The sequence below is a fragment of the Thermanaeromonas toyohensis ToBE genome (assembly GCF_900176005.1).
In the GTDB taxonomy this organism is placed as follows: domain Bacteria; phylum Bacillota; class DSM-521; order Neomoorellales; family Neomoorellaceae; genus Thermanaeromonas; species Thermanaeromonas toyohensis.
Map to the genome: position 1 here is coordinate 911,545 of NZ_LT838272.1, position 57,133 is coordinate 968,677.

Consider the following 57,133-nt stretch of genomic DNA (forward strand, 5'->3'; position numbering starts at 1 on the left):
GCAGCCTTAAGCCTTTCAGGTTCGGAAGTTCATATGACTTGGGAAAGGATTCCAGAGCTAGGTAGCCTGGTACGCGAGGCGGCTAAAGAAATTTCTCGCCGGATGGGATTTCAGAGGAATGCTAGCAGGGATTTTTGATCTACCTGGCGAACCATATTTTATGTTAACTTTTTTCTGGGCACAGTTTGAAAGCTGTGAGGGGAGAGAAGAAGAATGCGACGTCTCGGACTTCTGTCTGGCAAGAAAATTTTGCCCATTGTGTTAGCCCTACTTTTTATCTTTGGACCAGCTGCTGAAGGAGCGGTATATTATAGTCCGGTAGGGTATTATACCCAGCGCTTGTTTGTTTCCTGGCCAGGGTGGCTTTACCGCTTTAAGCTGGTAACGCAACCTGTTTCCCAGCACTGGCCAGTACCGTCTACCCCTCAATCTCAGCCTACCACAGTACCTTCTGCTCAGTTTCAGCCTATTCCGGCCCCTAAACCTAGCCTTATTCCCGCGCCAAAGCCTACACCTACTACTCCTTTGTCTGGGAGTGCTTCTTACCAGTTAAGTCTTTATGAGCAACGGGTAGTAGAATTGGTAAATGCTGAGCGGCTTAAAGCTGGCCTTACGCCTCTACAAGTAGACCTTGATCTTTCCCGGGTAGCCCGGCTTAAGGCTGAAGATATGCGGGATAAGAACTACTTTAGCCATAATTCCCCTACCTATGGTTCCTTTATAGAGATGCTACGCCGTTTCGGGATACCTTACCGGACGGCTGGAGAAAACATCGCTGCTGGCTACCGTAGTCCGGAGGCGGTAGTAGCGGCTTGGATGGCCAGCCCAGGCCATAAAAGCAACATTCTTAATCCAACCTTTACCAGACTCGGGGTAGGCTATGCGAGCGGCGGAAGTTATGGCCATTATTGGGTACAACTGTTTATAGGGCGCTAAAGATTTTGGCTCCGGGTGCGGCTAGAGGCGCGCCTTTTTCTTTTTATGGGAGCTATGAACTTTCTTGCTCATAGCAGGAAAGTAAAGGGGTTATGGCGAATTGACAGCGAGGGGCAGGAGAAGGCCGGGCTGACATGGTAAAAAACTTGAGCCGGCGGTGGTGAAGGTGGCAGTATATGGCAGTATACAGGCTCAATGTTTACGGCGAGATGTGCCCACTGCCCATTATACGTACCAAATTACGGCTTAAAGGTTTGGCCCAGGGTGATATCCTTATTGTGGAAAGCGACCATAGTTGCACAACCCAAGCCCTGGTGGATGTGGTAAGGAAGATGGGGCACCGCACCCAGGTTCGGGTAGTAGGAAACGGCCTCTGGGAGATCCATATTGAAAAAAGCTCATGACGCTAGCAGAAAGCTTTAGGGTTCGACAAGATGAAGCGGCAAAACCGTTTTTGAAGATTGTTCATGGGTTTTCCCCGGTGGTAGACAATGTTGAAGGTGGTGCGGAAGGAGATACCTTCCACCTTAAGAGCTTTTAAAGTACCGCTTCCCAGCTCGGCCTTGACGGTAAGCCGGGAAAGGAGAGAAACCCCGTGACCGGCGGCTACGGCCGACTTTATAGCATCATTACTGTTGAGTTCCAGGACTACGTTCAAATCTTTAAGGGAAAGACCTTGTTCTTGTAGAGCCCTGGCAATAGTTTGGCGCGTCCCGGAACCTTCTTCCCGGATGATTAAGGGAAGAGTACGTAGCTCCTTAAGGGTAACTGTATCCGGGCCCTGCCAGCTGGGATTAACGATGAGCAGCAATTCATCCTCGGCCACGCCCCTGGTTACCAGCCCGGGTACCTCTACTGGTCCCTCGATTAGACCCAGGTCGATGCTCCTTTCCAGGAGCCGCTGGATGGTTTCTTCACGGTTGGCCACCAGGAGGCGGATGTTAGCTCCCGGGTATTTCTCTTTAAAGGTGTAAATGGTGCAGGGGAGGGCGTAACTCCCGATGCTGCTACTGGCTCCCACAATTAAGTGCTCATGTCCGCTCTTCCAGCTTTCTATATCGCGCTTCATGTTCTCTACTAGCTTTAGGAGGGTTTGACCATACTCATAGACTATTTCCCCTACTTCAGTGAGTTCTACACCTTTATTGGTCCGGGTAAGGAGCTCTGCGTCCAGGTTATTTTCTAGAAGCTGGATTTGATAGCTTAAGGAAGATTGGGAGATATGAAGGATACGAGCGGCTTCGGAGATAGACTTTACCTGGGCTACCGTGCAGAAGGCTTGGATATGGGCCAGATTCATCAGTTTCCCTCCTCGCTTTTAAGCGGAGGTGCTTAGCTATCCTTTTTCTACATATACTGAGCTTAATCCTGCTGAGGTGGTAGGAGTGCCGGCCGGGGTGAAGTCTCAACTACCCCAGGCTCTAATCTTTTTAGCTTTAGCCTTAGGGTTAACCGCCTGGTTGAGAAGCCAGGATATTTTGCTAGCCGGGACCTGGCTGTTCGGCTTAAGCTTAGGTTACGTCCTGCAGAGGAGCCGTTTCTGTTTTGTGGCTTGTTTCCGGGACCCTTGGATCACGGGGAACACTTCCTTAAGCCGGGCCCTGGTGCTCTCCCTTATGATTGCTACCCTGGCCTTTGCTTTGGCCTCCCTGTATTTAGACCGTCCGGGCGAGGTGTACCCGGTCGGGTGGCATATGCTGCTGGGAGGGTTTATTTTTGGAATAGGTATGGTATTGGCCGGAGGTTGCGCTACCGGAACCTTAACTCGGGCGGGCGAAGGCCATGTGCTCCAATGGCTGGTTTTAATAGCCTTCATTCTTGGTTCCCTATGGGGGGCCCATGATTTTGGATGGTGGCATAAGGTTTTTATTAAGGAGGCGCCCCTCATCTTTTTCCCGGACTGGGCGGGTTGGTTCTGGGCCCTCTTTTTACAGATAGTTTTTTTGGGCGGGATTTACTTAGGGCTACTTCGCCTAGAAAGAAGGGCTTTCCCAGGCACCCTCAGTACTTCCTCTATTCAAATAAAAGGTCTCGAAGAGGTAAGTAAACAACCCTTCTGGTCCCGCGCCTGGCCTTATTGGGTAGGAGGGGTGCTAATAGCTTTGCTAGATGCTGGACTTTTGGTGTTTAGGGGTAGCCCCTGGGGTATAACCACTGCCTTTACTTATTGGGGAGCAAAGATCTACCGTCTGCTGGGTGGAGCTCCAGAATCCTGGTATTATTTTATGCTGCCTGAGAATGCCCTGGCGTTAAAAACGCCTTTTTTTCGTGAGCCCCGGACTATTTTAAATCTAGGTATAATAGCTGGTTCCCTTCTTTCGGCCCTGTTCGCTTCGGAATTCCGGGCGCGCTTTCCCAGAAGTTTCCAGGGAGCAACCTGGTCCTTGGCCGGAGGCCTCCTTATGGGGTATGGTGCCCGGGTAGGTATGGGATGCAACATAGGTAGCTTTTTCAATGGGATAGCTTCGTTATCCTTGCATGGATTTGTATTTGGATTAGGGTTAGTATTAGGTGCTTATCTAGGCATCCATCTTCTGCTACGCTTTCTAGTGGGGGACCTATCGAAAGCTTGAAAGGCTATCGAAATCCTCGATAGAAAAATGGCTGGGAGCACTGGCTTCAAGATAAGAAAAATCAAGGGATTAAGGGAAGCTGGAAGGGCTTCCCTTCTTTGTTTAACGCCTATTTGAGGCGAGAGGAATAAAGGGGTCCTACAGCTAACTTAATTTGTGAAAGTTAAAGCTTATAGTAACATCCTTCTAAATGGAAGGGAAGTAAATAAAGTAAGAACATTAACGAATATCAATGTCAGTTTATCAGCTTAGTGTTCGATTACTCTTTGGCCTTTAAGATTTAGACTTCAGGGCGAGGTGGGATTAATGTTAGCCGCCAAAATTTCCCGGCGTACTTTCCTTAAAGCTTCGGCTGCGGCAGGAGCCCTGGCTACGCTGGGTAGTGGATTTACAGTGCTTCCCAAGGTAAGACCAGTAGAGGCAGCTACTGAGGAAAAGGTGGTTCCCAGTATATGCGAAATGTGCGGTGTAAAGTGCGGCATTTTGGTGCGGGTCAGGGAGGGCAGGGTAGTAAAGATCGAGGGCAACCCTAAAGATCCCCAGGCCAATGGCCGCCTATGTGCCCGGGGTAACGCGGGGATGAAAACTCTCTACGATCCTGACCGTTTAAAAAGCCCCCTTAAGCGGACGGGCGAGGGACAGTTCCAACCTATTACCTGGGAGGAAGCCTTTAAAGAGATCGGCGAGAAACTTAAGGAGTTAAGACACCGTTATGGTCCCCAGTCCTTGGTTTGGCTGGCCCATCCAGAGCTTATCGCTCCATGGGAAAAACATTTTATGGCCGCCTTCGGTTCGCCCAATTACACCGGTCATGCGCCGACATGTTACAGCAGCCGCAATGTAGCCTTTGAACAGATGTACGGCGGGGTACCGGGCACCGACTATGCCAATGTGCGGTATTACATTGCTTTAGGCCGGAACCTTACCGGAGGTATCAAAAACCCGGATATTCAGAAGATCGTAGCGGCCAAGGAGAAGGGTGCTAAGCTGGTGGCCGTAGATCCCCGTCTTAGCGAATTCGCCTTCTTTGCTGATGAATGGATACCCATCCGGCCAGGGACGGATTTGGCCCTCATCTTGGCCATGATCCATGTCATCATTAACGAAAACCTTTATGATGCTGCTTTTGTAGCTGAGCGCACTGTTGGTTTCGAGGAACTCAAGGCAGGTGTTACCACCTATACTCCGGAATGGGCCGCCCAGATCACCGGGATCGAGGCTTCTACCATTACCCGCCTGGCCAGGGAGCTTGCGGCGGCTAAACCGGCAGCAGTGGTGGATCCTGGTTGGCACGCGGTGACCGGATCTCAATACTTTAATAGCCTACAGACGGCTCGGGCGGTGGCAGCCCTCAACGCTCTCTTAGGGAACTTGGGTGCCAAGGGGGGCCTTACCTTCCCGCCCAAGATTAAGTTGGGGGATCCTTCGCCCCTTATGGGACCTAAACCGCAAGCTATTAATGCTCCTCGCTGGGACGGGGCCGGGGCAGGCAAATGGGCTCTCATTAAAGCCCACGGTATGATTCAGCTTTTCCCCCAGCGGGTAAAGGAAAACGATCCTTACCCCATTAAGGCCGTGATCATAAACCACCTCAACCCTGTGCGTTCCTGTCCCGATTCCCAAGCCTTTATTGAGGCCTTAAAGAAGCTGGAACTGGTGGTAGCCATTGATATTCAGATGAACGATACAGCTTACTACGCCCATTACATTTTACCCGAGTCCACTTACCTGGAGCGCTACGATCCCATAATGACTGTGGGCAATAAAGTTATCTTGCGCCAGCCAGCAGTGCCGCCCCTTTTCGACACTAAAGGAGGAGAAGAAATAATTGCTGGCCTGGCGGAGGCTTGCGGCCTCGGTGAATATTTCCGGTTTACGCTAGAGCATTACAATAATGCCCTCCTCGCTCCCTTGGGGCTTACCCAAGAGAAGCTGGCTCAGGAGGGGGTAGCTGAGGTGCTAGCTGAAAAACCAGACTACACCAAACTTAACACTCCTTCCGGGAAAATTGAACTAGCTTGTCCGGCCTTCGTGAAGGTAGGTAGCACTTTGACCCCGGCTTGGGAGCCGCCTAAGGTGCAACCTAAGGAGGACAATTTCCGCTTTATCCAGGGCCACGTTCCTGTGCACACCCATACCACTACGGATAACAACGCTTACCTTATGGCCCTGATGCCGGAGAACGAGCTGTGGATCCATCCCAGCCGGGCCGCAAAGCTGGGTATTAAGTCGGGGGATATGGTGGAAGTCGCTTCTGAGGTGGGTAAAGTTAGGGTTAAAGCCCGGGTCACGGAAGGTATCCATCCCGAGGCCGTCTTCCTCGCCCACGGGTTTGGCTGCCTTGTCCCTGTAAAAAGGCTGGCCTACAATCGGGGAGCCAACGACAGCATGCTCATTCCCATTATGGCTGCTCCTATATCAGGAGCAGCTGCCCAGTGTGAAACCTTGGTTACTGTACGAAAGGTGGGATAAAATATGGCTCGCCTAGGGATGCTCATCGATCTCAATCGCTGCGTGGGGTGCCACGGGTGTTCGGTGGCCTGCCAGGCAGAGTGGGAACTTTTGCCCGAGCAGCACTTCACCCGGGTGCATCGGTATGAAGTGGGAAGTTTTCCTAAAGTGCGGGGAGGGGTGGTCCTCACCCAGTGCATGCATTGTGATGATCCCCCCTGCTCTAAGGTTTGCCCTACAGGGGCCACCCAGAAGCGGCCGGACGGCCTGGTGATAGTGGACGAAAAGAAATGTATCGGTTGCCGCTACTGCGAGTCTGCCTGCCCTTATGGTGCCCGAAGTTTTAACAGAGAGCGGAGCATAGTCCAGAAATGTTACTTTTGCTACCACCGGACAGACAAGGGGAAAAAGCCTGCCTGTGTGGAAACTTGCATGGCCGGCGCCAGGTTCTTCGGGGATTTGGAGGATCCAGGAAGCGAAATCAATAAGCTTATCAGAGCCAGGAAGGCTATAAGGATAGCTGGTACAGGTTTAGCCTACGTACCGCCTCGCAACTGGCCGATGGACCGTTCCCTCCTTCCCCCAGACTTTAAAGAGCCCGGTACTGTACGGGTCTGGCAGGACCTGGTTCGGCCGGCAGGGAAGGCAGCCATGGGTCTGGCGGCAGCCGCTGTGGTGACCAGCTTATTGATAAATACCTTTAACAAGGGAGGCGGCCATCGTGCAGGAAAAGAGGATTGAGCGCTTTAACCTGGCTGAGCGTCTGGGACACTGGAGCCATGGTATTACCTTTGTGGTGCTCTTGGTGACAGGGTCGGCACTAGTATTCCGGGGCTTTAGCACCCTTCTGGGGCCGGAAGGCCTTAAGGTAACCCGTACTTTGCATCATTTCTTCGCTTATCCCTTTACATTTTTGACCGTGCTCATTCTGCTCATAGGAACGCCGCGGAGTGTATACCAATGGCTTAAGGAGTGTTTTACCTGGAGTAGGGAAGATTGGCAGTTCTTACGGCTATTCCCCCGTCAATTTTTCGGTTTACCGGCCAAAATGCCGGAGCAGGGCAAGTTCAACGCTGGAGAAAAGCTAAATTCCCTCTTGACCATCTTCGGCTCCCTATGGATGATGGGTACCGGCTGGATACTCCTCTTCCGCGATCGTTTCGATGCCCAAGTAGTAGCTTGGGCCCATCCCCTGCATTCCGCTGGAGCTCTCTTGATGGGCGCTGTGCTTGTAGGCCATGTTTACCTGGCCCTCTGCCATCCCGAATGCCGCGAAGCCATAAAGGGTATGATTTGGGGCTCGGTCTCGGAAACCTTTGCTCGGGAGCACCACTTACGTTGGTACCGGGAGCTTAAGGAACGAGCTAAGGCAACTAGTAGTGAAAAGCGAGTGGCATAAGCATTTTCAAACGCTGAACATTTTAAGCTCTAGTGGCAGCCGGCCTAGGACAGGGGGGATTCCTCTAACCGTAACCACCCTTCGCTTGCATCTAGGGTAACCCGAACTCCCAAAGGTAGGGTAGCAAGATGGGGTCCATGGCCACAAGGGAAACCGTAGAAGGAGGGGATCCCAAGGGGGTGCAGTACATCCTCGAGGAGCTCCCTAAACTCTTTAAGATTTCCACAACCCACACATTCTCCTACGGCGATCCCGGCTGCTGCTTGGAGCTTACCCGAAAGGAGAAGCTGGGTAAGCAAGCGGTCCAGGCGGTACAAAGGCTCATCTACTTCTTCCCAAAAGAGGATGCAACCTTCTGTCTTTATCTCAAAAGGGGTACCTAGGGTGGAAGCTAACAGGGAGAGGTTTCCCCCTATAAGCCGCCCGCTAGCTCGACCGGGTGTGATGCTGAAGGCGGGGGCGCCGGGAAGGGGGTATAAGGTATAAGAGGGTGGGGGACCAGTTAATACAGTCAGCAAGGAGGAAACGGTGAAGGGGCTGAGCTCACCACCCAGTTCCGGGTAAATCATAGGACCATGGAAGGTGACCAAGCGCGCCCGTTGGATGAGCGCTATGTGCAGGGCAGTAACATCGCTATATCCGACGAAGATTTTAGGGTTAGCTTGCAAAAGCTCATAATTTAAGCGGGGGAGGAGGCGGAGGCTTCCGTATCCACCACGCAGGCAAATAAGGGCTTTAACCCCTGGGGAGGCGAACATGGTTTCTAGTTCTTTCTTTCGTTCCTCGTCAGAGCCGGCCAGATACTGACTATCCTCTTCCGAAGTAAAAGCGCGGAGCGAGCGGCCCAGTGCCACCCGAAATCCCCAATCCTCTAGGCGTTTTATCCCTTGCTTTAGGTAACTGGGGGAAATTAAGGGGCTGGCTGGCGCTACTATACCGATGGTATCGCCAGGTTTCAAGGCCGGGGGTTTAATCAGAGAGTGACTTGTTTTAGTCTTCATTTTCGTCCTTCCTTAACTTCTTAAGGTGCTTTTCCAATATATATGCTTGCTTTAGGCTATTTTCTTCCACGGGGCCTTAAAGGGAGGGCCTTTTGTTTATTTTTAAGGGCCTTATGGCGTATACTAGATGCGTAGGTGTTTTTGAAGTTTTTGTGAATTATCTTGACATCCTTCCCAGCAGGTCATTAGAATGAACGTGAGATAGTCCAGAGGAGGTTTGCAGAGTAGAAAATTATGATGCACTATTGGAACTGGAATTGGGGCATGAATTTATGGATGTTACTGTGGTACCTTATGGTAGTGGCCATCCTCGCCTTAGCCTTCTATGGCGTGGTGGCCCTTGTTACCCGCGGAAAAGGAGGCCAATTACTTGCTCCTTTGGCCCCTGATGATCCTTTACGCATCTTAAAACAACGTTATGCCCGCGGGGAGATAAGTGAGGAGGAATATCGACGAATGCGAGAAGAGTTAAAGGAATAAGTTTGAGTGCTTGACGTCACAGGTAAGATAGTATTAATCATCAGTTAAAGGGGGGAGGGTATTTTGCGTAGGCAGCTTAAACCTGATAGAGGTTTGCAGGCCCGGATGTTTTTAACCATGTTTTTGTTGGCGGCCCTATACCTTTTCTTTGGGGTGGTCCTTTGGCAGGCCGGGGTAGGGTATACGGGTGTGGCTCTTATTGTGGGTTTGATGCTGGTAGCCCAATACTATTTTTCCGACCAGCTGGTCCTGTGGTCCATGGGCGCAAAAGAAGTCAGTCCACGAGAAGCACCGGAGCTCCATGCTTTGGTAGAGAGGCTAGCAGCTTTGGCAGATGTGCCTAAACCTCGGGTAGCTATAGTGGATACACCTTTACCTAATGCCTTTGCTACTGGGCGTAGCCCGTCCCATGCGGTTGTTGCCGTTACTACTGGCCTGCTCGAACGCCTCAACCCGCCTGAGCTAGAGGCAGTTCTAGCCCATGAGCTAAGCCATATCCGGCATCGCGATATGGCGGTAATGACCATTGCCAGTTTCTTTGCTACAGTGGCTTCCTTCCTGGTCCAGCAGTTTTATTATTGGGGTTTCTGGGGCTACGGTGACCGGGAAGATCGAGATAACCGTGGGGGAGCCATGGTAGTATACCTGGTTTCTCTAGTGGTCTGGATTTTAAGCTATTTTCTGATTAATGCCCTCTCACGCTATCGTGAATTCGCTGCCGACCGGGGTTCGGCGCTACTTACGGGCGCTCCAGGGCAGCTTGCTTCAGCCCTTATAAAAATAAGCGGGCTGATGCAGAGGATCCCTACCCGGGACCTGCGTCAAGCTGAAGCTTTGAATGCTTTCTTCATTGTTCCTGCCCTAAGCGGGGAGAGTTTACTTGAGCTTTTCTCCACCCATCCTTCCCTAGAACGACGCCTGGCGTATCTCCGAGAGCTCGAACGGGAGATGGAGGGTCACTAGGTGGGCTTTTGGGATGCTTTACTGGGGCGGGCTAAAGTGCCTCCCCCGCGAAGTGAGCCCCTTTTTGCCCTTACCACGGCCCGCTTTACTTTAGAGGCTGAGACAGGCTGGAAACCTGCAGGAAGGGCTGGTATAGTTCTTCGACCGGCAGAGGATAGCGCTTTTGCCGGTGCGACCGAGGAAGCCGAAAAACTCCTTAAGCTTGCGGCCCAAGAGATGGGTAGTCACATAGAGGTACTTAAGGATGAGTATAGCTACCTGTGGTTTGTATTTAAAGACCAAGATTGGGAAGACCTGGTGGCTTTAGCCCACATGGCCGGGCAAACTTTAATGGAACAGGGTTTTGGAGACCGGTTGCTGGCAGCTGTTTTTAGACTGGAAAAAGAGGGGGCTCCGGCTCCTATCCTTTACTTAATCTTTAACTATAAGCGGGGAAATTTCTATCCCTTCTTACCCTATCCAAGGAAGGATAAGGAGAGGGATCACGCGGGGGAAATGCGCCTTTTTGCCCTTTTAGAAAAGGAACTCCCTTGGGAGAAGGACTTGAGCCGCTGGTATCCCTTGTGGGATAACCCTGTATAGGATCAGGTGCTTAAACTGAGGATGCCCCCAATAGGGGTGGAAAATAAGTTAAGGAGAGTGAAGGCCATGGGTGTTTTGTCCCGCATGTCCACTATTTTTAAAGCTAAGATCAATAAGCTCCTCGATGCCGCTGAAGATCCCCATGAGACACTAGAGTATTCTTACCAGCGGCAATTGGAGCTTCTGCAGAAGGTTAAACGTAATTTGGCTGATGTGGTGGCTTCTAAGAAGCGCCTGGAGCTACAAGTAGTACGTTTAAAGGAAAATATGGATAAGCTAGAAAAGCAAGCCCGCGAAGCTTTAGAGTTAGGGAGGGAGGATCTCGCTAAGGCCGCCTTAGAGCGCAAGCAGTCCCTGGCCAGCCAATTAGAAGGGTTGGAAGAGCAGATTAAAGGCTTAGAGCAGGAACAGGAAAAGCTGGCTACCGTGGAGGCTCGCCTCCAGGCTAAAGTGGAGGCCTTCCGCACCAAGAAAGAAGTTATCAAAGCACAGTATTCGGCTGCCCAGGCCCAGGTTAAAATCAGTGAAGCAGTAACTGGCTTGTCCGAGGAACTGGCCGATGTTTCTTTGGCTATCCAGCGGGCGGAAGAGAAAACAGAGAGCATGCGGGCTCGTGCAGCGGCTATAGACGAGCTGGTGGCCAAAGGCGTCTTGGAAGATGCTTTAGAGGCCGGTCAAGATCCTTTGGAAGCGGAGCTACGCCGCGCTTCCATTACTAATAAAGTAGAAGAAGAGCTAGCTAGACTCAAGAAGGAGGTGGGGAAGGAGTGATCATCCGGGTCCTCACCGAAGGCCAGTACAGGGTAGAGGGAGAAGCTTTAAATGAGCTTGACCGCTTAGATAACCACCTCCTGGACGCCATAAGCAACAATGACGAAGAAGGATTTAATAGATACTTCCGGGAAGTCCTAGCTTTGATACGGGGCCATGGTAAAAAGGTACCGGATACAGAGCTAATAGAATCTGATCTTATCTTACCTGCTCCAGATACTACGCTGGCTGAGGCTAGGGAGCTTTTTGCAAGCTACCCTCGAGATCTGCTACAAGACTAAGATCGATGTTGACGGTGCCACAGGTAAAAGAAGAGTAAAGCTAAGATTGCCACCCCTATTACCGCATCGAAGCGGTGAAAAAGGGGAGCAAGGGCTTCCCAGTTACTACCTAGCACTTGCCCGGCATAAACCAGGGCTATAGACCAGGGCAAGGAGCCGAGGAAGGTATAAACCACAAACCGCCAGAAGGGCATGTTGGCGATGCCGGCCGGTAGAGATATGAAGGTGCGGATTACTGGTAAGAGGCGGGTAAAGAAGACAGTAAATTCGCCGTAGCGGTTAAACCACCTTTCCGCTGCGGCGAATTCTTTTTCGGAGAAGAAAACATACCGGCCGTATTTTTTAAGAAAGGGGCGTCCACCCCATAAACCGACCAGATAAGCTATAATGGACCCTAAAGTACCTCCTAGAGTACCAGCCAGGACAGTAGCCCAAAATTCTAAACGGCCGGTACTTACAAGATAGCCACCAAAGGGCAGGATAACCTCACTTGGCAGGGGGATACAGGCGCTTTCAATAGCCATACCTGCACCTATACCCCAATACCCGAAGGCGGCAATTGTCGCCGTTATCGTTTGTAATACCGCTGCAATTATGTTCTCCATGTTATCTAATATATTACCATACTAGCAGCTTGTATGAAACCTTCTAAAGTAAAGTGCTAAATAAGGAATAAAGCCCTGTAGCTATAACCAACAAAGGGACACCTTGACGGAAATATTTTTGAGGGATGCGAGGGAAAAGAAAAATTCCCAGGTGGCTTCCTAGAAAGGCAAAGGGCAGGAGAATAAAGGCAGTAAAGGCAGCATTTATATTAAGACCTCCAAAGCTAGCTAAAAGGGCAAGGCTAACAGGGTAGAGGAGGGTGAAGTAGGCAGAGGAAGTGGCGCGAAATTTGTCTTTAGATAATCCTTGAGTATTCAAAAACAATATTACTGGTGGCCCTGGGATTCCTACACTAGTAGTTAAGAAACCCGAAAGACTACCCACAAGACGTTCCACCCACTGGCTGGCCGGGCAGGCTAATGTAATATTTTTTTGTAGTAAAAGCAAGGCAAAGCCTATCGTTAAGATGCTAATGATAATTTTAAGTGTCCTTACATCAAAATGCAAAAATATATACAACCCTAGGGGCAGCCCCAAGAGGCTCCCCTGGAAAAGGTTAATGAGAAGCGGCTTTATAATCCCTTGCCGGACTCTAAAACTTAAAGCCAACTGAGTACAGAAAGAGATTAGAAGATTTAGGGCTATAGCCATGCGGGCATCGAAAACCAATAATAAAAGAGGTACAGCTATTAAAGCAAAGCCAAAACCGGTTATACCTTGTAAAGCTCCAGCTGTAAAGACGGCCAAGGGAGCAGCGATCCAAGTATAAAGATTATACATACTTCCTGCCACTCCTTGCCTTTAGAGCAGGAAATAGTTAGCGGATAACGAAATATAAGGATAACGAAGAAATATAAAAGTATGTGGAACGGCCGTTTCGAGATTGGAGCTGCCTATAGCTGTTATTGAAATTATTTTAGCATATTTTATGAACACAAGGGTAAAGCGGTGCCGAGTCCGTGTCAAGATATAGTAGGCGCGTTCAGAAAGAATTTCTCGGATGAGACCCCACCGTTCGATAATATAGCTTTGCCGTACAGGTCATGGCGGCTATCTTACCTATGGTAAGCCTTGGATATTGGCTTGGCAAAGCTGTAAGAGAAGGTAATAAGACACCCCTCCTAGCCCTTCCCTCTGAAAGGCTATACTAGCTTTAGTTCTACCTTTTCGCCCTCTAAAGCTCAAAAACATCCGACTACCCCACAAGAGCCCAAAAACTTGGCCGGGTAAGTTCCCGTAAAACGTGCTTTACCCATATCCGGTCGGCATATGGACCCCTTAGAGCCGGTAAGGATACCCGTAACCATTTCTCTATATCCTCCGCCTTGGGCCTATCTACTTCTTTCGCTTTAGCCTTTACTATCTCTTTCAGTTTCTGTTGTTCCACTGGCCAGCGCCATATGTACTGTTCTAGCTCTCCGTTGGCCTTGGCGGCTAATACACGAGCCATGCGGTCTGCCCCTGAGGTCGTCCACCTGGCCCCCAGACGTTTCATCCGCCGGGCTATGTTGTGTTGTATCTGCCCCTCTATAGCACCTAGTCGCTGCGCTCCAGGTGAATTAATTACCCCTGCCCAGTTCTCTTTGAGGTATTGCAATAGCTTGGTGATCCTTTTCTTCCTGTCACCCCGGCTCTTCTTCTCCGCTTCCTCAAGTACTCTTCGGGTTTCCTCCCAGTTGCCCTGGGATATCGCTAAACCTACTTTACTAAAGGTTTCTTCATCATGCCAGAGAGCCTCGGTTAAATGCTTGCTTAGGTGATAAGGGTCTAAGCGATATTCAGCACCAGGAAAGTATTCTACCCCCTGTTTAGGCCACTCCGCCCCGTCTCCGCCTATGTAAATCTTCTTGGTCTGGCTTAAGTCCCATTTTTCCCCTATTAAAGCATAGCTTTCTTCCCAGGCTCCTTCCCCATCCCTTAAGCTGCTTATCACCAGCTTGTTCTTTAAACTAAAGCGTCCCCGTCTTACTTCTTCCTTCCCTTCATAGGCTACTATATGCTTGATTTCCCCTCGCTTCTCCTTTTCCCTCTGCAGGCGTATTATCACCCCGTCGGCTTCTATGTATAGCTCCGGCGCCACTTCTTCCCCTCCAGGTACTTCACCATTCTCAAAAACTATTGCCCTCTTCTCTTCCCCTTCCTGCTTTAAAGCCTCCCCCACTTCTTGAAGGGCTTGCCATACTTTCATGGCGCTTACCCCAGGTGCTAAATACCCTAGTATCTCCGCCGCCCGGCCAAAGGATAGTTCACTACCCAGTTTCAGAAATAGCTCCTTTAGCCTTGGAGTAACCTTCGCCCGAGAAGGCCAGCCTAAAACTTCGTCTAGGAAAAATTTGGTCTCCCCAGTCTCTTTGTTCCTGTACAAGCGCCTCCTGTAAATAAATTCCCCAAAGGTGCTTAAAGCTGTCTTGGCCCGAAATCCTACCACTTCCCAAAGGCTCCGGTCACGTTCATTCATCAGCCGTGTATCTATCTGTTCTAGTGCCCAGGTTAACATCTGGCTACAAACCTTCTGCGTTAGTTCGTGTATCCCTTTCTCCAGCTCATAAAAATCCTTGCATTCCCCAATTAGTTTCTCAAGTCCACTCGCAAATAGAAGGACTCCCCCTACTATTTGGCGAATATCTATCATGAGACCTCACGCTCCTTTTGCTTTCAGTGTTTTTCCCTGGTGAGGTCTCTTTTTTCTTTATTACATCCCCATCCTCCTGCCGCTACCTACTGAAATTTTACACGGCCCGGTGCCGAACTATTCTTAAGTGTTTTTTGAGTATTTTTAGAGAGGGGGAAGGCAAAGTGGGGGATTTTAATAAAACTAGGGCCTGGTATAGACAGCAACTAGGGGAAACGGTAAAAAAAGCGCTAGAAAGGAGGGGGTTTAAGGCCTATTATTTTAATACCGCACAAGAAGCCAAAAATAACGTATTAGAGCTTATTCCAGCCGGGGCTAGTATAGGCGTAGGAGGGTCGGTAACCATTCGGGAGATGGGGTTGGTTGAGGAATTAAGGGCGAGGGGACATGAAGTCCATGATCACTGGGTTTCCGGTATCACCCCAGAAGAAGACTGGGAAATACGGCGGCGCCAGCTTACCTGCGATGTTTTCTTAACCGGATGCAACGCCATTACCATAGATGGGAGGCTTCTAAATACTGATTTTACTGGTAATCGGGTGGCAGCTATGATCTTTGGACCCCGGCGCATTATTATGGTAGCAGGTATTAATAAGATTGTGAAGGATATCCAGGCTGGGCTAGAGCGTATAAAAAATGTGGCTACCCCTCTAAACTCTCACCGGCGTAACTGGGGGAAAGCCTGTGCCAAGGCTGGCTATTGCATCGAATGCAATTTAGAGGATAAATCCTGCCGGGTAACCACTATAATAGAAATGTGCCCTAAGGGTAGCCCAGATTTTCATGTAATCCTTGTAGGAGAAGAGTTGGGGTATTAGGGAACTGTAGGATCCATCTTCTGTTTAAGCTGCATTCCATAAGATTAAGCGAAGTGGGAAAATAAGGACGTAAAGTTATGATGAGCATAAAGGTAAATAATGTTCTTGGCGCCGCACTGCAAGGAAGGGGAGATCTTTTCTTGCTTCCCAGACCAAATTTGTATTTATCTCAGCCATTACTACTTCATCATCTTGCGTCGTAGCTCGGGCTAGAAAAGTACCTTTAGGAGAAACTATACAGCTCCCTCCAATATACTCTATACCATCTTCCACTCCAGCTTTAGCAGAGGCTACTAAGAAGAAACCATTTTCATAAGCTCGTACAGTTAATAGAGCCTCCCATAGACGTTTACGCTCTATTTGGCCATAAGTGGGAGAGTTAGTGGGTAAAAAGACTATTTCTGCTCCTTTTAAAGCTAACACTCTGAAGCCTTCAGGGAAGTGACGGTCATAACATATTTGGATACCTATTTTAACCCCCAGGAGATGAAAAATAGGAAAACCTAGGTCACCACTCGAAAAGTACTGGTCTTCGTAGTTTCGGATCCTTCCCTGGCTATCTGGGTGGCTCAAAGGGATATGGACTTTTCTATATTTACCTATAATATTCCCTTCTTGGTTAATGACAAGGGCTGAGTTAAAAAACTTTTCCCCGGCTTTTTCAGCATATGGTAAAATTATTCCTAAACGATAAGCACATGCTAAGTCAAGTAAGGGTCGTATTCGCGCGTTAGGTAATTCCTCGAAATATTTTTCCTTATCCTGAAGATATAAAGGCTTGGCCGGGAAATAGGGGGTTAAGGCCAATTCCGGAAAGCAAACAATTTGAGCTTCTTTTTTAGCGGCTTCTTCAAGTAAATTTAGCATACGCTTGAAGATCTCTTTACGGCTTCCAGTAGCGGGGCCCATTTGTAAGGCGGCCACTCGAAGGTTACCCATTGGATTTAAGTCTTCCTCCTACAAATACGTTTTTATCCTTCGGGGTGTCAGAATTTACATTATAGAAAGGTTCTTTAGTGCCCTAGCCAAGACCCTTGCCGGTGCCCCACCGGCTTGAGCTAACTTGATAGGTAAGCAAATTAATTCAAATATAGTTTCTGGTATTTGCTCCATATGGGCCACGTTTTCTAAGATACAGATGTTCTCACGTAGAAGGACTTGGTGTACAGGTGCTGGGGCTGCGCCGCCTTTAGCATCGGGTGGAAAATCTAATCCCACCAAGGCTACTTTCTGCTCTACTAACCATGTGGCTGCTTCTATAGAAAGATAAGGATTGTTTTGGTAGTATTCTAGAGAACCATATTTTTTCCCCCATCCACTGTGTAGTAGCACCCTTAGGCTAGATATATTGGGGGAACCAATAGAAGCTAAAGCTTCTATAAGATCGTCACGGCTAAACCCGTAGTTGGGTTGGCAGCGCTTTTGTAAGTCAAGCAGGATAGCCAATCCACAGAATTTATCTAAGGGCTCCTGATCTATGGTAAAGCCTTGGGGGAAGAAATGATAAGGCGCATCAATATGGGTGCCTACATGAATACTCATAGACAAATAAGCATTTGACCGTCCATGTTGGGTATGAGTATGAATAGGAACCAGTTTAGTTGGCGGATGGCCAGGTAGATTACCATATCCTTCTGCTATGGGGTGGGAAAGATCTACACGCCAAGTTTTAGTTGAGGAATCCAACAAAGTTCACCCTTTCTTTATACCCCATTTACCGTATACATTACCTGGTTCATAAGCCCGGTCTGGTAGGACATAAATGGCATCACTAGGGCACTGTAATTCACAGAGATAGCAACACTGGCAGTCTTCCTGGTATTTTATTTCCGGTAGTCCATTAGGACCCTCCCTTAGAACATCCAGGGGACAAATTTCTATACAGCGTAAGCAGCCTGTACAGTGTTGTAGAGTTATATTAGTTATAGTCACCGATACCCCTCCTCTGGCTTTCCCAGTTTAGTCACTACTAAGCTATCTCCGCTTTTCCCTACCCCCAATACACTTTCTAACTCAGGATTTGCTTCAGGATAATCTTCGCGATAAAAATCTCCTCGAGTTTCCTTTCGATGTAAAGCGCTGAGGAGGATGGCCTCAGCTACAGTTAATGTACTTAAAGTTTCATACCAGATCATTAATTCGTGGGGATCCCGAGCAGCACTTTCTATTAGTTTTTGTTGTGATTCCTTGATCTGTTTGAGGGCCGTAAGGATCCTTTCCTCACTTCGAATTAAACTTATATCCACTCGGCTCATTAGTTGACTCGTTTTGATTAAAAGGTCACGCGCTATAAACTGTTTTTCCTTATGCCTTAGAGGGGTGAAAATGGTATTCTGCTCTTCTTCGAGAGAAGGCTCTTCGCTAATTCTTAGAGGAGGAGTTTCTTTAGCATATCGGGCAGCGTTTTTTCCGGCCAAAAATCCAGTATAAAGAGCCCAAGCTAGGCTGATGCCAGAAAGTCCGATACACCCTCCTACTACTAATCCTTTAGCTGCTGTATCACCGGCTGCAAAGAGGCCCGGTACAGTACTCATGCCTTTTCGGTCGATCCAGATACCGGCTGCCGCCGCATTGGACGTGCCAGTAAAGGCCGGCCATACTTCATGCTTTATGCCATAAAAATCGATACCGCTTCTGGCTATTAGGCGAGCCAGGTTAGGCATCAATTTTTCTATCAGTTCTCGCTCTCTGAAACCTGTAAGATCCATATAGATCGGTCCACGGCCAGCTTTAACTTCTTCTACCAAAGCTTTAACAATAGTGTTTCCACTAGCACCTTTTAAAGGAAGCTCTTGCCCTAAGCTGTTTAAGTATTTACCGCCATGGGCCATAAATTTTGATTGTCCATAGGTATTGAAGGCGGCCAGAGAAACATTATAATGATTTCCGTATTCCATGTAAGCCAGTTTAGCACCGGCCTCTAGGCCCAAACGTAGCCCTTCGCCAGCTACTACATTTTGACCAAAGAAGGGTCCTCGAAAGCTACAGCCACCGGTAGCCAGGATAATAGCTTTAGCTTGTATAGCTATAAAATCACCTGTACGCACATGGAAGCCTATTAGTCCATTAGGTTGACCACCAGAAAATATAATTTTGGTTACTGCTACTCGATCGAGGAAAGTGACCCCTAATTTTAGACATAACTCCCGGCTAAATTCTTGAAATTTATACATTGGAGCCAAAACACATTTTACTAAAGGGCCTCGTCCCGAACGCCGAAGGAATTTTCCATTTTCCTTTTCAAAAGGGAAGCCTTGGCGGTCAAGCTCCAGAATCAAGCGGTAATTGGTATCTAATAAAGAGGCCAACCATTCCCGGGAGTTTAAGCCAGCTCCAACCTGGAAATAGGCTTCTATCCATTCTTCTAAAGGTTCTTCTCCTGGTAGCCAGCACAAAATATCCCCGGCCGCGAATGCAGAAGGTCCACTGGTAGCTGCTCTAGCTTTGTCAAGTACAACCACTTTAGCTTTTTCTAAGGCGGCAAAGCGAGCGGCCATTAAGCCTGCAAGGCCCCCACCAATTACGGCTACATCGGTGCTTAGAAGCTTCAGACGTTTATCCCCCTTTCCTGGGTGAGGAGTTTTGTTGTATAAGGTATGATACCACCTTCGGCAAGGATGGCCAGCATAACAGAAGGTAGGGGAGCAAAGGAGATATATCTACCTGTGGTGAGATTTATAACTATTCCTTGGTGGAGATCGATCTCGAGCCAATCTCCTTCAGTTACCATTGAGCTAATTCCTTTAACTGGTATGGCCGCCATACCGATGTTAAAGGCGTTACGGAAGAAAATACGAGCTATGGATTCGGCTAGTACAGCAGCTATGCCTGCATATTTTAAGGCTTTAGCTGCATGTTCACGGCTAGAGCCGGTGCCAAAATTGTGGCCAGCTACAATGAGATCACCCGGCTGGACTAGGCTGGCAAAGCCTGGCCTTATAGATTCCATAGCATGTTGGGCCAGTTCGTGAGGGTCGGTCAGGGTGAGGTACTGGCCTGGAAGGATCTGTCCAGTGTCCACGTTATCGCCAAATTTCCATACCTTACCTCTGAAGATTGGAACCATTCTTTTATATTTATCCTCCCATCTCAATTTTTTACTTAAAGCCCTCTTTAAGCCCTCTTTATCAAAGATAACTTCGGGGATCTACGATCTTTCCTACCAGAGCAGAAGCAGCCACGGTGGCCGTATTAGCCAGGTAGATTTTTCCTTCAGGGCTCCCCAGCCGGGCGATAAAGTTACGGCTACCAGTCGTGATACATGTTTCGCCTGGAGCCAAGGCCCCCATGCCGTAAGCGCCACAAGGACCGCAACAAGGGTAGGAAACGATAGCCCCGGCTTCTATAAAGATATCAAGTAAACCTTCCTTGGAAGCTTTAAGCCAGAGGGAGCGGGTAGCTGGGACTACTAAAAGCCGTACCCCAGGAGCAATCTTTTTACCTTTAAGAATATAGGCGGCAACATTTAAGTCTTCGTATCGACCTCCTGTACAGGTACCGATAACAGCCTGATCCACCTTTATATTTTCCTTTTCTATTTCCTGAGCTGGGCGCACATTGTCAGGGGAATGGGGTTCGGCTATCAGGGGTTCAAGGGTATTTAAGTGTATTTTTATAGTACAAGTATAACAGGCACCGGGATCGCTCTTTATTACGGAAAATTTTTTAGCCGTCCTGTTTCTTAGGTAGTCTAGGGTTATTTCATCTGGTTCAAAGATAGCGTTTTTGGCCCCCATTTCTAGAGCCATATTACATAAGGTTAACCGGCTATCTAAGCTTAAATTCTTTACGCCCTTTCCTCGAAATTCCAAGGCTTTATAGTCTAGACCACCAGCTTTTACTGTTTTTAGCAAATATAGAGCCACATCTTTCCCGTAAACCCCTGGCGGGAGTTCTCCTTCTAATTGTATTTCTACACTTTCAGGAACCCTAAACCATAGCTTACCCCGTGCGAATATGCTGGCCATTTCACTGGAGCCCACTCCGGTAGCAAAGGCACCTAAAGCCCCGGCGGTTATAGTATGGGAATCTGTAGCTACCAAAACCATCCCCGGTACAATATGGCCGTTTTCTACTAGTAAATCGTGACATATACCTTCACCTATGTCGTAGAAGTATTTTATTTCCTGGCTGCGAGCGAAATCACGGAGGGCTCGGTGGTTTTTAGCTGCTTGGGGGGTCTGGGAGGGAGTGCGATGGTCCAACACTATAACGATCTTCTCTGGATCCCATACTTTTTTTACTGGCAACCGAGCAAATTCAAGCAAGGTTAGGGGTCCTTGGTGATCATGGATCATCACCAGATCTACCTGTGCTTCAATTATTTGACCTGGACTCACTTTTTCTTGCCCAGCAGCGCGGGCCAGGATCTTTTCTGTAATCGTTTGTTCCATTTTATCCTATAACCCTTTCTTCCTAGCCTTTTCTTTTAAGAAAGTTATAAGGCTTTTAACTTTAAGGCCCTTTACTCTAAGAATCTTCCGCTGACGGGTTTACCTTGGAAGTCCTTCGGCTCATTAAAAAAGGAGCGACCAAGGTGGCGACGATTAAAATTATCAAGATTACACTGATTGGTCGTGTAAAGTAATAGGCTGCTAGGGAGCCCTGGGATAAGATCAAGGATTGGCGGAAACCTTTTTCAGCCATAGGTCCTAGGATGAGGCCTAAAGCCATGGCTGCGGGGTGGAACCCATGTTTTCTCATGAGATAACCGAGAAGACCAAAGATAACCATAACCCATACATCATACATACTATTTCCTAGGGCGTAGGAGCCTACCACCGTTAGGGTGATAATGAGGGGAGCTAGTATTCCTGTGTTTAGGCTGGTCAGCTTGGCTATATATCGGGATACAGCCATACCTATGACTGCCATCCAGAAATTAGCAAAAATGAATCCCAGAATAACTGTATAGGTGATTTCTCCGTATTTGGTGAATAACTCTCGGCCGGGTACTAGCCCATGCATAATCAAGGCCCCCAGCAGGATGGCAGCAGAGGTGCTTCCCGGGATACCCAATGTCAATAAAGGTATCATCGCTCCCCCACATTCTGTGTTTTTGGCTACTTCGGCCGCCGCAATGCCATCGAGGGCTCCATGGCCGAACTTTTCCGGATGCTTAGAGATGCGCTTGGCCTCATGGTAGCTCACCCAGGCAGCTACGTCGGCTCCTGCACCAGGTAAGATGCCTATCACTAACCCTATCCCTAGAGCTCTAAGGATGGCGTTTTTTACTTCTCTTAATTCGGCCAGGGTGGGGAAGAACTTCCACTTTTCTTCAATAGCAACTTCGGAGACTATGCGAGTAGACCCTTCTTCTACCATTAGCAGGACTTGCGAGAGGGCGAAGAGCCCGATAACGGCGGGGACAAAGGGGATCCCTGAATGTAAGGGGAAGAAGCCAAAGGTGAAGCGGGGATAACCGGAATCTAGATCCATCCCTACCGTACCCAGAAGCAAACCCGCGGCTCCAGCAATAAGCCCTTTAACCAAGAGGGGCCCTGAAGCTATACTAGCTATAGTTATTAAACCGAATACGGCTATAAGAAAATATTCCGGTGGCCCAAATTTTAAAGAAATAAGGGATAAAGGAGGCGAAATAAATAGAAGTAGGAAAGCTCCTACCAGTCCCCCGATGGCCGAACACCAGGTAGCTATACGTAAAGCTGTGGCTGCCTTTCCCTGTTTAGTCAGCTCAAATCCTTCTATAGCCGTTGCTGCTGAGGCGGTTGTACCAGGGGTATGAAAGAGGATAGCTGTTATACTTCCTCCATAGATAGCGGCAGCAAAGAGAGATACTAACATGATAAGGGCTGTATCGGGTTCTAAAGCATAGGTAAGGGGGAGGAGAAGGGCTAGACCCATGTTAGCTTGAAACCCAGGAAGGGCTCCCACCAACAGGCCGGCTAATATACCGAGTACCATAACTGATAGATTTTTTAGAGTGAGCATTTTTAGTAGGACAGTCAGGAATAAGGAGGCCAAGATGGTTTTCCCTCCTTGGAAGTCTTAGAATATTAATCCTTTAGGGAAGGGAACATGGAGTACCCTTACGAAAAGGAAGTAATAGAACGATATAATAACTGTTAAAGCGATAACATAACTAGATACATTACGGAGGCCGAGATAAAACATTACCCCTATTATGAAAGCAGTAGTAGTTATAAAAAAGCCTACGACTGTAATGCTTACAATATATAAGAGAGTTAAAACATAGATAATATAAGGTCGTATCCATCCCGGCTTTTTACTCTGGGGTCTAAAAGGTTCGCGCTTTCTTAGATCCATGATAAGCATTATTACCGCTAAAAAGATAATGGCTCCTAGGGCGAATTGGGGAAACACATTTGCTCCTTCTGGAAACCCAAGACTTATCCGGTAAAGAGCTAGGCTAAGGGTAATAAGTACAAGAGCGATAATCCGGTCAGTACTCATATTGGTTATCACCTACTTTTTTAACTCCCGGGGGCTACCTAAGAGCCCCCGGGAAATTGATATATGCTTACGTATTTTACCAACCCATAAGCTCCTTAATCCTTTGCTCTTCTGCTTTAAGGAACTTTTTATAATCTTCCCCTTTGATGGGGTCCAAGGCCAAACCTAGTTCTTTAGCTTTGGCTATATGTTCGGGGTTTTTAGTAGCTTTATCTAGGGCCGATGTTAGTATATCTAAGATCTCTTTAGGTGTTCCTGCCGGCGCTGCGATACCACGGGATACTGACATTATTACATTTAACCCTTGTTCTTTAAAGGTAGGAACGTCAGGCAAGAATTCTGACCTTTTTTCAGCCATGACTCCCAGCACCCGCAGCTCGCCTTTCTTGTGCTGGTTAAAAACCTCGCTTACATTAGCCCCTAAGACCTGTACATGACCTCCTAATACCTGGGTAATGCTTATACTGGTACTATCATTGTGTACTACCTTAAATTTAGCTCCAGTAACCTTTTCTACTTGGAGCAAGGCTAAGTGGTCATCACCACCTACTCCGTGGGCAGCGAAGCTGATCTTTTCTGGATTCTTTTTGGCATCATCGAGGAGTTCTTGCAGGGATTTATATTTGCTGTCACCTTTAACAGCCCAGATGCACGGATCTGTTACATGATTCATGATCACGGCAAAGCTCTCTAGATTTTCCGGCCTTTTTACTTTAGGATCTAGATATCCTGGAAATATGTTGGGAACATTAATATAGCCTATAGTATAACCATCCGGTTTAGAATGGGCCAATTGGCTCCAGCCGTTCCATCCCCCACCACCAGTGACATTAATGACGTTGACAGGTTGTCCTAATTCTTTCTCCAAGTGGGCAGCCAAGAGACGGGCGGTAATGTCTGTACCCCCGCCAGCTCCGTAGGCTACAATCAAAGTAAGGGGTTTTTCAGGGAATTTAACTGTTGGCTTTTCTTCTTTAGCCCCCTGGCCAGTGGATGGAGATTGAGGTTTTCCACTACAGCCAGCAAGTACTAAAGCTAAAAGGAATAACCCTATAAGTAGCAATACTATTCCTTTTTTATACCGAAAAACTTTCATCTACCTGTTCTCCTCCTTTCTATACTGGGATAGATTAAATCTAAAGTGTTAAGGGAACTGCTGTTGTCCCTTTTGTTTCTCACTTCACCTCCTTTTACCTTATATTTTGTATTTTTCTTTTAACCTTGCATTATTTCGTTATATAGCTTTATAAACTCTCCATCGTCTAAGCTCCGCTTAAGTTTAACTGCTTCTTCTTTTACCCGTTCTACCAACCTCTCAACTATTGAGGCATCTGGGACTTTTAAGCCAAGTTCCTCCAGCTTCCATTCAATGTTGGCCTTGCCACATTTCTTACCCAGTTCGATTTCGTGTTTCCGGCCAAAAATTTCCGGCTGGAAGGGCTCCACCGTGTGGGGATTGCGCCTTAAGGCCGCTACGGGGAGCCCCGCCTCCCAGGTGAAGAGGTTTCTTCCCACCACAGGTTTGTTGGGCGGGAAGGACCAACGGGAAAGCTCTTGTACCTTTACAGCAGCTTCATAAAGCTTGGCAAAATCTAGGCCCGTCGGGATACCGTAGAGGGCTTCTACGCACCAGGCCACCTCTTCAAGGGCTGCGTTGCCTGCACGCTGGCCCAAGCCGTTTAATGTAGCAGCTATGCTGCTGGCCCCGGCTTCTATCGCTGCCAGGGAGTTGGCTACCCCTAAACCAAAGTCATTGTGGCAATGGACTTCTATACTTGCATCTGTCCACTGGCGTACCTGGGTTGTTAAGTAAAACATGCCCCGCGGGGTTATACAGCCCGCTGTATCTACCAGGGAGATCCGTTCTATAGCTGCTTCTTTAGTGGCTCTGGTAATCAAGCGTTCAAGAAAGGGGAGGTCAGCGCGCGTGGAGTCAATCATGAATAGATAAGGAACTAAGCCTTTTTCCCTGGCTAAGGTGGCCGCTGCCAAAAATTTATTAATTACTTCTTCTTCCTCCCAGCCGAACTGGTATTTTAGGCGGACATAGCTTACAGGGACTTCTAGTATGGCACCCCAGACTCCGGTAGCAGCAGCCACCTCGATGTCTTCGGCCCGCGCGCGACACAGGCAAGTGATTTTAGCTTTAAGACCAAGGGCTACTATTTGTTCCACCGCTTCCCGGTCGGCCTTAGAGACCATGGGAAACCCGGCTTCAATATACTGTATTCCGGCCGCATCTAACATCTTAGCGATTTCTGCTTTATCCTCCGGAGAGAAGACTATGCCTGGTGCCTGCTCTCCGTCTCGTAAGGTGGAGTCGTGGAAGGTTACTTGAGAAGGAAGCCTTAATCCTTCTCGAACTTCCGGTAAGAACTGGTAATGACTAACCCAGTAAGTATCTGTTTTCCAAGGACCGTGCTCTAGGTTCATAATCAGCACCTTCTTTTTTTAGTATTAGAGCACACTCAAAGCTTTTTCGATGCGGTCGAAGGCCTGGTGGATCTGCTCGACAGGTGCCAAAAGTGAGATACGGACAAAGCCTTCGCCGGCTTCGCCGAAGGCGGTGCCGGGGAAGAGCAATACTTGCGCCTTCTCTAAAATAAAGCGGCAAAAATCAAAGGAGGTTAACCCGAATTTGCGGATGTCGGGGAAGATATAGAAGGCACCGCGAGGTACCACATACGGGATGCCCAATTGGTCAAGCCTTTGCATGACGGCTAGGCGCCGCTCGTTATAAATACGAGCCGTCTCTATGACACAATCTTGAGGACCGGTTATAGCGGCTAGGGCTGCTTCCTGGGAGATGGAAGAGGTACAGATGGAAACAGCATATTTAAGCTGGATCATAGCTGCTATTACTTCCCGGGGCCCAGCTACATAACCCACCCGCCATCCTGTCATAGAATAAGCTTTGGAGAAGCCGTTAACTGTGAAGGTACGTTCCTTCATCCCTGGGAAGGATCCTATGCTCCAATGTTTAAAACCGTCATAAGTTAATTTTTCATATATCTCGTCAGAGATAACGATCAAATCATGGCGGATGGCTATCTCAGCCAATTCTTCCAACCTTTCTTTGGGCATTACGGCTCCGGTGGGGTTATTGGGGCTTATGACCAGCAGAGCCCGGGTACGCGGAGTTATAAGCTTTTCTACCTCCCGGGGGATGATCTGGAACTCGTTTTCGGGTCGGGTGATCAGGGGCACCATTTTACCGCCTGCTACTTGTATAGCTGTATCGTAAGGTGTGTACCGGGGCTCGGGAACGATAACTTCATCTCCGGGATTAATAAGGGAAAACATAAGTAAAAATACAGCTTCCTGGCCACCAACGGTGACTAAAACCTCTGAAGGATCTACATCTAAGCCGTTCTCTTTCCGGAGCTTGGCCGCTATGGCCTCCCGTAGTTCGGGTATACCGGCCCAATCCGTGTAGTGGGTTTTGCCTTCATCCATGGCCTTTTTGGCTGCAGCGATTATATGGGGGGGTGTAGAGAGGTCAGGATCCCCTCTTCCCAAGTTGATGAGATTAGGGATGCCCTTGGCCATAGAGATCATCTGGCTACGTTCAGTTACAGGTATATGCTGGAATCTTTCCGCTAGAAAGCGGGTAGCAGGTCCTAAGTTAGTATACAAGGGATTAACAGCCATGGCACAATGACACTCCTTTTATTAATAACAACCCTTTTAAACCCTTTCGGGGAAGTCACACTTTTTAACCTCTACTGGTATTTGCTTTAATTGGCGAAGGAACTCGACCAGAATCCCGATCATACGGCTGTAGATCTTTTCACCCTTCTCACGGCTGGCTAGCAAAGGGTTACCCATGATCCCGCATTCGCTATATTCCCACTGATCGAAGGGAGCGCGCACAGGATAACCGTGGAAATAAAACTGGAAGCCGGAACCTGACTTTTTCTCGCTTCCTTCAGGCAACCATGGGGGGTTATAGGGAAGGCTTAATTTAGCTCTCTCCAAGTGTACTAGCTCAGGGCAGAATAAGAGGGCACCCGAGGTCTCAATCTCACCTCCATGCCAGCCGGGCAACTGATCCTTACCTTCAATCAGATCCTGGCATAATTCAGCAAAAACTTCAGTATCGGCGGCATAATTTATAGCCAGGGCCCCTGTATCGTATCTGATAGCGCGCACCACCTTGTCCAAGGTAGGGGCATTGGAGGTATGCCCAGTTACATAGACGATCTTTTTGAACCCATGGTAGATTAGACTGCGGCCGATGTCATACATTAGGTTAAAAAGGGTTTCATCCCGCAGGGTTATGGTACCGGGTTCGTGGGGGCGCATATGAAAGGGGCTATAGCCTACAGGGATTAAGGGTGCTACCGGGACTTCGGCCTGTTTAGCCGCTTCCAGGCAAACATAATAAGCAGCATAAGAATCGATCCCTGTTGGCAGATGCGGCCCATGTTGTTCAGTGCTGCCGATGGGCACCAAAACGACATCTGTTTTTTCTAACCATTCTTTGACTTCTACCCAGGTTAGATCAAACAAGCGATACCTTCTGTTTTCTAGGTTTTTGTCTTCTGTATTCATGGCTGTGCCTCCTCAACGCTTTAATGTAGCTGTTGCCTGCCTTAATTAAATAAATAGCAAATATTATGCCAAGGCTTTTTATCCTTAGCATATAAGGGTGTGTATCTACTAGATAGTTAAATTTAGGTGGATTTCCTCCAATAAAGGCAGGAATTAAACTATTTTTGCCGAATATTTTGGACAAATTTCCTCCAAATTATGGGGGGTAGAAAAATGGGTAAACCTAGGACTGTGGTATTAGTAGCGAAGGGTGAACGTAATAGGCAAGTTTTGGGTGCTCAGTTAAACGATTTATTACGGGGCAGGGTAGAAGTACGCTCATTATGTGTTGATGTTAATTTTTCTCCTTCTCTTCTAGAAGGGGATCTTATTGTAGTGGCCTCTGAACCCATAAGACGGGACTTGGCTCCTTATTTTACAGGCCGTTCTAATGTTATTGTGGCTCGTCGTACTATAGATTTACGGAACCTCCACTTGCTTTTGAAATTGCCACCTTATACTAAAATTATGCTGGTCAACGACCGTAGAGAAACGGCGGAAGAAGCCATCTCTCTCCTATATAGCATGGGGTTTACCGATTATTGGTTTATCCCAGTTTATCCCGGGCTAGAAAATGTTCCCCAAGTAGATATAGCTGTAACCCCGGGGGAGCCACAGTTGGTCCCTTCAGGCGTTAAACAGGTTGTCGATTTAGGTTGCCGTATAATTGATGTTACTACCCTTATAGAAATTCTCTTGCGCCTTGATTTGCTTGACGAGAAAGCCCACCTTCTATCTGCTCGGTACCTTAATTACATAATAGAGATAAGTAAAAAGCTTGTTCAGAGTTTAAAGGATAACCAGGAGTTAAACTTGCTTCTGACCACTATTCTAGACAAAGTTCATGATGGTGTTATGGCTATTGATGGGAGCGGCAAAACCTTCGTTTATAACCGGGCGGCGGAAAGATTCTTCCGGTACCCTGCCAAGCAGGTTTTAGGTCGTCGGCTCCAGGATATAATTCCCCAGATTTCTCCTGAAAAGCCTTTAAGAGAATTAAAATCCGAAGAAAATGTGGCTGAAGTGTACGCGGGTCGCCGTCTTTTAGTTAACCGCACCCTCCTAAAAGGCGAGGATAATCAACCTCAAGGAGTGATCATTACTTTTAATGAACTAGATACTCTAGAAAAAATAGAACGCCGTTTAAAAGCCTATCCTGGAGCTACTGGCTACGTGGCTAAGTATACTTTTGAAGACCTTCGAGGGGAGGACCCTGTATTTTTAGAATGTCTGGAAAAGGCCAAGCATTTTGCGAGTACCGATCTCCCTGTCCTGATTTTAGGGGCTACGGGGACGGGTAAAGAGCTTTTAGCCCATGCCATTCATAATGCATCACCTCGCCACAGCAAGCCTTTTATAGCTGTAAATTGCGCCGCTCTGCCTAAAGATCTACTAGAGAGCGAGCTTTTCGGTTATGAGGAGGGGGCCTTTACCGGAGCTCGCCGGGGTGGTCGGGCTGGATTGTTTGAGCAGGCTAAGGGCGGTAGTATTTTTTTAGACGAGATAGGGGATTTACCCTTTAACTTGCAGGCCAAACTCCTGCGAGTGTTAGAACAAAAAGAAGTCATGCGTCTGGGTGCTGAACGCGTTATACCTATAGATGTTAGAATAATTGCTGCCACCAGTAAAGATCTTAAAGAAGCGGTAGACCATGGTGAGTTTCGCCTCGACCTCTATTATCGCTTAAACGCCTTTACAGTAAGACTTCCTTCCCTTAAGGAACGACGAGGGGATATCCCCATACTTCTCTCTTATTTTCTCCAAAAACACGGCAGAGAATTTCATAATTTTTTTACCTCCGAAGCCTTACAGGCTTTGATGCACTATCCCTGGCCAGGTAATATACGTGAATTACGGAATACCATCGAGTATTTAGTAACTATCTCCTGCGGACGTCAAGTGAAGGTAGAAGATCTTCCCTTGGAGATTCGGGAATACTATCGAACTTTTACTCCTCCCCAGGAGGGCGATGTTAAGGGTGGGAAAGCTACTAAGTTCGATTTTTTAGCTGAAGTTTGGCAGTTATATCCCCAAATTAAGATTGATATAGCTCTTCTAGAAATATTAGCTGGATCTCCCGAGAAACCGTTAGGGCGTCAAGCCTTAGTAGCCGCGCTAAAAAATCAAGGTTGGGAAATCAGTGAAGATATTGTGCGTACCCGGCTTAAAGAATTAGCGAGCCAAAAACTAGTGATTATTGGGAAGACACGTCAAGGTACCAGGATCACTTGGAAAGGGAAGAGATGGCTGAGCCAGTTTCGGGAATTAGGGTAAAACCCCCATCCTAAAAAAGGATTAGGCACTTTAAATGGCGAATGATTCTATTACAACCTCTAAAAAGAAGGAGGTGGATGGTCTTGGATGATCAACTTTTAACTTTTATTACTGTAGTAGAGAAGAAGAGCTTTTCCCAGGCTGCCCGAGAGCTACATTTGACCCAACCAGCGGTTACCACTCAGATCCAGAATTTAGAGAAATATTATGGAGTCCGGCTTCTCCATCGTGATTATAAATTTGTGGAACTTACTCCAGCAGGACGAGTCCTTTACGAATATGCCAAGCAGATACTCGCCTTATATGAACAAGCCCAGGCTGAAATGCGGAAATTGGGAGGACTTATCCGTGGACGGTTGAATGTTGGGGCTACTTATACTATTGCTGAATTCATCCTACCTCATCTTGTGGGGCTGTTTAAAAAAGAATTTCCAGAGATAAAAATTACACTTTATATGGGAAATAAAGAAGAGGTATGCCGTTACCTTGCGGAAGGCCGTTGCGATGTTGTTTTGGTAGCAGGGGATTGTCAAAATAGACACATAGCTTGCGAGAAATTTCTTACGGATAGTTTAGTACTAGTAGTTCCTTCCCATCACCCTTGGGTCAAGCGAGGCGTAGTTTTTCCTTCCGAACTTTACCAGGAAGGATTTATTTTAAGGGAGCCAGGTTCTAGTTGCCGTGAACTTTGGGAAAGGGCTTTAAAGAAGGTGGGGTTAGATCCTAGTCACCTTAAAGTAGTTATGGAGTTAAACAGCCACGAGGCAATTAAAAGGTGCGTGGAATTAAACTTTGGGGTAGCCGTTCTTTCTGAATGGGTTGTTGTTAAAGAAGTTAACTTAGGGCTTCTCGGTAAGGTCTATGTGGAAGGACTGTCTTTAGTGCGAAACATTAACTTAGTTTACCCCAAGGGGAAGCTATCTCCTTTGACCCAAGAATTTTTGAAATTTTGCCGGCGGAATAAAGAAGAGTTATTAAAAAAACTGGAGCAACCTTGGGGCTCCCCAAGGGTGGTACTTTCTGAAGAAACTTTACCGGCTTTAGCATAGAGTTTTGTGATAGAAGGTATAAGAAATTAGTGCGTCCCTTCAAAGAGCGGGACGCTTACTTATTTAGAGCAAGTAGTTAGATAGGAGAAGAGCAAGAGTTATTTATAAGACTTATACAAGATTATTAAAGAAAGCTATAAGATAATAACGAAAGACTATATGAGAATAATGAATATTCATTGAAACAGCTTTAACAGTTTGCTATATTAGTAGTGTAGTAATGGCTTGACTACAGGGGGGCTTTTATGGAGACCGGAATAGGAGGTTTGGGAGCGTATTTATCCGCTGTATTATCTATAGTAATTATCGATCTTGCTCTTTCAGGGGACAACGCTGCAGTTATCGCTTTAGCCATAAGGGAGCTTCCTTTACATCAAAGAAAAAAGGCAGCTATTCTTGGGGCAGGAGGAGCTATATTACTTCGTGTAATTTTTACAATTATTGCTACCTTTCTTTTGATGATACCTTATTTAAGAGCTATAGGCGGGGTAATATTACTTGCTATTACCTGGAAATTAATTAAACAAGACGAAGAAACAGGGGAAGAAAAAATAAGTGCAAGCACCCGCTTTTGGAGGGCGGTAGGCACTATAATTATAGCTGATCTTTCCATGGCTTTTGATAATGTTTTAGCCGTAGCAGGAGCTGCCCACGGCCATCCTGGATTAGTCATATTTGGATTGGCTCTAAGCATACCAATTTTGGTAGCGGATAGTAATTGGTTAGCTAGTTTGATGAACAGGTATCCTATTATTATTTACATAGCTGCTGCTGTATTAGCGCGGACGGCATTAGAAATGATCGTGCATGATAATGGATTGGCACTAGTTCATTATCTGGGGGCTTTAGTAGGTATACTTATACCGTTCATAGCGGGAGGAATAGTAATATTGTGGGGGATTTTGGAAATAAAAAGGCGTCAAAGGAGAGAAGGGGGTGTTAAGGAATCTACGAGAGGTATAAGATAGGCAATAAAAAATTTAAAAAATAAAAATTGAAGAGGGGGACTTTAAAATGTTTCGCTATCTTATGGGAAGGAGAATTATATGGAGAATAGCGATCATAATTACTATAAGTACAGTAGGAATTTTTCTTCTTTCTGCGTGTAGTAAAACGGGAGGTCCTGGAGCTTCCCAGAGTTCGCAGGAAGCTCCTAAGAGCGCCCAAGAAGAAAAATATCCTACTAGACCCATTGAATTTATTGTACCCTGGGGGCCTGGTGGTGGGGCTGATCAACTTGCTCGTAAATCTGCGACCTTGCTAGAGAAAATTTTAAGAGTACCCCTTCCTGTAGTAAATGTTCCTGGAGCCACCGGGGGTACAGGTATGTCTAAGTTACTGGCGGCACCGGCTGACGGATATAGTATGGCTATTTACATAGGGGATAGCCATGCGGTTCTTGGTACGGGAGCGGCTTCCTGGAAAATGGAGGATATCGTAGCAGTAGCCCGTATGATAAAGGCGCCTTCCTTCCTCTTCGTTAGATATGATGATAATCGGTTTAAGACTTGGGCGGATTTCGAAAAGGAAGCCAAAGCGAAGCCAGGGCAGTTGAAAGTAGCTACCTTAGGGAAAGGAAGTTTAGATCATCTAACCTTAGCTTATTTAGCCAGTAAAGGGATTCAGGTTACCGATGTTCCTTATGCTAATCCGGGTGAGCGCTATACTGCCTTACTGGGCGGGCATGTGGATGCCCTTTACGAGCAAGCAGGAGATGTCCGCCAATATATTACGGGAAACCAGATAAGACCCATAATTATTTTCAATGAAGAACGCTATCCGGCCTTTAAAGATGTACCCTGTTCGAAAGAGCTTGGCTATGATATATATCTACCTCAATTTCGAGCCATAGTAGTTAAAGCAGGAACCGCCAAGGAAAAAGTGAAAAAGCTTAGCGAGGCTTTTAAACAAGTATATAACGATCCCGAATACCAGAAGTTTTTGGAAGAGCAATATGGTACCAAAGATAGCTTTATGGATGCAGATACAGCTACAGCCTTTTTAAAGTCCGAACTGGATACTTATGTTAAACTTATGACACAATTTGGGCTGCGTAAATAAAAGGGGAGAAAAGATAAAATGCAAAAAAGAAGTATAGGTCGAATAATCTTCGATGGGCTCTTGTTCTTAATGAGCCTTTACTTTTACCTCTTATCCGGAAAATTTACTTATGTCGCTACCCCAGGCCAATTGGGGCCAGATTTTTGGCCTAAATTAATTTTAATACTTTTGATGCTGTTGGCAGTTTATGACATTATAATAGGAATTTACTTTAAAGGAGGAGAGGGAATAGAAAGTAGCAGCGAAGAAAAAGCTGCTAACAAGTATCCTTTGTTGTTAGCAATAGGAAGTATTTTGACCATAGGCTACGTATACCTGGTCTCTTTTTTGGGATTCCCCCTCACTACTTTCTTATATTTGATAGCTTTTATGTATATTGGGCGCTATAGAAAGATGAGGGTTATTGTGGCAAGTAGTTTTGTTACTGTTATCGTGTTGGTATTAATTTTTGTCAAATTTGTATATGTATCCCTTCCATTGGGAGAAGGAGTCTTTGCTGATCTGACTATTCTGCTTTATAGATTGCTAGGTATCTACTGAGCTTTTTAAATAAGCAGTAGAGAGGGGGATAAATAACAAAATGGAGATATTGGTTCACTTATTTGAAGGGTTTATTCATGCTCTACACCCTATAAATCTTTTTCTTTTGATAATAGGGCTTATAGCGGGACTCATCGCTGGGATATTACCAGGACTAACTTTAGTTATGGGAGTAATTTTGCTTTTACCTTTTACTTATCCTATGGAAGCGACTCAAGCTATAATCCTTTTAACCGCAGTTTATGTAGCAGGTACCTATGGAGGGGCTTTCACTTCTATACTCTTTCGTATACCAGGAGAACCTATTCATGTCCCCTTACTTTGGGATGGATACCCCATGACACGACGGGGAGAAGCTGCCAAAGCCTTGGGGTGGACCCTTTTTGCTGCCGGTGGCGGCGGATTAGTTGCTGCTATAATTATGACTTTTGTTTCGGAACCCTTTGCTAAAGTAGCTCTCAGTTTCTCCACTCCAGAATATTTTGCTATAGTTTTTCTAGGTTTGACCAGCGTTGTAGCTTTAGGGAGAGGTTCTATGAGCCAAGCCATTATGTCTTTGCTTTTAGGACTACTTATAGCAACGGTAGGGGTGGATGACATTTATGGAGCAGAACGGTTTACTTTTGGGTCGTCTCTCCTCCGTAATGGGATAGACTACCTCACAGTAATGGTAGGTACCTATGCGGTGGCGGAGATTTTTACCCGCCTAGAAGAGGGGTTTTCTACTGCTGTTGTTCAACGTTTAGAACGGATAAAAACTGCCCTTCCTACCCTATCGGAAATCCGTGGAATTATGGGGGTACTTTTACGGAGCATAGGGTTAGGTACACTTATAGGTGCTGTACCTGGGGCAGGGGCTACGGTGGCTTCCTTTGTATCTTATGGGGTAGAAAAGCAATATGGCCGCAGACGTGACAAGATGGGGCAGGGAGTACCCGAGGGCATTGTAGCTTCTCAGGCGGCTGCTACAGCTTCAGTCGGGGGAGCCCTTATACCTTTGTTAACTTTGGGTATTCCAGGGAGCGGGGCTACGGCTGTAATTCTAGGTGCTTTTTTGCTCCATGGGATCCAGCCAGGCCCCGAAGTGTTCCGGGCTTCCCTTGATTTAGTTTACACTATTTTTGCCTCCCTCTATTTAGGGATTATCTTGATGTGTATAATGGGATGGCTAGGAGTAAAGCCCCTTGTTAAAACATTAGACGCTCCTGAAGCTGTTAGCTCAGCTATAATCATGGTCTTATGCTTTATCGGCGCCTTTACTATCCGCAATAATATTACAGATGTGTGGATGATGGTGCTTTTTGGTATATTGGGCTACTTTATGGAGCGCTTCGGTTTTCCTATCGCGCCCCTCGTATTAGGGAGTATTTTGGGCCCTCTGGCTGAACGTGCTTTTATGACAACTATGTTAAGTTATCATAATGATTTTTTGATTTTCTTTAAGCGCCCAGTGAGCGGTGTATTTATGGTATTGGCTATCATTTCTTTGTTTATGCCCTTGCTGATCTCCTTATGGCAAAGACAAAAGGCGAATAAAAATTTAATTAAGGCAGGGGGATAGTTATCTTTTTATGTTACCCAAGATTCTTATTTTCTGCCTAGACGGCTGTGCTCCAGCCTACCTACAGCAAGGGGTTACCCCCAACCTCGAAGCTGTAGGTAGGCAGGGTTTCTACCGCTTAGTACAAGCGGCGGCTCCTACAGTAACTAATGTTAACCATGCCACTATCCTGACAGGGAGCTTCCCTGATAAGCATGGTGTGACCGGTAACTTTTGGTACGATCCCCAAAGCGAAGCCCGGGGCTTTGTTGAAGATCCTGGGTTCGTACAGGAAGAGACTATAATAGATCTATATGCTCGTTGTGGGGGTAGAGCCGCTATATTGACAGTCAAAGGTAAGGTTGTGGATATTTTTGGACGAGGTATATCCCTTAAATTAAGTGTAGAGAAACCCGACCCAAGTTTTTTTAACTGGCTGGGCCTTAAAAGTCCGCCTCCCGTAGCCTCGATAGAGGCTAGTATCTGGCTTTTAGAGGCCTGTTACCGATTACTTAAGCAGGATAAAGGGATTGACCTAATTTATTGCACTACCAATGATTATCCTTTCCACCACTTTGGACCCGAAACAGCAGAAGGACAAAGGTTTATAAAAGAGGTTGACCGGTGGATAGGCCTTATTCTGGATTTAGATCCCGACCGGGAAGTCTACATCACTGCTGATCACGGCATGAATTCTAAAAGGCATCTAGTAAATATGCAGAAAAAATTAGAAGCGGCAGGTTTGGATGTAGTATGTGTAGGAGTTATCAAGGATCGGTATAAAGAAAACCACCCTTATGAGGAAGGGGGGGCTCTTTACCTTTACTTGCGACAAAGTAGCCAAGAAGAGACTCTTATCCAGTATCTAAAGGCTTCTCCCTTTATCGATTCCTTCTATAAACGTCAAGAGGCTGCCCTTCAATTTCACCTTCCACCAGACCGGATAGGGGACTGGGTGCTTTTTGCTCCGCCTGACGTGGCTTTTGCAGAGGTGGAGGAAGAAGAGCTAATTATTCCTGTACGTACCCATGGTTCCCTATATGAACGAGAAGTCCCCTTGTTTGCTTTAAACGCCCGGCGCCCTGCAGAAGAATATATTTATACGCGGGATATTGTATGTTATTTAAAACAAGACCTAACCGACAAGTGATAATCACCTTGAATAGCTCTATAAAAAAGCTTAAATTTACTGTGCTCACTTAATAGCCTTAAAATAACCTTAGAGCTAAAAGTTAAAGAGCAGTATAACCTTACAGAAAGGAGATGCAGGAATTCCCATGGCAGCTTCAGCCTGTTCTTTAAGCCACAGTATTGCACCTTGCCAAGAAGCCTGCCCGGTAGGAATCGATGTGCCGAGGTATATAAGGTACATCAGGCAAGGTAAATTTAGCGAAGCCTTAGCCGTCATCCGCGAAAGAATACCCTTTCCGGCCATCTGTGGGTACGCTTGTGTGCACCCATGTGAAGCTAAATGCGCCCGCAATCAACTAGACCAGCCGGTGGCTATCCGGCTACTAAAAAGAGCGGCCGAGGAGGAGGGAGGAAAGGCGGAAAGGAAAGCCGGTGGGTCTACCTCCACGGGAAAGAAGGTAGCTGTTATTGGCTCTGGACCGTGCGGGCTTACAGCAGCTTATTACCTGGCCAGGAAAGGCCACCAGGTAACAGTCTATGAAGCCCAACCTGAGCCCGGCGGTATGATGCGTTATGGTATCCCTCCCTACCGCTTGCCTCGGGAGGTACTGGATAGGGAAATTGCAGGTATAAAAGAAGCTGGTGTGGAGATAAAAACAGGGCAAAGAATAGAATCCCTGGCTGGGCTAAAGAACCAAGGATATGACGCTATTTTGCTAGCCTGCGGCAGCTGGCAGGGAGCCAGGCTTGGTATTGAAGGCGAGGATTTGCCTGGAGTACGGGAAGGTTTGAGTTTCTTACGGGAAGTAAATAGCGGCGAGAGGCCTCAAGTGGGAAGAAAGGTAGGCGTTATCGGCGGGGGGAATACGGCTATAGATGCTGCCCGCACGGCGGTACGCCTAGGGGCCAAAGAAGTTACCATATTATACCGCCGGACAAGGGAAGAGATGCCGGCTAGCTTTGAAGAGATCGAGGGAGCCCTAGAAGAAGGGGTCAAAATCGAATTCCTGGTGGCTCCCGTTAGGATCAAGCAGCAGGACGGCGCTTTGGAGATAACCTGTACCAAGATGAAATTAGAAGGTAAAGACAAGGATGGCCGGCCCCGGCCCGTACCCATACCGGGAAGCGAATTTAACCTCACCTTTGACAATATAATTATAGCCATTGGGCAAGTACCGGACATACCACCAGGATGGGGATTAGAGGTAAAAGAGGGGAGGCTCTTAGTTAAAGAAGGAGGACAAATCCTAAACCAAGAAGGCCTATTTGCCGCAGGGGACATAGTCACCGGCCCGGCCTCCATCATCGAGGCCATAGCCCAAGGCAGGGAAGCAGCCCAAGCCATCGACCGTTTCCTCGGTGGTGATGGGAGAATAGAAGAAAAACTTCTTCCCCAAGAAGAAGAGGAGGGAGCAGAACCTGAGCTAAAGAGAGGAGTGGAGCGAGTATACGTACACAACCTACCTTTACGCCAGAGGATGACCTCCTTTGCCACTGTAGAACTAGGATATGACAAAAGCGCAGCCATAAAAGAAGCCAAGCGATGCTTATCCTGTGATATTAGAGCTTACCGGGTAGAAGTTGATGGCCAGGCCTGCAAGGAATGCGGCTATTGTAGTGAGATCTGTAGCCTGGGAGTATTTGCTCCCGCCGACTACTTCAACGACCGGGGCTACAAGCCCATGGTAGCTGCCCGGAGCGAGAAATGCATAGGCTGTCTGGACTGCTTCTTCATATGCCCCGACTTTGCCATCAATATTCAAAAACTAGCACAGGGGGACGGTATAAAATGAGGCGCACTTTGGATACAGGTAATGCGGCTATTACCGAGGGGGCTATTATAGCAGGTTGCCGGGTCTTTGCCGGTTACCCTATCACCCCAGCTACGGAGATAGCAGAAAACATGTCCCGGAGGCTTCCCCAAGTAGGAGGATATTATCTCCAAGCCGAAGACGAACTAGCCGCCCTGCACATATGCATAGGGGCCTCTTTAGGTGGCCTTAAGGCCATGACCGCCACCTCCGGTCCTGGCTACATTCTTTACGCTGACCCTTACGGCTGGGCCATAGGCAGCGAAATACCAGTAGTCATAGTCAACGCCCAGCGGGTAGGCCCGGTGAGCGGCATTACCGGTGCACCGGGGCAGGGCGAATTTTACCTAAGCCGCTACCCCACCCAGGGGGGCAACTTTGAAACCATAGTCCTAGCCCCCAACAGCGTACAAGAAGCCTTCACCTTAACCGTAGAAGCCTTCTACCTAGCTGAGCGCTTCCGCACTCCCGTAACCCTTTTAGCCGACCAGCTAGTCACCGATGGCTGGGAGACCCTTATCCTGCCCGAAACAGAAGAAGAAATACAGGCCATGGGCCTTAAAGTGATACCCCGCAGGATAAAAGAGGGGCCCGAATTTTACCCCGCCACTGACGAAATAGACATACCCCCAGTAGTTTTAGGACACAACACAGGGGCCGCCTGCTCCGACTGGACACCCACCGCCGAAGGATATGACACCGAAGAAGTAGAATGGCAGCATAAACATGCCTACCGTCTCATCTACAAAATAAGGAACCACAAAGACCTCATCACCCGCTATGAAGCCTACTTCCTAGAAGACGACCCTGAAGTCATCCTAGTATCCTATGGAAGCCCCTCTCGAGTGGTAAAGAGTGCGGTCAAGGCAGCCCGGGAAAAGGGCCTAAAGGTAGGGGGATTGCGCTTAATCTCCTTATGGCCTTTCCCGGATGAAATATTCACCAAGACCGCCAAATACCTCTCCGTAGAACTGAACTATGACGGCCAGCTAGTGCGCGAAGTACAGCGGGCCATGCCTAAGGGGAGCGAAGTCCACTTCATGGGTAAATGCGGCGAGCTACCCACAGTAGCCGAACTAATGGAACTCATAGAAGCGCTACTAAAAGGGCAACCCCTTAAAGCCAAACCTTGGGAAATGGAGGCGTGGTAAGATGGATTATCTCGCTACCAAATACCTAAGGCCACGGAAGATACCCAGCACAGCCTGTAGCGGCTGCGGCTTAGGCCAGATCCATAAAAAAGTAGTAAAAGCCATTGACGAACTAGGGCTAGACATCGGGGACGTAATCTGGGGCACAGGTATAGGCTGCGCTGGTCGCCAGACCTTTAACACCTGGAAAGGGGATAACTTCGCCGGAACCCATGGCCGGGTCTACGCCCTAGCCACAGGACTGAGACTGGCTTTACCGCCAGACAAAAAGATCATCCTCACTGTAGGCGACGGTGACGCCTTCGGTATCGGCTTTAACCACCTTTTAAATTGCGCCCGCCGGAATGTGGATATTACCGTCATCGTATGCGATAACTTAGGCTACATGTCCACAGGAGGCCAATACGGCTGGACTACACCAGAAGGCTACCGCACAGATAGTAGCCCTTACGGGATGTGGGAGCCCAACTGGATGCAAGGCGGCCGAGATGTACTAAATATCCTGCGGGAAGCGGGAGCCACTTTCCTGGCCCGGCATACGAGCATAGAAGGCCAGGAGGCAGTAGAGAGCATAAAGAAGGCCATCCTCAATAAAGGCTTCTCCTTGGTGCACATGCCCTACCCTTGCGTTACCAACTTTGCCGAAAGGGCCCTGGGCAGCAGAAGACCTGCCGTAATGTACAAATGGTTTAAAGAGCGCACTATTAAGCTTAATGAAAGGGTGGACGAGAAAGCCTTAGGGGATATATATTTTCGCACAGGCATCTACCATGACGCCAGCAATAGCCGGCCCGAGTTTGCCGAATCTTTAAGGAGCCGGGTGGCCGAAATACAGAGGAGGTTCCGGTAAAAATGGCCAAAAGGACCGAAGTATTGGTAAGCGGATTTGGAGGCCAGGGAGTGGTAAGGATAGGCCAGGCTTTAAGCCTTGCGGCAGTATACCAGGGGCTATACACCACCATGCTTATAAGCCATGGGACAGAGACCCGGGGGGGTTATGTCCGCAGCCAGGTAGTCATGTCTGAGGAGCCCATCGATAGCCCGGTGGTGGAGAATCCCGATTATTTCTGCGCCCTTTCCAAAGCAGCTTATAACCGGTTTAAGCATTTAGTAAGCCACGGGATAATAATCTACGACCCAGGCTACGTAGAACCCGACGATAGCCTTAAAGTTAAGCAGATCCCCCTTAACGCTAGAGATTTAGCGGAAGAAAAGCTCGGCCGGGAGCTTTTCGCCAACGCTATTGTCATGGGGGCCTTAAGCAAGCTTATGGCAGGCTTGCTGGATAAGGATATAGTTATAAAAGCCATGCTGGAGCGTATCCCCCGGTTCCACGAAGAAAACAAAAAGGCTTTTGAACTAGGATATAGCCTGCTTTAAAAGGGGAAATGGGCGGCCATGAAGCTATATGAATATGAGGGGAAAGAGCTATTCCGGCGGGGAGGAATACCTGTTCCCCAAGGGAAGGTAGCTAGCAGCCCTGAAGAAGCCTATTTAGTAGCAGCCGAGATAGGGAAAGAAGTGGTTATAAAGTCCCAGATATTGCAAGGAGGTCGAGGCAAAGCCGGGGGTATAAAGTTCGCTGCTTCTCCTGAAGAGGCGAAAGCCTGGGCCAGCGAGCTTCTGGGCCAGAAGCTTAAGACAGAAGAAATAAAGAAGGTGCTAGTAGAAGAGAAGCTAGACATCGCTGAAGAATGGTACCTTTCCTTCACTGTAGATCCAGCGGCGGGCGCCCCCCTCCTTATGGCCAGCCGGTCGGGAGGAGTAGACATAGAAGAGATAGCTCTTCAGACGCCAGAGAAGATCATTACCGAAAGGATCAACATTTTCCATGGCCTTATGCCTTTCCAAGCCCGTCGCGCTGCCTTTGCTTTAGGACTAGAAGGGAATAAAGTAAATGAATTAGCCTCCCTCCTGCTAAAGCTTTACCGTCTATTTCGCCAGTATGATGCTGAACTAGTGGAGATCAACCCCCTAGTGGTTACCTCACAAGGAGAGTTTATAGCTGCTGACGCTAAAGTAATCATTTACGATAACGCCCTTTACCGCCAGAAGGAATTTGTAAAAGGCCCGGAAAGGTTTGAAGACGAAAGGGAATATAGGGCTTCCCAATACGGGCTGAGCTATGTAAAGCTAGACGGCAACATAGGAGTGCTTTGCACCGGAGCTGGCCTTACCATGACCACCCTAGATCTCATCACCTATTACGGTGGACGTCCAGCTAATTTCCTAGAATTTGGTGGAGCCACCTATAGGAACTCATATTATGCCCTGGAAATAGTCTTAAGCGACCCGGATGTAAAAGTGATACTCATAAACACCTTTGGGTTAGTGGCACGGGCAGACGTTATAAGCGAGGGGTTGGCCCAAGCCATTGAAGAACTAAAGCCCCAAGTACCCATAGTGGCTTCCATACGGGGCACTGGAGAAGAAGAAGCGCGTAAAATTTTGGAGAGCCGCGTAGGCTTAAAACTTTTCCCCAACGTAGAAGCGGCAGTACAAGAAGCTGTACGCCTAGCAGGATCCTCTTAAAGGCGAAAATAAGGTGGAGGGATAGACTACCTTATGGCTATATTACTCACTAAAGACACGAAAGTTTTAGTCCAGGGCATTACAGGGAATGAAGGCACCTTTTGGACCAGGCACATGCTGGATGCGGGCACTAAAATAGTGGCGGGGGTTACCCCGGGCAAAGGTGGAAACCAGGTACACGGAGTACCGGTCTACAACACAGTAGCTGAGGCGGTAAAAAAGCATGGGGCAGAAGCTTCCGTAGTATTTGTTCCTCCGGCCTTTGCTAAAGATGCTGTATTTGAAGCCCTGGAGGCAGGGATAAAGCTGGTAGTATTGCTAGCCGACGGGGTTCCTTTACATGATGCTATGGAAATACGGGCTTTAAGCCGGCAGATCGGAGCGACTGTCTTAGGGCCCAATACGCCGGGTATGGCCAGCATAGGCCAAGCCATGTTGGGCTTTATCCCTGTATGGCTAGCGGATGTGTACCGTGTTGGCCCTGTTGGCGTAGTAGCCAGGAGCGGTAGCCTTACCAATGAAGTATGCTCCCACATTGTAGCTGCAGGGCTGGGGCAGAGCACTTTTGTAGGCTTAGGAGGGGACCCGGTCCCTGGGACCCGGCTAACTGAGGTCATGGCTCTTTTTGAGAAAGATCCAGCCACAGAAGCGCTAGTAGTTATAGGGGAAGTAGGGGGCACCATGGAGGAAGAGGCGGCTGAAATGATAGAGAGAAGGGAGTTTACTAAGCCGGTGGTATGCTTCATTGCTGGCCGCTCTGCCCCGCCTGGTAAGAAGATGGGTCACGCGGGAGCCATCATCACTATGGGTAAAGGTTCAGTTAAAGGGAAGGAAGAGGCTTTAAAGAGAGCGGGCGCCCTGGTAGCCACCAGGCCCGCAGAGGTAGGCAGGCTTCTTAGGGAGGCTTTGAGAAGTTAAGCTATAGATAAATTTGGAGGAAGAGTAGGGAAGCTATAATTTACACAGGGTGGTCCCTAGGCTGAGGGGGCACCCTGTACTTTTTTAATACCCCTTATTGATTTACTACATTTCTTGTAACCTTTAGCTTTCATCCAATGTTCGGGGGCTTAAAGGCAATATCAACATCAACAGGTAAGAAAGGCTTGGGTGCCATCCCGAGTAACATTCCCTTTTCTTCGTAAGCGAGATTTGATGTTACTTTATCACTCAATTGCTCAAAAAGCGGAGAGAAAGTGGAATAAAAATGGAGATGAACTTTTGCTCATTAGTTAAGTGGTATTTAAGTGGCCTTTAGCCAATGGTAAAATAATGTCAGAGAACCTCTAGAGAGCGGTGGGTTTCTCCTGGTCTTGTTCAGTAGAAACTTCCTTGCTAGAGGTTGCTTTAGAAGCCTTACGTAAGTTAAAACGGTGGAGCATGTTTAAAAAAGCCATAATTAAAGCTCCTGCTAGAGTAGAAGCGAAAATCACTACCACCAGGGAAACTTGCGAGAACTTCCAAGTTAAAAAGTAAATATCCACTGGCTTAGCATTTTGGACAGCAAAGATGGCCACGAGCAAAGTAAAAATTAGGACTAAAAGGCCATAAATTTGCACATTTAAGGCCTCCTTTTTGCTTTGGCGCAAGCTCTTTCAGCCAAGCCTTAGCTTTTTGCCTACATTATAACATATAACATATTAGGGTGGAGCTAAGATAACTTTAAAACCAGCCCTTCTTCCGGAAATAACCCACCATCCCTCCGGCCACCAATACCATTAAGCCTAGAGCCCAGTAATACCCGTACCGCCATTCCAGCTCTGGCATATACCGGAAGTTCATACCGTAGATCCCGGCGATTAAACTTAAAGGCATCATGATAGTGGTAACAAGGGTAAGAACCTTCATGACTTCATTGAGCCGGTTAGAAATTAATGATAGATAGATTTCCAGGGCGGAGCCTATAAGCTCATGTAGTGTTTCTACATGGTCCACTAACCTCAAGTACTCATTGTATATATCCAGGAAAAATACCCGGTTTTCCGTCTTTACTAAGGGGAACTCGGGATGGCAAAGGAGATCTACTACATCTCGCTGGGGGCCCAAAAATTTCCGCAGCCTTATGGCTTGGCGGCGGAGAAGAAAGATTTGGTTTAAAACTGTACGTCCAGGTCGGCGGAAAACGTCTTCTTCGATCTCTTCTATTTTGTCTTCTAGACGGTCAAAGAAAGGGAAGAACTCGGAAGTTAGAGCCTCTAAGAGGGTATAGAGAAGGTAATCCATCCCTTTGCGGAAAAGGGAGGGGTTGGTCTGATAAGAAGACCAAAGGCGCTCGAGGAAGTCAAGTTTTTCCTCGTGAATAGTTACTATGTAATGGGGGCCAAGAAATATATTTAAAAAAGTAGTAAGAGACTTAAGCTGGGGCCTTGGGCTTACACAGCGTAAGGTTATAAAGATATAATCTTCATATTGGGCCAACCCTGGCCGGGAAGGGGGGCGGTGGCAATCGGCTACGGCTAAGGGATGGAAACCGAAGGTAGAAATAAGGATATCTAATTCCTTGGGGGAAGGGTGAGAGAGATCTAACCAGGTGTAAGCGCCTTCATGGCGGGGATTAAATCCCGGGGGTAGTTCTTTCTTAAGGTTTCCATCAGCATCCACTAGCAAAACACGTCGCAAGTATAAAGCACCTCCTCTTTTTCTAGTTTACCAATTTTAAACCCGGCTGACTTCTGCCTTAAGGGACGGTATAGGGGTGTTAAGGCATGGTTATACTAGTAACATGATCCTTTCCCTATTATTGCATAGCGGGGGATTTTATGATAATATTGGCATTAAAATAGCAAAAATTCCATTTAAATCATAGACACAAATAATTGGTAAAGGAGGACAAAAAATGCAGGTCCGCTGGTTAGGCCATGCAAGCTTTCTCTTTACTACACCCCAGGGAGTCCGTGTTCTCACAGATCCTTATGGGCCCGAGGTTTCACCAGCAGCTAAGGAGGTGGAAGCCGATGTGGTAACGGTGAGCCACGAACACTTTGACCATAATTACTTAGCTGGGGTAAAGGGCCAACCCCTGGTATGGCGCGGGCTTAAGGAAGACGGGCAGGATTGGAACGAAGTTAATGAAACCTTCAAAGATCTGCATGTCTATAGTATCCCTGTGTACCATGATGAAGTCCAAGGAGAAAAAAGGGGTAAAAACACCATTTTTGTTTTCGAAGTAGGGGATTTACGTTTAGCTCATTTGGGAGATCTGGGCCACGTGCTAGAAGTAGAGCATGCTCAGAAGATAGGCCCCCTGGACATACTTATGGTTCCGGTAGGTGGCTATTTTACTATAGATGCCCGTGAGGCCTGGCAGGTAGTGGGGTTACTTAAGCCGCGGCTAGTTTTCCCTATGCATTACTTAACACCTGGTATGCGTGGTTTCCCCATAGCTAAGGTGGATGAATTTACCTCGGGGCGGGCGAACGTGCGCCACCTAGGAGTAAGTGAGGTAGAAGTGAACAAGGGAAACCTTCCTCCAGAGACGGAGGTTTGGGTCCTAAGCCTTAATGGCGGTGTAACGCTGTAACCTATGGAAGGAATGGGTGCTTATACCACGGTAGCTACCCAGGCGGAGGTGGAGGTGAAAATTGAGCGGTCCAGATTTTTAGCCTGGGTACAGGAGGCTAGCACTGAAGAAGAAGCTCGAGCTATTATAAGTGAGCGCCAGCGGTTACACAGGGAAGCCACCCATAATTGTTTTGCCTACCGCCTGGGATTGCCCCCAAAGGAAATAGTATACTATAGCGATGCGGGGGAACCGAGCGGTACAGCCGGCCGTCCTATTTTGGGTGCTATTTTGAGTTTAGGTTTAACAAATGTAGTGGTAGTAGTAAGTAGGTATTTTGGAGGCAAGAAGCTAGGCAAAAGGGGGCTTATCGAAGCTTATAGCGGTGTAGCCCGCAAAGCGTTAGAGAAGGCTGGCCGGGTGGTTAAAGTTATCACTAGGCAGGTAGAGCTTGTCTGTACTTATCCTGGGCTAGACCGGGTGCTTAAATTTTTAAATTCCTATGGTGGCCGCGTGGTGGCTGCAGATTATGGGGAGGAAGTCCGCCTAACTATAGAAGTACCTGAAGGAGTTGGGGAGCAATTTTGGTCACAGATAGAAGCATGGGCTCGTTTTAACAATTAAAGGGGCAAGGCAGCCCTTGCCCCAGTAAGTTTAACCTTTAAGGAGCCTCCAGAGCATATCCAGGGCACTCTGGGTGGCTCTCCACTTGATTTCTTCCCTTAATCCTTGGAAGAGTTCCCTTCGTACTTGGGTAGTCCCTTGGTAATCTATAGCTAGATAGACCAGGCCTACTGGCTTAGCTGGAGTTCCCCCGCCGGGACCGGCGATGCCGGTGATGCCTATACCAATGTCGGTCCCGGCTAGCCCCCGTACCCCCCTGGCCATGGCTAAGGCTACCTCTTCACTTACTGCTCCCCTAGAGGCCAGTATTTCTGTAGTTACCCCGAGGAGCTGGAGTTTAACTTTATTGTTATAAGCTACTATACCTTGATGGAAATAGGCTGAACTTCCAGGGATGTTGGTAAGACGATGGGCAAGAAGCCCACCGGTGCAAGATTCCGCTACCGCCAAGGTCAAACCTTTAAGAGTAAGCAGGTTCCCTACTACACCTTCTAGAGTATCCCCATCGGATCCAAAAATATGCTCCTTAAGCCGCTGCCGGATCTCCTTTTCCAAGGGTTTAATGAGATCTAAGGCTGCTTCAGTATCTTTTGCTTTAGCCGTAATCCTTAAATGTATTTCCCCTGGGCTAGCCAAGGTAGCTAAAGTAGGGTTGGTTCCCTTAAGGAGATCCTGGATCTTTTCTTCTACGGCTGATTCCCCCAAGCCAGTTATTTTTAATACTCGCGAGAAAATTATCTCCTTGCTGGTGCTGTATTGCTGGAGAAGGGGTAAAAGCTTTTCCGTGAGCATCACCCGGAACTCAGAGGGAGGGCCAGGTAAGCAGGCGTATAATTTACCGTTGTGTTCCAGGAATATTCCGGGAGCGGTACCCAAGGGGTTATCTAAGGGTATAGCTCCACGGGGGAAGAGGGCTTGCTTTAAGTTCTGAGGCGGCATAGGGCGGTCTCGGAGGCTAAAAAAACGGATTATATGTTCCCTGGCCGAAGGATTTTCCTCTAGGGGTAAGCCTAAGGCCCCGGCTAGGGCTTCCCGAGTAAGGTCATCTTCTGTAGGGCCTAAGCCACCACAAACAATGATGAGATCAGCCCTTTTTCCAGCCTCTTGTATAGCTTCCTTAATGCGCTCTAGGTTATCTCCTACCACTACTTGGCGGAAAATACTGATACCTGCTTTAGCTAACTCCTGGGACAAAAAAGCTGCGTTGGTGTTTATTATCTGGCCTAAAAGAAGTTCAGTTCCTGTAAATATGGCTTCAGCCTGCAAAGAAATTGCCTCCTTGACTAACTAGAAGAGTGGCCTGTTTCTAGTGCTGGGCCGGGCTTACGTGGCCCGCGGCGGGAGTATGGACATTACTAGAACCCAGGTTATTTATAGCCGTCACTGTTAAACCTAAGGCTAGCCATAGAAGAAAAAAGAGGACAAGATATATCTTTTTCATCTCTCTTCACCTCTTACAACTCAGTATATCAAGGCCTTAAGTCCCTGGCAACAGCTTGTACCGTTGACACTATACTTGTTTGTAGCCTTATAATACTTCTTAGGATTTCTTCATACTTTCTCCTTCTTTAAGTGTTATAATTCTTAAGGAAGACTGGAAGTGGGCCTAGAAGCTTTAAGGGTGAATCTTAAAGGGGGAAGGTCAGATGTATTATCGGGAAGGAAGACGAGGATTAGGGTGGCTTTTACTTCTGGTATTTTTAGCTGGGGTAGCGGTGACGACGGCCTTTTTTGTTCTAAGCAGCCCCTCCAAAGCTTCTAATTTATCTCCTGGACAGGGAGCGGGAACGCAGGTATTTACTGGGAAGGCAGCAGCCGCTAACCTTCCACCAGGGCTGGGGCCGGAAGCTATCGCTGACATTGTAGAGGCTGCCAGTCCGGCGGTGGTCCGGATAGATACAGTGGTGGGAGGAGGAAATTTACCTTCACCCTTTAATGATCCTTTCTTCCGGCAGTTTTTTGGTTTACCTCTCCCACGTCAACAGGAAACCGCCTTGGGTTCCGGCTTTATTATTTCTCCTGATGGGTATATTTTAACCAATGAGCATGTAGTAGAAGGAGCCCGAGAAGTTAAAGTAACTATTGTCGGGTTTGATCAACCTTTTAAAGCCAAAGTAGTAGGTGCCGACCGGGATTTAGATCTAGCTGTACTCAAAGTGGAGGCAGGTAAACCTTTACCTTATCTTAAGCTGGGAGATGCGGACAAGGCTCGGGTAGGGGAGTGGGTTATTGCCATCGGTAATCCTTATGGGCTGGATCACACTGTCACGGTGGGAGTGTTAAGCGCTAAGGGAAGGCCCATCGATACCCAGGACCGTCATTATGAAAACCTTTTGCAAACCGATGCTTCTATTAATCCTGGTAACAGCGGCGGCCCCCTTTTAAACCTTAAGGGCGAAGTGATAGGGATCAATACGGCAGTTAAAGTGGATGCCCAAGGAGTGGGTTTCGCTATCCCCAGCACCACTGTACAGCCAGTTCTAAATGACCTCATGACCAAGGGTAAAATTGTACGTCCTTGGCTGGGTGTAGTTTTGCAGGAAGTTACTCCTGATATAGCTGATTTCTTGGGAATGTCTAAGCCGGAAGGAGTTCTTGTTCGGGAAGTAGTTCCTGAAGGGCCTGCAGCTAAAGCCGGATTAAAGAGGGGTGACATTATCCTACAGGTAGATGGACAACCGGTAAATTCTGCTAGCGAGTTGGTAAAACTTATCCAGAAGAAACAAGTAGGCCAGACTATGCAGCTTTTAGTCTTCCGCCGAGGAAGCCGCTTGTCTTTAACGGTAACCCTGGCTGAAAAACCTAGCCAATTTTAAGGCCCGGGTCGTCGTCGGGGGAGGCGAAGCTTTAGGCTTAAGCGGGCGGGAGAAAAAAGGCGGGAAAACAGTTGAGAGAAGGCAAAGACAGGTTCTTTAAGGGGTACCACGGGTATTCCCGTGGGCCTTTTTATTTTTGGTTCCTGTTTAGCTAAGATGCTATACCGGTAGCCATAGAGAAAATAAACTAAAATTCCGAGGATGAGCCAGGCTCCGAAACGTATCCAGGTTAACCTAGGAAGATTGATGAATAAGTACCCGGCAAAGGCTATGGTGAGGAGGGGTAGCCAGGGAGCTAGAGGAACTTGGAAGGGACGGGGGAGATCGGGGCGCGTATACCGCAATATTATAACTCCTATAGATACTATTATAAAAGCCGATAGTGTCCCTACATTGGCCAGCTGGGCGATTATTTCTATAGGTAGAAGGGAAGAAATTGAAGCGATAGCTGCCCCTACTAGCAGGGTGGCTACCCAGGGTGTCCGGAACTTAGGGTGTACAGAGGCGAAGGCCCGGGGGAGTAACCCGTCGCGTCCCATAGCCAGGAATATGCGGCTCTGGGCATAAATGCCCACCAGCAATACGCTGGTTAAACCCGCCAGGGCACCTACCCCGATGAGAAGGGAGGCTCCCCGGATACCGGCATCCAGAAGGGCCGTAGTCACAGGCGAGGCTGTGTTGAGCCGGGGGTAGCTAGTGAGCCCAGTAAGGACAGCTGCTACCGCCATGTAAAGCAGGGTGGAAAGGGCCAGTGACCCTATTATACCCCGGGGTAGGTCCCGGGCCGGATCCCGTACTTCTTCGGCGGCTGTGGAAACAGCATCGAAGCCTATATAGGCAAAAAAGATGATAGACGCTCCTTGTACTACACCGGGGAGACCAAAGGGGAGAAAGGGCCGCCAGTGGGCAGGGTTAACCCGGGGGAAGCCTAGAACAAGGAAGGCTAAAATAACCAGGACTTTTACAGCTACTACTACCTTATTGGTGGTAGCGCTGGTCCGGGTACCGGTGAGGGCTACTATGGTAGCAAAGGCAGTGATGAAGATGGCAGGCAGATCTATAATACCACCCCGTAAGGGTGAACTTATTAGGGAGGCCGGTAAATTGATGCCGACTGAACGCAGGATATCGGTAAAATAAGAACTCCAACCCAGAGCTACGGCTCCAGCTGCCACCATATATTCTAAAATAAGGTTCCACCCGATGATCCAGGCCACGATTTCTCCCAAGGCAGCATAAGCATAGGTATAGGCACTCCCAGCTACAGGGATCATGGAAGCTAGCTCAGCATATACCAAAGCGGCTAATCCAGCAGCTGTACCAGAGATGAGAAACGATAAAATCACACCTGGCCCAGCATAATTGGCTGCTGCTACCCCGGTGAGGACGAAAATGCCCGTACCTATGATGGCCCCCACACCCAGGGCTACCAGGTCTGTTGCGCTCATCTCTCGTTTAAGTTTTTCCTGATCCCGCGCTTCATTTAAAAGATCCTTAATAGGTTTAGTACGCCAAAGGTTAAATTTCACCAGGCCTCGCCTTTCCCAAAATCTTTAGTTTTAGTATGCGCTTAAGGATAAAGCCTATACTTTGGGGCAGGAGAAGCTATTTTTTTGTCGAATTTTTCCTAGGGAAGCTCCATGAGACAAAAAAGATGGTTTTTTTTAGTTTTCTTAGTACCTGTTGTGTTTTCTTTTTATTGGTTGGTCTTCCGGCCTTGGTCCGTACCTATAGGCTCACCCCCGGAGGTTCTCTACGATCAGGTGGTCCTGGATCCTCCCCCTATAAAATGGGGAGGGAAGATATGGGTGCCAGTTAACGAGTTTGGTCTCGTGGCCCAAGGTCCTAGTGGTTATCTACCTTTATCGCAGGTTATGCCAGCTTTGGGCCGGTCTCCTTCTGGGGGGCACGGCGAAGGAATACGGCTTCCTCTATGGGGTAGCGGATCTAAAAAGGATTCCCATTACCGTTATTATCCAGTATATCAAATAAAAGCTAGGTTAGAGCCAGAAAAGCGGATTATAGTAGGGCACCTTGTCTTGGCCTACCAGAATCCTTACTTTTACCCCCTTTATGACCTCCTCTTTAACCTACCTTCCAATGGCTGGCCGGGGAGTGAAAATACCCTTACTATCCAGAGGATCGTCCTCAATAATAAACCTGCTTCTTTTATAGTGAAGAAAAGCAGGTTGGAAGTATTCCTTCACCGACCCTTGGCTTCTGGAGAGACTTTAAAAGTGGAAATATCTTTTACTACTTATTTACCCCAGCGTCCGGCTCGTTTAGGTGTGTGGGAGGATACTTTTATGGTTTCAGGATGGTATCCTATCTTAAGCCCCCGGGAAAAAGGAGCTTGGCGCGGTATGGCGGAGGGAATAGCTTGGGGTGATCCTTATTTTGCCGATTCCGCCTATTATAATGTAGAGCTGGAATTACCACCTTCCTTAATGGTTAGGGCCAGCGGGCGAACTACTGGAGGGGAGCAAAGAGGAGAGCGAGTCTTATGGACTTTTATGAGCGAAAAACCCATTCGCGAGTTTGCCTTTGTCCTTGCGCCAGGCTGGAAGCAAGCATACGCTCAAATAGACCAAACTTTAATAACCCTGGCCTTTCGCAATCAGCTCCCCACTTCTACCTTGGATATAGCGATGGGGGCCTTCGCTTTTTTTAAGGAGTACTGGGGCCCTTACCCCTACTCTTACTTAAACCTCGTTGAGGTACCCTTGGAGGGCCTTTCGGGGATGGAGTACCCAGGACTAGTTTTTTTAAGCACCCGTAAAGGTTATACTCCTCCGGTTATTGTACATGAGGTTGCTCACCAGTGGTGGTATAATTTGGTAGGCAATGATACTATTTCTTCATCGTGGATAGATGAAGGGCTGGCGGAATATAGTACTCTCCTTTACTATCGGGTACACGATCCCGTTTTATATAGGCAACTTAAGGAGGACATAATAGCTGAAGCAGGGGAAACCTTAAATTTAGAGGAACTTTCAGAGGCATTAAATCGAGAGCTTAAAAGTTTTACTTCCGAAAAGGATTATCGCCAGGTGACTTACCGTCAAGGGACGGTTTATTGGTTAAAGATGGAAGAGAAGATGGGGGTAAAAACTTTACAAGAAGCCTTACGCTATATTCAGGAATATTATCGCTTTGAACGTATAGAGGCCCCGTGGTTGGAAGGCATTCTGAATTTCTATATCCAGCATAAAGGGAAGTAAATTGGAAAAAATATCTTGTCGAGGTAAGGCCTGTAGAGTATAATTAAGGCGAATAATGGAAGATAAAGTGCATAAGATGCCCCGACAAGGGCAAACCCATCGAAAGGTGGGGGCGCAAAGCTATAGGGTCTAAGGCCAGATGTTTCTGGCTATGACAGCCAGCTGCCGTGGGTGGAACGGGGCTACCCATTAAAATAGGAGTAGCCCTTTAAATTTGCAGAACTTAAGGGGCAGGAGGTACGGGGTATGCGGTTTCCCAGATTTCGGAGGGGGGAGGGCAAAAAACGAGCCTTTTCCCTCCCGGTGGGTATTTTTAACTTTGGTGCCGTAAAGCTAGGTGCCAAAATCATGGGGGGTTTCCTTTTAGTTATAGCTGTTTTTGTGGCTGTGGTAGTGATTGTGGATATAAATCTTCAACGTATTGAACATGCTGCCCGGAAAGTTTTACTCCTCCAGAAGCAAGACCAGCTTTTTACTACCATGTCCTTATCTATCTGGGAAGGTTATAGGCGCGCAACCGATTACATAATTAATGGATCCCAGACCCATGCTTTAAGCTTTGAGGAAGCTCTCCAACGTTTCAATAAAGCTAAAGAAGAATTGGAAGGCCAACAGCTAGACAGCCAGACCCAGGGCTTTGTGTCCGCCATGGCCATGGCTGCTAAAAGCTTTACGGAGACCTTTAAAGGAAACATTTTAAAAGCTAGCCAGCAGGACCGGATGCTTGCTTTGCCCATCTTAAGCTTTCAGATGGGGGCAGCGGTGGATAATATTAACAATATCGGTAGCCATGTTCAAAAAGAGATGACGCTTCAGCGTGAAAACGCCAAGTCAGAGCTGGAATGGGCACTGACCTATGCTAAAAGCACTCTATATTCGGGCTTAAGTTTAGCCTTTATATTAGGAATGCTGGTGGCCTTGATATTTAGCCGTATGGTGGGACGTCCTATAGCTAATCTTGTAGCCTATGCTAAGCGAATTGCAGCGGGAGATTTAACGGCAGCCGAGATAAAAGTAAGATCCCGGGATGAGCTAGGACAGTTAAGCCAGGCCTTTAGTGTTATGGGACAGAGTTTGCGCCAACTTATTGGGCGGGTTAGGGAGATGGCAGGGGAAGTGGCAGGCTTAAGCCAGGATTTAGCCCAAATGTCTCAGGAATTAGGAGAATCCGCCCGGCAGGTAGCTTTAACGGCCCAGGAGATGGCCCGGGGTGCTGAACACCAAGCCCAGCAGGTCACCCAAACGGCCACAGCTATAGAAGCTCAAGCTGCGCGGGTAGAAAGGGTACATCAGCAAGCTGAAGATATGGCCCGGGCCTCCCAGTTGGTGGCGGAGAAGACATCTGAAGGTGCTCGTACGGTGGAAGAAGCTAACCAGCAGATGGAGGCCATTTCCCAGCGCATGGAGGCCCTGGCCCAGGTGGTGGAAACATTAGGAGAACGGTCCCAACAGATAGGTCAAATTGTAGGGGTCATCTCTGGCATCGCCGAACAGACCAATCTTTTAGCCCTGAATGCGGCTATTGAAGCGGCCAGGGCAGGGGAGCAGGGTCGCGGTTTCGCCGTGGTAGCTGATGAGGTAAGGAAGTTAGCCGAGCAGTCCGCCCAGGCTAGTGATCAGATAGTGGGCCTCATAAAGGAGATACAAAAGGAAACAGGTCGGGTAGTGGCCGGGATGAAAGAAGGAGTCCAGGATGTGGAAAAGGGGACCGAAGTTATGCAACGCTGCGGGGAGGCTTTCAGGGCTATCGATCAGGCTGTAGGAGACCTTTTAGCCCGTATCCGAGATGTGGCAGAAAAAGCTGAAGAGATGGCCCTAGGTGCGGGTCGCATCAAGGAAGCTGCCGAGAGCCTGGCTGCGGGTACAGAAGAGACAGCGGCCGGGACGGAAGAGGTTTCTGCGGCTGCGGAGGAGCAGACGGCTTCTGTAGAAAGGATAAGTGAGGCGGCTACCAAGTTGGCCCAAGCTGCCCGTGCCCTGGAGGAAGCTGTAGGCCAATTTAAGTTATAAATGTATTCTATAAGTAAGGTTAATCCCGTTTTTTAAAGGTTTCACATTCTGTCTCGCGGTCGCTAATGGCCGAGGCATTACTAGGCGTACCTTCTACAGCTATAGTGATCTCTTGGGCTGTGCACCTGTTGCTGTCCCAATGAACACAGTTAGCTACCCGGCAATATACCTTAGTAGCCATAGCTTCTTTTCACCCAAGTATAGTATGTTCATTAATAGGCGTTATTCTGCGTTACTTTTTCGATATTAGGGATGTCATTTAGCAGGGTTTTGGAGGGGATATGGAAAAATATTATTCTTTGAGGGAGAATTCACTTTAAGGAGCGTGTCGATATGGTCCAGCTAGTAGTATTTCAGTTAGCAGGAGAGACTTATGGGGTAGATATAAACCACGTCCACGAAATAATCCGCCTCCAGCCCATCACTGAAGTTCCCCGTACTCCTGATTTTATAGAGGGGGTTATAAATTTACGTGGCCGCATTATCCCAGTGATAGATTTACATAAACGTTTTGGTTTACCTTCGGTGGAAGCTACCAATAATACCCGCATTATGGTGGTGGAAGTAGGAGGCATGACGGTAGGGATGATTGTAGATGCCGTAAATGAAGTGTTGCGTCTGCCAGAGGAAAACATTGAACCTCCTCCTCCTATTATTAAAGGGGTAGATGTGGCTTACCTTAAAGGTGTGGGTAAGTGGGAAGATAAGCTTATCATCCTCCTCGACCTAGACCGCGTTTTGCAAGAGAAAGAGCAGGAAGAGCTCAAACAAGAGTTTGCCCCTGGGGTGGCTGAAGTATGAATGGATTCAATATGTCCCAGTATTTAAGCCTTTTCTTGGATGAGGCCGAGGAGCAGCTCCAACAGCTCGATGAAGCCATAGTCCTTTTGGAGCAGGAACCTAGCAACCGCGAGCTATTAAACAAGATCTTTCGTATAGCCCATACTTTAAAGGGTTCTTCTGCCTCCATGGGCTTTGAGAAAATGGCTACCTTAACCCACCGGATGGAAAGTGTTCTGGATGCTTTACGTCAAGGTAAATTAGCGGTTACCCCTACCATTGTGGACCTCCTTTTAGCCTGTCTGGATAAGCTTAAGGAGCTTAAAAATGAGTTATCTCAGGGCCAGGAGGGGGAAGTAGATACCGGGGGTTTAGTCCAGCGCCTAGAGGAAATCCTGGCTGGAGGATTAATTCAGGAGGAGGCTGTAGAGCCCTCGCCCTTTGAGCGTCCTTTAGAACTAGATGATGTGGAAGAGAACGTTATCCGGGCAGCCGAAGTACGGGGCTGGCGGGCTTACGAAATTAGAGTGGAGCTAGAGCCCGATTGCCGGATGAAGGGAGCCCGGGCCTTTTTGGTTTTCAATAACCTAAAAGATTTGGGTGAGGTCATCAAAAGCGAGCCCCATACCCAAGAATTAGAAGCAGAGAAATTTGAAAATACTTTCCGGTTGGCCTTCGTTAGTAAGGAAGATCCCGACACCCTGGCTAATGTCATTAAGTCCATTTCAGAAATAAGGGAAGTTACTGTACGGCCTATCGTATTAGAGGAAGATCAGGTGCTAGCTCCTCAGGCCACCTCTGGACCTAGCCCCTCCCGGACTTTAGCGGTTGAGGAACCTTTACTTAAGCGGGGGATGGAACGTCGGGTTACCCAGACGGTAAGGGTAGATGTGCAGCGCTTGGAATCTTTAATGAATCTGGTGGGGGAGCTGGTGATAGATCGTACCCGCCTAGCTGAAGTGAGTAACAATTTGAGGAGTCGTCTAGGTAATGAAGAGCTAGTGGAGACTTTAGATGAAATTTCTACGCATATAGGTCGTATAACCTCGGAACTCCAGGAAGAGATCATGAAAGCCCGTATGTTCCCCATTGACCAGGTCTTTAACCGTTTCCCCCGTATGGTACGGGATCTAGCCCATAAGGCAGGAAAAGAGATCGAGTTCATTGTGGAGGGACGTGAAACGGAACTTGACCGTACGGTTATAGAGGAGATAGGTGACCCCCTCATCCATCTTTTGCGCAACGCCATAGATCATGGAATCGAAAGCCCGGAGGAAAGGGTGCGCCTGGGTAAGCCGCGTTATGGCACTATTATACTCAAGGCCTTCCATCAGGAAAACCAAATAGTTATTACAGTGCAGGATGATGGCCGGGGTATGGACCCTGAAGCTTTAAAACGGCGGGCTATAGAACAGGGCCTTTTGACCCCAGAGGCTGCTACTAGACTTACGAAGCGCGAGGCGCTAGATCTTATTTTTCTTCCTGGGTTTTCTACTTCCGAACGGGTAACTGATGTTTCTGGCCGTGGCGTAGGCATGGATATTGTGAAAGCGCACTTAGAGAAAATAAATGGTACTATCGATATCCAGACTACTCCTGGTGTTGGTACCTGCTTTACTATTAAGCTACCCTTAACCCTAGCTATTAACCGTTCTCTCTTGGTAACCTTGGAGGACCAGGTTTATGCCCTTCCCCTGGCTAACGTGGTGGAAATAATAGAGGTGGAGCCCCAGCAGGTCCGGCGTATCCAACAACAGGAGGTAGTAGTATTAAGGGGCCAGGTTTTACCTTTGGTCCATTTGGCTAGGGCTTTAGGCATAAAGAGAAATTATCGTTTTGGTACCCATAAGACGGCAGTGGTTATTGTGGGACTGGCTGAAAAAAGGGTGGGCTTCATAGTCGATACCTTAATAGGAGAACAGGAGATCGTGATTAAATCCTTGGGTAATTATATAGGCAAGATACCCGGCATTGCGGGAGCCACTATCATGGGGGATGGCCGTGTAGCTCTGATCCTTGATGTGCATAGCCTCTTAAGCCTTTTGGAAACGGAGGCCGAGAGCGCCCTTGCTAGCTAGTCAGTCTCCGGTGTATCCTCCAGGCCAAGAAGGGCGCTGCACCAATGTAGCTGGACACGGGGAAGGGGAACGACCCTGGGAGCGAAAGGTGGAAGTGGTGGCCATAGGTACTTCCACTGGGGGGCCTGCGGCTTTACAGGTTATATTGAGCCGCTTACCGCGTAATCTTGCGGCCGGTGTTCTTATCGTACAGCATATGCCTTCTGGGTTCACAAGTTTTCTAGCCAGAAGGCTAAACGAAGTTTCACCTTTAGAGGTAAAGGAGGCTGAAGGTGGGGAGATCATCCGTCCCGGCCTGGTGCTTTTGGCTCCCGCAGGCCAGCAGATGTTAGTAGAACTGCGGCAGGGTCAGCCCTGTGTTCTTTTGACTTCCGAAAGCCCCCTCCCTACACCTTTTCACCCCTCCTTCGATGCCCTTCTTTTCACCTTGGCCCCTATTTATGGCTCCCGCTGTCTGGCAGTGGTGCTTACGGGTATGGGCCAGGATGGTGTACGGGGC

The 57,133-nt window shown here is 47.9% G+C and carries 58 protein-coding genes and 1 riboswitch (2 of these 59 running past the window's edge); of the genes, 34 read left to right on the forward strand and 24 right to left on the reverse strand.

The genetic code is table 11. The annotated features are described in order from the left end of the window. The 3 genes from B9A14_RS04425 to B9A14_RS04435 all read left to right on the forward strand — a co-directional run. Window positions 1–138, forward strand: partial view of an IclR family transcriptional regulator gene (locus tag B9A14_RS04425; protein ID WP_231967911.1) — the 3' portion only. 663 nt of this gene lie to the left of the window's left edge; 138 of the gene's 801 nt are visible here — the last part of the coding sequence; the start codon falls outside the window, past its left edge; its stop codon occupies window positions 136–138. 75 nt (window positions 139–213) lie between these two features. Then, window positions 214–936: a CAP domain-containing protein gene (locus tag B9A14_RS04430; protein ID WP_084664362.1), complete on the forward strand. Its 723-nt coding sequence runs from the start codon at window positions 214–216 to the stop codon at window positions 934–936. 176 nt (window positions 937–1,112) lie between these two features. Then, a complete protein-coding gene (locus B9A14_RS04435; RefSeq protein ID WP_084664363.1) occupies window positions 1,113–1,340 on the forward strand; it encodes a sulfurtransferase TusA family protein in 228 nt (75 codons plus the stop codon). 2 nt (window positions 1,341–1,342) lie between these two features. Here the strand turns inward: B9A14_RS04435 and B9A14_RS04440 are convergent, their stop codons facing one another. Next, window positions 1,343–2,236, reverse strand: a complete 894-nt coding sequence (locus tag B9A14_RS04440) for a LysR family transcriptional regulator (protein WP_084664364.1) — start codon at window positions 2,234–2,236, stop codon at window positions 1,343–1,345. A gap of 28 nt (window positions 2,237–2,264) precedes the next feature. On the opposite strand from B9A14_RS04440, the gene B9A14_RS04445 reads away from it, so the two are divergent. From B9A14_RS04445 to B9A14_RS04460, 4 genes are all read left to right on the forward strand, one after another. Beyond that, a complete protein-coding gene (locus B9A14_RS04445; protein ID WP_084664365.1) occupies window positions 2,265–3,509 on the forward strand; it encodes a YeeE/YedE family protein in 1,245 nt (414 codons plus the stop codon). Between the two features lie 306 nt (window positions 3,510–3,815). Continuing rightward, on the forward strand, window positions 3,816–5,981 hold the full coding sequence (locus tag B9A14_RS04450; protein WP_084664366.1) for a molybdopterin-containing oxidoreductase family protein: 2,166 nt from the start codon (window positions 3,816–3,818) through the stop codon (window positions 5,979–5,981). Window positions 5,982–5,984: 3 nt separating this feature from the next. Further along, window positions 5,985–6,701: a 4Fe-4S dicluster domain-containing protein gene (locus B9A14_RS04455; RefSeq protein WP_084664368.1), complete on the forward strand. Its 717-nt coding sequence runs from the start codon at window positions 5,985–5,987 to the stop codon at window positions 6,699–6,701. Further along, window positions 6,682–7,359: a formate dehydrogenase subunit gamma gene (locus B9A14_RS04460; protein ID WP_084664370.1), complete on the forward strand. Its 678-nt coding sequence runs from the start codon at window positions 6,682–6,684 to the stop codon at window positions 7,357–7,359. The genes B9A14_RS04455 and B9A14_RS04460 overlap by 20 nt, the downstream gene beginning before the upstream one ends. 44 nt (window positions 7,360–7,403) lie before the next feature. Here the strand turns inward: B9A14_RS04460 and B9A14_RS04465 are convergent, their stop codons facing one another. Then, window positions 7,404–8,360, reverse strand: coding sequence for a S66 peptidase family protein (locus B9A14_RS04465; protein ID WP_084664371.1), 957 nt, complete (start codon window positions 8,358–8,360; stop codon window positions 7,404–7,406). 276 nt (window positions 8,361–8,636) lie between these two features. On the opposite strand from B9A14_RS04465, the gene B9A14_RS04470 reads away from it, so the two are divergent. The 5 genes from B9A14_RS04470 (at window position 8,637) to pspAA (ending at window position 11,437) form a co-directional block, all read left to right on the forward strand. Further along, window positions 8,637–8,840, forward strand: coding sequence for an SHOCT domain-containing protein (locus B9A14_RS04470; RefSeq protein ID WP_172839030.1), 204 nt, complete (start codon window positions 8,637–8,639; stop codon window positions 8,838–8,840). A gap of 63 nt (window positions 8,841–8,903) precedes the next feature. Continuing rightward, a complete protein-coding gene (gene htpX, locus B9A14_RS04475; protein ID WP_084664373.1) occupies window positions 8,904–9,803 on the forward strand; it encodes a zinc metalloprotease HtpX in 900 nt (299 codons plus the stop codon). Continuing rightward, the gene (pspAB, locus tag B9A14_RS04480) at window positions 9,804–10,385 is read left to right on the forward strand and encodes a PspA-associated protein PspAB (RefSeq protein ID WP_084664374.1); all 582 of its coding nucleotides are present in this window, start codon (window positions 9,804–9,806) and stop codon (window positions 10,383–10,385) included. A gap of 66 nt (window positions 10,386–10,451) precedes the next feature. Beyond that, on the forward strand, window positions 10,452–11,156 hold the full coding sequence (locus tag B9A14_RS04485) for a PspA/IM30 family protein (protein WP_084664375.1): 705 nt from the start codon (window positions 10,452–10,454) through the stop codon (window positions 11,154–11,156). Then, the gene (pspAA, locus tag B9A14_RS04490) at window positions 11,153–11,437 is read left to right on the forward strand and encodes a PspA-associated protein PspAA (RefSeq protein ID WP_084664376.1); all 285 of its coding nucleotides are present in this window, start codon (window positions 11,153–11,155) and stop codon (window positions 11,435–11,437) included. The genes B9A14_RS04485 and pspAA overlap by 4 nt, the downstream gene beginning before the upstream one ends. Here pspAA and B9A14_RS04495 read toward each other — a convergent pair. From B9A14_RS04495 to B9A14_RS04505, 3 genes are all read right to left on the reverse strand, one after another. After that, window positions 11,434–12,042, reverse strand: a complete 609-nt coding sequence (locus B9A14_RS04495) for a DedA family protein (protein ID WP_084664377.1) — start codon at window positions 12,040–12,042, stop codon at window positions 11,434–11,436. The two genes, pspAA and B9A14_RS04495, sit on opposite strands and share 4 nt — an antisense overlap. Window positions 12,043–12,085: 43 nt before the next feature. Further along, window positions 12,086–12,823: a sulfite exporter TauE/SafE family protein gene (locus tag B9A14_RS04500; protein ID WP_084664379.1), complete on the reverse strand. Its 738-nt coding sequence runs from the start codon at window positions 12,821–12,823 to the stop codon at window positions 12,086–12,088. 415 nt (window positions 12,824–13,238) lie between these two features. Next, window positions 13,239–14,675 carry an ISLre2 family transposase gene (locus B9A14_RS04505; RefSeq protein WP_084664380.1) on the reverse strand — a complete coding sequence of 479 codons (1,437 nt, stop codon included), beginning with the start codon at window positions 14,673–14,675 and terminating at the stop codon, window positions 13,239–13,241. Window positions 14,676–14,839: 164 nt separating this feature from the next. Here B9A14_RS04505 and B9A14_RS04510 point away from each other — a divergent pair, with 164 nt between their 5' ends. Further along, complete coding sequence (locus B9A14_RS04510; protein WP_172839031.1) at window positions 14,840–15,493, forward strand: lactate utilization protein; 654 nt, start codon at window positions 14,840–14,842, stop codon at window positions 15,491–15,493. A 75-nt stretch (window positions 15,494–15,568) separates the two neighbouring features. Here the strand turns inward: B9A14_RS04510 and B9A14_RS04515 are convergent, their stop codons facing one another. From B9A14_RS04515 to B9A14_RS17345, 13 genes are all read right to left on the reverse strand, one after another. Then, window positions 15,569–16,432 carry a nitrilase-related carbon-nitrogen hydrolase gene (locus B9A14_RS04515; RefSeq protein ID WP_084664382.1) on the reverse strand — a complete coding sequence of 288 codons (864 nt, stop codon included), beginning with the start codon at window positions 16,430–16,432 and terminating at the stop codon, window positions 15,569–15,571. A gap of 54 nt (window positions 16,433–16,486) precedes the next feature. Beyond that, the gene (locus tag B9A14_RS04520; RefSeq protein WP_084664383.1) at window positions 16,487–17,182 is read right to left on the reverse strand and encodes a cyclase family protein; all 696 of its coding nucleotides are present in this window, start codon (window positions 17,180–17,182) and stop codon (window positions 16,487–16,489) included. A gap of 3 nt (window positions 17,183–17,185) precedes the next feature. Beyond that, on the reverse strand, window positions 17,186–17,425 hold the full coding sequence (locus B9A14_RS04525; protein WP_084664384.1) for a 4Fe-4S dicluster domain-containing protein: 240 nt from the start codon (window positions 17,423–17,425) through the stop codon (window positions 17,186–17,188). Then, window positions 17,422–19,152 carry an FAD-dependent oxidoreductase gene (locus tag B9A14_RS04530; RefSeq protein WP_340631045.1) on the reverse strand — a complete coding sequence of 577 codons (1,731 nt, stop codon included), beginning with the start codon at window positions 19,150–19,152 and terminating at the stop codon, window positions 17,422–17,424. The genes B9A14_RS04525 and B9A14_RS04530 overlap by 4 nt, the downstream gene beginning before the upstream one ends. Then, window positions 19,041–19,559: a 3-isopropylmalate dehydratase small subunit gene (locus B9A14_RS04535; RefSeq protein ID WP_084664386.1), complete on the reverse strand. Its 519-nt coding sequence runs from the start codon at window positions 19,557–19,559 to the stop codon at window positions 19,041–19,043. The genes B9A14_RS04530 and B9A14_RS04535 overlap by 112 nt, the downstream gene beginning before the upstream one ends. A gap of 61 nt (window positions 19,560–19,620) precedes the next feature. Beyond that, a complete protein-coding gene (locus tag B9A14_RS04540; RefSeq protein ID WP_084664387.1) occupies window positions 19,621–20,886 on the reverse strand; it encodes a 3-isopropylmalate dehydratase large subunit in 1,266 nt (421 codons plus the stop codon). A 76-nt stretch (window positions 20,887–20,962) separates the two neighbouring features. After that, window positions 20,963–22,477 carry a tripartite tricarboxylate transporter permease gene (locus B9A14_RS04545; protein ID WP_084664388.1) on the reverse strand — a complete coding sequence of 505 codons (1,515 nt, stop codon included), beginning with the start codon at window positions 22,475–22,477 and terminating at the stop codon, window positions 20,963–20,965. Window positions 22,478–22,501: 24 nt separating this feature from the next. Next, entirely contained in the window at window positions 22,502–22,927 is a 426-nt protein-coding gene (locus tag B9A14_RS04550) for a tripartite tricarboxylate transporter TctB family protein (RefSeq protein WP_084664390.1), read from the reverse strand. Between the two features lie 76 nt (window positions 22,928–23,003). Next, entirely contained in the window at window positions 23,004–24,023 is a 1,020-nt protein-coding gene (locus B9A14_RS04555; RefSeq protein WP_084664392.1) for a tripartite tricarboxylate transporter substrate binding protein, read from the reverse strand. A gap of 119 nt (window positions 24,024–24,142) precedes the next feature. Continuing rightward, window positions 24,143–25,360, reverse strand: coding sequence for a LeuA family protein (locus tag B9A14_RS04560; protein WP_084664394.1), 1,218 nt, complete (start codon window positions 25,358–25,360; stop codon window positions 24,143–24,145). Window positions 25,361–25,384: 24 nt separating this feature from the next. Continuing rightward, window positions 25,385–26,578, reverse strand: a complete 1,194-nt coding sequence (locus B9A14_RS04565) for a pyridoxal phosphate-dependent aminotransferase (RefSeq protein ID WP_084664396.1) — start codon at window positions 26,576–26,578, stop codon at window positions 25,385–25,387. 36 nt (window positions 26,579–26,614) lie between these two features. Beyond that, window positions 26,615–27,481, reverse strand: a complete 867-nt coding sequence (locus B9A14_RS04570; RefSeq protein WP_084664398.1) for a creatininase family protein — start codon at window positions 27,479–27,481, stop codon at window positions 26,615–26,617. Then, complete coding sequence (locus B9A14_RS17345) at window positions 27,432–27,665, reverse strand: hypothetical protein (protein WP_172839033.1); 234 nt, start codon at window positions 27,663–27,665, stop codon at window positions 27,432–27,434. The genes B9A14_RS04570 and B9A14_RS17345 overlap by 50 nt, the downstream gene beginning before the upstream one ends. A gap of 29 nt (window positions 27,666–27,694) precedes the next feature. On the opposite strand from B9A14_RS17345, the gene B9A14_RS04575 reads away from it, so the two are divergent. The 13 genes from B9A14_RS04575 to sucD all read left to right on the forward strand — a co-directional run bounded on the left by B9A14_RS04575 (window position 27,695) and on the right by sucD (window position 42,527). Beyond that, window positions 27,695–29,794: a sigma 54-interacting transcriptional regulator gene (locus B9A14_RS04575; protein WP_172839034.1), complete on the forward strand. Its 2,100-nt coding sequence runs from the start codon at window positions 27,695–27,697 to the stop codon at window positions 29,792–29,794. An 83-nt stretch (window positions 29,795–29,877) separates the two neighbouring features. Beyond that, a complete protein-coding gene (locus B9A14_RS04580) occupies window positions 29,878–30,843 on the forward strand; it encodes a LysR family transcriptional regulator (protein WP_172839035.1) in 966 nt (321 codons plus the stop codon). A 245-nt stretch (window positions 30,844–31,088) separates the two neighbouring features. Beyond that, window positions 31,089–31,811, forward strand: a complete 723-nt coding sequence (locus B9A14_RS04585; RefSeq protein WP_084664404.1) for a TerC family protein — start codon at window positions 31,089–31,091, stop codon at window positions 31,809–31,811. Between the two features lie 46 nt (window positions 31,812–31,857). Beyond that, window positions 31,858–32,904, forward strand: coding sequence for a tripartite tricarboxylate transporter substrate binding protein (locus tag B9A14_RS04590; protein ID WP_197686563.1), 1,047 nt, complete (start codon window positions 31,858–31,860; stop codon window positions 32,902–32,904). 18 nt (window positions 32,905–32,922) lie between these two features. Next, on the forward strand, window positions 32,923–33,444 hold the full coding sequence (locus tag B9A14_RS04595) for a tripartite tricarboxylate transporter TctB family protein (RefSeq protein ID WP_084664405.1): 522 nt from the start codon (window positions 32,923–32,925) through the stop codon (window positions 33,442–33,444). 40 nt (window positions 33,445–33,484) lie between these two features. Further along, complete coding sequence (locus B9A14_RS04600) at window positions 33,485–35,005, forward strand: tripartite tricarboxylate transporter permease (protein WP_084664406.1); 1,521 nt, start codon at window positions 33,485–33,487, stop codon at window positions 35,003–35,005. A 10-nt stretch (window positions 35,006–35,015) separates the two neighbouring features. After that, window positions 35,016–36,134, forward strand: a complete 1,119-nt coding sequence (locus tag B9A14_RS04605) for an alkaline phosphatase family protein (protein WP_084664407.1) — start codon at window positions 35,016–35,018, stop codon at window positions 36,132–36,134. Window positions 36,135–36,261: 127 nt separating this feature from the next. Further along, window positions 36,262–37,908: an FAD-dependent oxidoreductase gene (locus B9A14_RS04610; protein ID WP_084664408.1), complete on the forward strand. Its 1,647-nt coding sequence runs from the start codon at window positions 36,262–36,264 to the stop codon at window positions 37,906–37,908. After that, the gene (locus B9A14_RS04615; protein WP_084664409.1) at window positions 37,905–39,077 is read left to right on the forward strand and encodes a 2-oxoglutarate ferredoxin oxidoreductase subunit alpha; all 1,173 of its coding nucleotides are present in this window, start codon (window positions 37,905–37,907) and stop codon (window positions 39,075–39,077) included. Before B9A14_RS04610 ends, B9A14_RS04615 begins: the two co-directional genes overlap by 4 nt. A gap of 1 nt (window position 39,078) precedes the next feature. Then, complete coding sequence (locus tag B9A14_RS04620; protein ID WP_084664410.1) at window positions 39,079–39,927, forward strand: thiamine pyrophosphate-dependent enzyme; 849 nt, start codon at window positions 39,079–39,081, stop codon at window positions 39,925–39,927. A 2-nt stretch (window positions 39,928–39,929) separates the two neighbouring features. After that, window positions 39,930–40,457, forward strand: coding sequence for a 2-oxoacid:acceptor oxidoreductase family protein (locus B9A14_RS04625; protein ID WP_084664411.1), 528 nt, complete (start codon window positions 39,930–39,932; stop codon window positions 40,455–40,457). A gap of 18 nt (window positions 40,458–40,475) precedes the next feature. Then, window positions 40,476–41,609: an ADP-forming succinate--CoA ligase subunit beta gene (sucC, locus tag B9A14_RS04630; RefSeq protein ID WP_084664412.1), complete on the forward strand. Its 1,134-nt coding sequence runs from the start codon at window positions 40,476–40,478 to the stop codon at window positions 41,607–41,609. A 33-nt stretch (window positions 41,610–41,642) separates the two neighbouring features. Then, window positions 41,643–42,527, forward strand: coding sequence for a succinate--CoA ligase subunit alpha (gene sucD / locus B9A14_RS04635; RefSeq protein ID WP_084664413.1), 885 nt, complete (start codon window positions 41,643–41,645; stop codon window positions 42,525–42,527). A gap of 365 nt (window positions 42,528–42,892) precedes the next feature. Here sucD and B9A14_RS04640 read toward each other — a convergent pair whose 3' ends face one another. Both B9A14_RS04640 and corA read right to left on the reverse strand, forming a co-directional pair. Beyond that, a complete protein-coding gene (locus B9A14_RS04640) occupies window positions 42,893–43,165 on the reverse strand; it encodes a LapA family protein (RefSeq protein ID WP_084664414.1) in 273 nt (90 codons plus the stop codon). 103 nt (window positions 43,166–43,268) lie between these two features. Next, window positions 43,269–44,225, reverse strand: a complete 957-nt coding sequence (corA, locus tag B9A14_RS04645) for a magnesium/cobalt transporter CorA (RefSeq protein WP_084664415.1) — start codon at window positions 44,223–44,225, stop codon at window positions 43,269–43,271. A gap of 217 nt (window positions 44,226–44,442) precedes the next feature. Between corA and B9A14_RS04650 the strand changes: the two genes are divergently transcribed. Both B9A14_RS04650 and B9A14_RS04655 read left to right on the forward strand, forming a co-directional pair. Then, window positions 44,443–45,126 carry an MBL fold metallo-hydrolase gene (locus B9A14_RS04650; protein ID WP_084664416.1) on the forward strand — a complete coding sequence of 228 codons (684 nt, stop codon included), beginning with the start codon at window positions 44,443–44,445 and terminating at the stop codon, window positions 45,124–45,126. Window positions 45,127–45,129: 3 nt separating this feature from the next. Next, entirely contained in the window at window positions 45,130–45,729 is a 600-nt protein-coding gene (locus tag B9A14_RS04655) for an IMPACT family protein (RefSeq protein WP_084664417.1), read from the forward strand. Between the two features lie 30 nt (window positions 45,730–45,759). Here B9A14_RS04655 and B9A14_RS04660 read toward each other — a convergent pair whose 3' ends face one another. Next, window positions 45,760–46,995: a competence/damage-inducible protein A gene (locus tag B9A14_RS04660; protein ID WP_084664418.1), complete on the reverse strand. Its 1,236-nt coding sequence runs from the start codon at window positions 46,993–46,995 to the stop codon at window positions 45,760–45,762. A gap of 40 nt (window positions 46,996–47,035) precedes the next feature. After that, the gene (locus B9A14_RS17920; RefSeq protein ID WP_269456759.1) at window positions 47,036–47,170 is read right to left on the reverse strand and encodes a hypothetical protein; all 135 of its coding nucleotides are present in this window, start codon (window positions 47,168–47,170) and stop codon (window positions 47,036–47,038) included. 205 nt (window positions 47,171–47,375) lie between these two features. On the opposite strand from B9A14_RS17920, the gene B9A14_RS04665 reads away from it, so the two are divergent. After that, entirely contained in the window at window positions 47,376–48,545 is a 1,170-nt protein-coding gene (locus B9A14_RS04665) for a S1C family serine protease (RefSeq protein WP_084664419.1), read from the forward strand. Here the strand turns inward: B9A14_RS04665 and B9A14_RS04670 are convergent. Further along, the gene (locus tag B9A14_RS04670) at window positions 48,542–50,074 is read right to left on the reverse strand and encodes an amino acid permease (RefSeq protein WP_231967920.1); all 1,533 of its coding nucleotides are present in this window, start codon (window positions 50,072–50,074) and stop codon (window positions 48,542–48,544) included. The genes B9A14_RS04665 and B9A14_RS04670 overlap by 4 nt on opposite strands. Window positions 50,075–50,353: 279 nt before the next feature. Here B9A14_RS04670 and B9A14_RS04675 point away from each other — a divergent pair, with 279 nt between their 5' ends. Together B9A14_RS04675 and B9A14_RS04680 are read left to right on the forward strand one after the other, a co-directional pair. After that, the gene (locus B9A14_RS04675; RefSeq protein ID WP_172839036.1) at window positions 50,354–51,766 is read left to right on the forward strand and encodes a M1 family aminopeptidase; all 1,413 of its coding nucleotides are present in this window, start codon (window positions 50,354–50,356) and stop codon (window positions 51,764–51,766) included. Between the two features lie 79 nt (window positions 51,767–51,845). After that, a riboswitch (cyclic di-GMP riboswitch) is annotated at window positions 51,846–51,936 on the forward strand. Window positions 51,937–52,012: 76 nt separating this feature from the next. Beyond that, window positions 52,013–53,776 (forward strand): methyl-accepting chemotaxis protein, encoded by a 1,764-nt coding sequence (locus tag B9A14_RS04680; RefSeq protein ID WP_084664421.1) that lies wholly within the window; start codon window positions 52,013–52,015, stop codon window positions 53,774–53,776. Between the two features lie 19 nt (window positions 53,777–53,795). Here the strand turns inward: B9A14_RS04680 and B9A14_RS04685 are convergent, their stop codons facing one another. Then, entirely contained in the window at window positions 53,796–53,957 is a 162-nt protein-coding gene (locus B9A14_RS04685; RefSeq protein ID WP_084664422.1) for a DUF1540 domain-containing protein, read from the reverse strand. A 152-nt stretch (window positions 53,958–54,109) separates the two neighbouring features. Between B9A14_RS04685 and B9A14_RS04690 the strand changes: the two genes are divergently transcribed. The 3 genes in view from B9A14_RS04690 to B9A14_RS04700 are tightly spaced (each overlapping or abutting the next) and all read left to right on the forward strand, a layout consistent with a single transcriptional unit that may run on beyond the window. Further along, a complete protein-coding gene (locus B9A14_RS04690) occupies window positions 54,110–54,577 on the forward strand; it encodes a chemotaxis protein CheW (protein WP_084664423.1) in 468 nt (155 codons plus the stop codon). Further along, the gene (locus B9A14_RS04695) at window positions 54,574–56,634 is read left to right on the forward strand and encodes a chemotaxis protein CheA (RefSeq protein WP_084664424.1); all 2,061 of its coding nucleotides are present in this window, start codon (window positions 54,574–54,576) and stop codon (window positions 56,632–56,634) included. Before B9A14_RS04690 ends, B9A14_RS04695 begins: the two co-directional genes overlap by 4 nt. Next, a protein-coding gene (locus B9A14_RS04700) for a CheB methylesterase domain-containing protein (RefSeq protein WP_084664425.1) crosses the window boundary here: on the forward strand, window positions 56,624–57,133 show its 5' portion. 174 nt of this gene lie beyond the right edge of the window; 510 of the gene's 684 nt are visible here — the first part of the coding sequence; the start codon lies at window positions 56,624–56,626; its stop codon lies off the right edge, out of view. The genes B9A14_RS04695 and B9A14_RS04700 overlap by 11 nt, the downstream gene beginning before the upstream one ends.

Coding starts and splice junctions, on each gene's coding strand:
- B9A14_RS04430 (WP_084664362.1), top strand. CDS start 214: ATGCGACGTCTCGGACTTCTGTCTGGCAAGAAAATTTTGCCCATTGTG.
- B9A14_RS04435 (WP_084664363.1), top strand. CDS start 1,113: ATGGCAGTATACAGGCTCAATGTTTACGGCGAGATGTGCCCACTGCCC.
- B9A14_RS04440 (WP_084664364.1), bottom strand. CDS start 2,236: ATGAATCTGGCCCATATCCAAGCCTTCTGCACGGTAGCCCAGGTAAAG.
- B9A14_RS04450 (WP_084664366.1), top strand. CDS start 3,816: ATGTTAGCCGCCAAAATTTCCCGGCGTACTTTCCTTAAAGCTTCGGCT.
- B9A14_RS04455 (WP_084664368.1), top strand. CDS start 5,985: ATGGCTCGCCTAGGGATGCTCATCGATCTCAATCGCTGCGTGGGGTGC.
- B9A14_RS04465 (WP_084664371.1), bottom strand. CDS start 8,360: ATGAAGACTAAAACAAGTCACTCTCTGATTAAACCCCCGGCCTTGAAA.
- B9A14_RS04470 (WP_172839030.1), top strand. CDS start 8,637: ATGTTACTGTGGTACCTTATGGTAGTGGCCATCCTCGCCTTAGCCTTC.
- B9A14_RS04485 (WP_084664375.1), top strand. CDS start 10,452: ATGGGTGTTTTGTCCCGCATGTCCACTATTTTTAAAGCTAAGATCAAT.
- B9A14_RS04495 (WP_084664377.1), bottom strand. CDS start 12,042: ATGGAGAACATAATTGCAGCGGTATTACAAACGATAACGGCGACAATT.
- B9A14_RS04500 (WP_084664379.1), bottom strand. CDS start 12,823: ATGTATAATCTTTATACTTGGATCGCTGCTCCCTTGGCCGTCTTTACA.
- B9A14_RS04505 (WP_084664380.1), bottom strand. CDS start 14,675: ATGATAGATATTCGCCAAATAGTAGGGGGAGTCCTTCTATTTGCGAGT.
- B9A14_RS04515 (WP_084664382.1), bottom strand. CDS start 16,432: ATGGGTAACCTTCGAGTGGCCGCCTTACAAATGGGCCCCGCTACTGGA.
- B9A14_RS04535 (WP_084664386.1), bottom strand. CDS start 19,559: ATGGTTCCAATCTTCAGAGGTAAGGTATGGAAATTTGGCGATAACGTG.
- B9A14_RS04540 (WP_084664387.1), bottom strand. CDS start 20,886: ATGGAACAAACGATTACAGAAAAGATCCTGGCCCGCGCTGCTGGGCAA.
- B9A14_RS04550 (WP_084664390.1), bottom strand. CDS start 22,927: ATGAGTACTGACCGGATTATCGCTCTTGTACTTATTACCCTTAGCCTA.
- B9A14_RS04555 (WP_084664392.1), bottom strand. CDS start 24,023: ATGAAAGTTTTTCGGTATAAAAAAGGAATAGTATTGCTACTTATAGGG.
- B9A14_RS04560 (WP_084664394.1), bottom strand. CDS start 25,360: ATGAACCTAGAGCACGGTCCTTGGAAAACAGATACTTACTGGGTTAGT.
- B9A14_RS04565 (WP_084664396.1), bottom strand. CDS start 26,578: ATGGCTGTTAATCCCTTGTATACTAACTTAGGACCTGCTACCCGCTTT.
- B9A14_RS04570 (WP_084664398.1), bottom strand. CDS start 27,481: ATGAATACAGAAGACAAAAACCTAGAAAACAGAAGGTATCGCTTGTTT.
- B9A14_RS04575 (WP_172839034.1), top strand. CDS start 27,695: ATGGGTAAACCTAGGACTGTGGTATTAGTAGCGAAGGGTGAACGTAAT.
- B9A14_RS04585 (WP_084664404.1), top strand. CDS start 31,089: ATGGAGACCGGAATAGGAGGTTTGGGAGCGTATTTATCCGCTGTATTA.
- B9A14_RS04590 (WP_197686563.1), top strand. CDS start 31,858: ATGTTTCGCTATCTTATGGGAAGGAGAATTATATGGAGAATAGCGATC.
- B9A14_RS04595 (WP_084664405.1), top strand. CDS start 32,923: ATGCAAAAAAGAAGTATAGGTCGAATAATCTTCGATGGGCTCTTGTTC.
- B9A14_RS04600 (WP_084664406.1), top strand. CDS start 33,485: ATGGAGATATTGGTTCACTTATTTGAAGGGTTTATTCATGCTCTACAC.
- B9A14_RS04605 (WP_084664407.1), top strand. CDS start 35,016: ATGTTACCCAAGATTCTTATTTTCTGCCTAGACGGCTGTGCTCCAGCC.
- B9A14_RS04610 (WP_084664408.1), top strand. CDS start 36,262: ATGGCAGCTTCAGCCTGTTCTTTAAGCCACAGTATTGCACCTTGCCAA.
- B9A14_RS04615 (WP_084664409.1), top strand. CDS start 37,905: ATGAGGCGCACTTTGGATACAGGTAATGCGGCTATTACCGAGGGGGCT.
- B9A14_RS04620 (WP_084664410.1), top strand. CDS start 39,079: ATGGATTATCTCGCTACCAAATACCTAAGGCCACGGAAGATACCCAGC.
- B9A14_RS04625 (WP_084664411.1), top strand. CDS start 39,930: ATGGCCAAAAGGACCGAAGTATTGGTAAGCGGATTTGGAGGCCAGGGA.
- sucC (WP_084664412.1), top strand. CDS start 40,476: ATGAAGCTATATGAATATGAGGGGAAAGAGCTATTCCGGCGGGGAGGA.
- sucD (WP_084664413.1), top strand. CDS start 41,643: ATGGCTATATTACTCACTAAAGACACGAAAGTTTTAGTCCAGGGCATT.
- B9A14_RS04650 (WP_084664416.1), top strand. CDS start 44,443: ATGCAGGTCCGCTGGTTAGGCCATGCAAGCTTTCTCTTTACTACACCC.
- B9A14_RS04655 (WP_084664417.1), top strand. CDS start 45,130: ATGGAAGGAATGGGTGCTTATACCACGGTAGCTACCCAGGCGGAGGTG.
- B9A14_RS17920 (WP_269456759.1), bottom strand. CDS start 47,170: ATGAAAAAGATATATCTTGTCCTCTTTTTTCTTCTATGGCTAGCCTTA.
- B9A14_RS04665 (WP_084664419.1), top strand. CDS start 47,376: ATGTATTATCGGGAAGGAAGACGAGGATTAGGGTGGCTTTTACTTCTG.
- B9A14_RS04680 (WP_084664421.1), top strand. CDS start 52,013: ATGCGGTTTCCCAGATTTCGGAGGGGGGAGGGCAAAAAACGAGCCTTT.
- B9A14_RS04685 (WP_084664422.1), bottom strand. CDS start 53,957: ATGGCTACTAAGGTATATTGCCGGGTAGCTAACTGTGTTCATTGGGAC.
- B9A14_RS04690 (WP_084664423.1), top strand. CDS start 54,110: ATGGTCCAGCTAGTAGTATTTCAGTTAGCAGGAGAGACTTATGGGGTA.
- B9A14_RS04695 (WP_084664424.1), top strand. CDS start 54,574: ATGAATGGATTCAATATGTCCCAGTATTTAAGCCTTTTCTTGGATGAG.